The sequence below is a fragment of the Dokdonella sp. genome (assembly GCF_019634815.1).
Taxonomy (GTDB): domain Bacteria; phylum Pseudomonadota; class Gammaproteobacteria; order Xanthomonadales; family Rhodanobacteraceae; genus Dokdonella_A.
This window is the reverse complement of the sequence record NZ_JAHCAP010000006.1, coordinates 57,672-115,342: the sequence shown is the minus strand read 5'-3', so window position 1 is coordinate 115,342 and position 57,671 is coordinate 57,672. Positions and strand designations below refer to the sequence as shown.

Annotated in this window: 48 protein-coding genes and 1 pseudogene (2 of these 49 cut by a window edge); 28 read left to right on the top strand and 21 right to left on the bottom strand. The window is 66.4% G+C overall.

The annotated features are described in order from the left end of the window. The 7 genes from hemB to KF759_RS05125 form a co-directional block, all read left to right on the top strand. A protein-coding gene (gene hemB / locus KF759_RS05155) for a porphobilinogen synthase (protein WP_291223339.1) crosses the window boundary here: on the top strand, positions 1 to 283 show its end. It extends 713 nt beyond the left edge of the window; the window shows 283 of its 996 coding nt (coding positions 714-996); its start codon lies beyond the left edge, outside the window; the stop codon is at positions 281 to 283. A gap of 22 nt (positions 284 to 305) precedes the next feature. After that, the gene (gene aroE / locus KF759_RS05150; protein ID WP_291223338.1) at positions 306 to 1,112 is read left to right on the top strand and encodes a shikimate dehydrogenase; all 807 of its coding nucleotides are present in this window, start codon (positions 306 to 308) and stop codon (positions 1,110 to 1,112) included. 2 nt (positions 1,113 to 1,114) lie between these two features. After that, positions 1,115 to 1,372, top strand: coding sequence for a YkgJ family cysteine cluster protein (locus KF759_RS05145; protein ID WP_291223352.1), 258 nt, complete (start codon positions 1,115 to 1,117; stop codon positions 1,370 to 1,372). Positions 1,373 to 1,400: 28 nt separating this feature from the next. Further along, entirely contained in the window at positions 1,401 to 2,051 is a 651-nt protein-coding gene (locus tag KF759_RS05140) for a thiopurine S-methyltransferase (protein WP_291223337.1), read from the top strand. Between the two features lie 81 nt (positions 2,052 to 2,132). Further along, complete coding sequence (locus KF759_RS05135) at positions 2,133 to 2,963, top strand: isocitrate lyase/phosphoenolpyruvate mutase family protein (RefSeq protein WP_291223336.1); 831 nt, start codon at positions 2,133 to 2,135, stop codon at positions 2,961 to 2,963. Positions 2,964 to 2,988: 25 nt separating this feature from the next. Then, positions 2,989 to 3,459 (top strand): carboxymuconolactone decarboxylase family protein, encoded by a 471-nt coding sequence (locus tag KF759_RS05130; RefSeq protein ID WP_291223335.1) that lies wholly within the window; start codon positions 2,989 to 2,991, stop codon positions 3,457 to 3,459. Positions 3,460 to 3,539: 80 nt separating this feature from the next. Then, positions 3,540 to 4,592, top strand: a complete 1,053-nt coding sequence (locus tag KF759_RS05125; protein ID WP_291223334.1) for an NAD(P)-dependent alcohol dehydrogenase — start codon at positions 3,540 to 3,542, stop codon at positions 4,590 to 4,592. Between the two features lie 481 nt (positions 4,593 to 5,073). On the opposite strand, the gene KF759_RS05120 is transcribed toward KF759_RS05125, so the two are convergent. Then, positions 5,074 to 5,619, bottom strand: a complete 546-nt coding sequence (locus KF759_RS05120; RefSeq protein ID WP_291223333.1) for a gamma carbonic anhydrase family protein — start codon at positions 5,617 to 5,619, stop codon at positions 5,074 to 5,076. A gap of 195 nt (positions 5,620 to 5,814) precedes the next feature. Between KF759_RS05120 and KF759_RS05115 the strand changes: the two genes are divergently transcribed. Together KF759_RS05115 and KF759_RS05110 are read left to right on the top strand one after the other, a co-directional pair. Next, positions 5,815 to 7,860: a M3 family metallopeptidase gene (locus KF759_RS05115; protein WP_291223332.1), complete on the top strand. Its 2,046-nt coding sequence runs from the start codon at positions 5,815 to 5,817 to the stop codon at positions 7,858 to 7,860. Positions 7,861 to 7,929: 69 nt separating this feature from the next. After that, positions 7,930 to 8,619 (top strand): VIT family protein, encoded by a 690-nt coding sequence (locus KF759_RS05110; protein ID WP_291223331.1) that lies wholly within the window; start codon positions 7,930 to 7,932, stop codon positions 8,617 to 8,619. Positions 8,620 to 8,891: 272 nt separating this feature from the next. Here the strand turns inward: KF759_RS05110 and trpE are convergent, their stop codons facing one another. Then, entirely contained in the window at positions 8,892 to 10,367 is a 1,476-nt protein-coding gene (gene trpE / locus KF759_RS05105) for an anthranilate synthase component I (RefSeq protein ID WP_291223330.1), read from the bottom strand. Between the two features lie 361 nt (positions 10,368 to 10,728). On the opposite strand from trpE, the gene KF759_RS05100 reads away from it, so the two are divergent. Beyond that, positions 10,729 to 11,172: a DUF3592 domain-containing protein gene (locus KF759_RS05100; protein WP_291223329.1), complete on the top strand. Its 444-nt coding sequence runs from the start codon at positions 10,729 to 10,731 to the stop codon at positions 11,170 to 11,172. A gap of 89 nt (positions 11,173 to 11,261) precedes the next feature. On the opposite strand, the gene KF759_RS05095 is transcribed toward KF759_RS05100, so the two are convergent. The 3 genes from KF759_RS05095 to pdsR form a co-directional block, all read right to left on the bottom strand. Next, positions 11,262 to 12,284, bottom strand: coding sequence for a sialidase family protein (locus tag KF759_RS05095; RefSeq protein ID WP_291223328.1), 1,023 nt, complete (start codon positions 12,282 to 12,284; stop codon positions 11,262 to 11,264). Then, on the bottom strand, positions 12,277 to 14,304 hold the full coding sequence (locus KF759_RS05090) for an ATP-binding protein (protein WP_291223327.1): 2,028 nt from the start codon (positions 14,302 to 14,304) through the stop codon (positions 12,277 to 12,279). The genes KF759_RS05095 and KF759_RS05090 overlap by 8 nt, the downstream gene beginning before the upstream one ends. A gap of 116 nt (positions 14,305 to 14,420) precedes the next feature. After that, positions 14,421 to 15,116, bottom strand: coding sequence for a proteobacterial dedicated sortase system response regulator (gene pdsR, locus KF759_RS05085; protein WP_291223326.1), 696 nt, complete (start codon positions 15,114 to 15,116; stop codon positions 14,421 to 14,423). A gap of 227 nt (positions 15,117 to 15,343) precedes the next feature. Here pdsR and KF759_RS05080 point away from each other — a divergent pair, with 227 nt between their 5' ends. Beyond that, positions 15,344 to 15,478, top strand: a complete 135-nt coding sequence (locus KF759_RS05080) for a hypothetical protein (RefSeq protein WP_291223325.1) — start codon at positions 15,344 to 15,346, stop codon at positions 15,476 to 15,478. 79 nt (positions 15,479 to 15,557) lie between these two features. After that, the gene (locus KF759_RS05075) at positions 15,558 to 15,734 is read left to right on the top strand and encodes a hypothetical protein (protein WP_291223324.1); all 177 of its coding nucleotides are present in this window, start codon (positions 15,558 to 15,560) and stop codon (positions 15,732 to 15,734) included. A 93-nt stretch (positions 15,735 to 15,827) separates the two neighbouring features. Here KF759_RS05075 and rpe read toward each other — a convergent pair whose 3' ends face one another. After that, positions 15,828 to 16,505 carry a ribulose-phosphate 3-epimerase gene (rpe, locus tag KF759_RS05070; RefSeq protein ID WP_291223323.1) on the bottom strand — a complete coding sequence of 226 codons (678 nt, stop codon included), beginning with the start codon at positions 16,503 to 16,505 and terminating at the stop codon, positions 15,828 to 15,830. Between the two features lie 44 nt (positions 16,506 to 16,549). Then, positions 16,550 to 17,365 carry a co-chaperone DjlA gene (djlA, locus tag KF759_RS05065; RefSeq protein WP_291223322.1) on the bottom strand — a complete coding sequence of 272 codons (816 nt, stop codon included), beginning with the start codon at positions 17,363 to 17,365 and terminating at the stop codon, positions 16,550 to 16,552. A gap of 192 nt (positions 17,366 to 17,557) precedes the next feature. Here djlA and KF759_RS05060 point away from each other — a divergent pair, with 192 nt between their 5' ends. After that, a complete protein-coding gene (locus KF759_RS05060; protein WP_291223321.1) occupies positions 17,558 to 18,454 on the top strand; it encodes a phosphoribosylaminoimidazolesuccinocarboxamide synthase in 897 nt (298 codons plus the stop codon). A gap of 108 nt (positions 18,455 to 18,562) precedes the next feature. Here the strand turns inward: KF759_RS05060 and KF759_RS05055 are convergent, their stop codons facing one another. The 4 genes from KF759_RS05055 to KF759_RS05040 form a co-directional block, all read right to left on the bottom strand. Further along, entirely contained in the window at positions 18,563 to 20,767 is a 2,205-nt protein-coding gene (locus KF759_RS05055) for an Ig-like domain-containing protein (protein ID WP_291223320.1), read from the bottom strand. A 171-nt stretch (positions 20,768 to 20,938) separates the two neighbouring features. Beyond that, positions 20,939 to 21,706: a DUF2884 family protein gene (locus tag KF759_RS05050; protein WP_291223319.1), complete on the bottom strand. Its 768-nt coding sequence runs from the start codon at positions 21,704 to 21,706 to the stop codon at positions 20,939 to 20,941. 75 nt (positions 21,707 to 21,781) lie between these two features. Next, positions 21,782 to 22,645: an NAD-dependent epimerase/dehydratase family protein gene (locus KF759_RS05045; RefSeq protein ID WP_291223318.1), complete on the bottom strand. Its 864-nt coding sequence runs from the start codon at positions 22,643 to 22,645 to the stop codon at positions 21,782 to 21,784. Between the two features lie 2 nt (positions 22,646 to 22,647). After that, positions 22,648 to 23,205, bottom strand: a complete 558-nt coding sequence (locus KF759_RS05040; RefSeq protein WP_291223317.1) for a hypothetical protein — start codon at positions 23,203 to 23,205, stop codon at positions 22,648 to 22,650. A gap of 153 nt (positions 23,206 to 23,358) precedes the next feature. Here KF759_RS05040 and KF759_RS05035 point away from each other — a divergent pair, with 153 nt between their 5' ends. Then, positions 23,359 to 23,862 carry a DUF4920 domain-containing protein gene (locus KF759_RS05035; RefSeq protein WP_291223316.1) on the top strand — a complete coding sequence of 168 codons (504 nt, stop codon included), beginning with the start codon at positions 23,359 to 23,361 and terminating at the stop codon, positions 23,860 to 23,862. A gap of 49 nt (positions 23,863 to 23,911) precedes the next feature. Here the strand turns inward: KF759_RS05035 and lpdA are convergent, their stop codons facing one another. Beyond that, positions 23,912 to 25,690, bottom strand: a complete 1,779-nt coding sequence (lpdA, locus tag KF759_RS05030) for a dihydrolipoyl dehydrogenase (RefSeq protein WP_291223315.1) — start codon at positions 25,688 to 25,690, stop codon at positions 23,912 to 23,914. Between the two features lie 199 nt (positions 25,691 to 25,889). Between lpdA and KF759_RS05025 the strand changes: the two genes are divergently transcribed. Genes KF759_RS05025 through KF759_RS05015 form a run of 3 tightly spaced genes read left to right on the top strand, consistent with a single transcriptional unit; the run spans position 25,890 to position 28,266 of the window. After that, a complete protein-coding gene (locus KF759_RS05025; RefSeq protein ID WP_291223314.1) occupies positions 25,890 to 26,126 on the top strand; it encodes a PepSY domain-containing protein in 237 nt (78 codons plus the stop codon). A 32-nt stretch (positions 26,127 to 26,158) separates the two neighbouring features. After that, positions 26,159 to 26,872 carry a response regulator transcription factor gene (locus KF759_RS05020; RefSeq protein WP_291223313.1) on the top strand — a complete coding sequence of 238 codons (714 nt, stop codon included), beginning with the start codon at positions 26,159 to 26,161 and terminating at the stop codon, positions 26,870 to 26,872. Between the two features lie 11 nt (positions 26,873 to 26,883). Further along, the gene (locus tag KF759_RS05015) at positions 26,884 to 28,266 is read left to right on the top strand and encodes a sensor histidine kinase (protein ID WP_291223312.1); all 1,383 of its coding nucleotides are present in this window, start codon (positions 26,884 to 26,886) and stop codon (positions 28,264 to 28,266) included. Here KF759_RS05015 and KF759_RS05010 read toward each other — a convergent pair whose 3' ends face one another. Genes KF759_RS05010 through KF759_RS04995 form a run of 4 tightly spaced genes read right to left on the bottom strand, consistent with a single transcriptional unit; the run spans position 28,267 to position 32,994 of the window. After that, the gene (locus tag KF759_RS05010; protein WP_291223311.1) at positions 28,267 to 29,457 is read right to left on the bottom strand and encodes a glycosyltransferase; all 1,191 of its coding nucleotides are present in this window, start codon (positions 29,455 to 29,457) and stop codon (positions 28,267 to 28,269) included. It abuts the gene before it with no gap. Further along, on the bottom strand, positions 29,454 to 30,539 hold the full coding sequence (locus tag KF759_RS05005; RefSeq protein WP_291223310.1) for a glycosyltransferase: 1,086 nt from the start codon (positions 30,537 to 30,539) through the stop codon (positions 29,454 to 29,456). Before KF759_RS05005 ends, KF759_RS05010 begins: the two co-directional genes overlap by 4 nt. Further along, positions 30,536 to 31,621 (bottom strand): glycosyltransferase family 4 protein, encoded by a 1,086-nt coding sequence (locus tag KF759_RS05000; RefSeq protein ID WP_291223309.1) that lies wholly within the window; start codon positions 31,619 to 31,621, stop codon positions 30,536 to 30,538. The genes KF759_RS05005 and KF759_RS05000 overlap by 4 nt, the downstream gene beginning before the upstream one ends. Continuing rightward, positions 31,618 to 32,994: a methionine biosynthesis protein MetW gene (locus tag KF759_RS04995; protein WP_291223308.1), complete on the bottom strand. Its 1,377-nt coding sequence runs from the start codon at positions 32,992 to 32,994 to the stop codon at positions 31,618 to 31,620. Before KF759_RS04995 ends, KF759_RS05000 begins: the two co-directional genes overlap by 4 nt. Positions 32,995 to 33,223: 229 nt before the next feature. Between KF759_RS04995 and KF759_RS04990 the strand changes: the two genes are divergently transcribed. After that, complete coding sequence (locus KF759_RS04990) at positions 33,224 to 35,731, top strand: M14 family zinc carboxypeptidase (RefSeq protein ID WP_291223307.1); 2,508 nt, start codon at positions 33,224 to 33,226, stop codon at positions 35,729 to 35,731. A 52-nt stretch (positions 35,732 to 35,783) separates the two neighbouring features. On the opposite strand, the gene KF759_RS04985 is transcribed toward KF759_RS04990, so the two are convergent. From KF759_RS04985 to msrA, 3 genes and pseudogenes are all read right to left on the bottom strand, one after another. Next, on the bottom strand, positions 35,784 to 36,224 hold the full coding sequence (locus KF759_RS04985) for a phosphotransferase (RefSeq protein WP_291223306.1): 441 nt from the start codon (positions 36,222 to 36,224) through the stop codon (positions 35,784 to 35,786). A gap of 76 nt (positions 36,225 to 36,300) precedes the next feature. After that, complete coding sequence (gene msrB / locus KF759_RS04980) at positions 36,301 to 36,759, bottom strand: peptide-methionine (R)-S-oxide reductase MsrB (RefSeq protein WP_345777420.1); 459 nt, start codon at positions 36,757 to 36,759, stop codon at positions 36,301 to 36,303. A 45-nt stretch (positions 36,760 to 36,804) separates the two neighbouring features. Next, a pseudogene (gene msrA / locus KF759_RS04975) lies at positions 36,805 to 37,356 on the bottom strand (peptide-methionine (S)-S-oxide reductase MsrA); the annotation flags it as partial. Between the two features lie 249 nt (positions 37,357 to 37,605). On the opposite strand from msrA, the gene KF759_RS04970 reads away from it, so the two are divergent. From KF759_RS04970 to KF759_RS04960, 3 genes are all read left to right on the top strand, one after another. Beyond that, entirely contained in the window at positions 37,606 to 38,820 is a 1,215-nt protein-coding gene (locus KF759_RS04970; protein WP_291223305.1) for an efflux RND transporter periplasmic adaptor subunit, read from the top strand. A gap of 152 nt (positions 38,821 to 38,972) precedes the next feature. Then, the gene (locus KF759_RS04965) at positions 38,973 to 42,218 is read left to right on the top strand and encodes an efflux RND transporter permease subunit (RefSeq protein ID WP_291223304.1); all 3,246 of its coding nucleotides are present in this window, start codon (positions 38,973 to 38,975) and stop codon (positions 42,216 to 42,218) included. Positions 42,219 to 42,411: 193 nt separating this feature from the next. After that, positions 42,412 to 45,528 carry an efflux RND transporter permease subunit gene (locus KF759_RS04960; RefSeq protein ID WP_291223303.1) on the top strand — a complete coding sequence of 1,039 codons (3,117 nt, stop codon included), beginning with the start codon at positions 42,412 to 42,414 and terminating at the stop codon, positions 45,526 to 45,528. Positions 45,529 to 45,552: 24 nt separating this feature from the next. Here the strand turns inward: KF759_RS04960 and KF759_RS04955 are convergent, their stop codons facing one another. After that, a complete protein-coding gene (locus KF759_RS04955; protein ID WP_291223302.1) occupies positions 45,553 to 47,373 on the bottom strand; it encodes a 3-hydroxybutyrate oligomer hydrolase family protein in 1,821 nt (606 codons plus the stop codon). Between the two features lie 71 nt (positions 47,374 to 47,444). Between KF759_RS04955 and KF759_RS04950 the strand changes: the two genes are divergently transcribed. Continuing rightward, positions 47,445 to 48,149 (top strand): response regulator transcription factor, encoded by a 705-nt coding sequence (locus KF759_RS04950; RefSeq protein ID WP_291223301.1) that lies wholly within the window; start codon positions 47,445 to 47,447, stop codon positions 48,147 to 48,149. A gap of 36 nt (positions 48,150 to 48,185) precedes the next feature. On the opposite strand, the gene KF759_RS04945 is transcribed toward KF759_RS04950, so the two are convergent. Beyond that, positions 48,186 to 50,159, bottom strand: coding sequence for a winged helix-turn-helix domain-containing protein (locus KF759_RS04945; protein ID WP_291223300.1), 1,974 nt, complete (start codon positions 50,157 to 50,159; stop codon positions 48,186 to 48,188). A gap of 223 nt (positions 50,160 to 50,382) precedes the next feature. On the opposite strand from KF759_RS04945, the gene KF759_RS04940 reads away from it, so the two are divergent. The 6 genes from KF759_RS04940 to KF759_RS04915 all read left to right on the top strand — a co-directional run. Continuing rightward, complete coding sequence (locus KF759_RS04940) at positions 50,383 to 50,676, top strand: hypothetical protein (RefSeq protein WP_291223299.1); 294 nt, start codon at positions 50,383 to 50,385, stop codon at positions 50,674 to 50,676. Positions 50,677 to 50,678: 2 nt separating this feature from the next. Further along, complete coding sequence (locus KF759_RS04935) at positions 50,679 to 50,861, top strand: hypothetical protein (protein ID WP_291223298.1); 183 nt, start codon at positions 50,679 to 50,681, stop codon at positions 50,859 to 50,861. Positions 50,862 to 50,920: 59 nt separating this feature from the next. Continuing rightward, a complete protein-coding gene (locus KF759_RS04930) occupies positions 50,921 to 51,994 on the top strand; it encodes a hypothetical protein (protein ID WP_291223297.1) in 1,074 nt (357 codons plus the stop codon). Between the two features lie 107 nt (positions 51,995 to 52,101). Further along, positions 52,102 to 52,641: an ECF-type sigma factor gene (locus tag KF759_RS04925; RefSeq protein ID WP_291223296.1), complete on the top strand. Its 540-nt coding sequence runs from the start codon at positions 52,102 to 52,104 to the stop codon at positions 52,639 to 52,641. Positions 52,642 to 52,689: 48 nt separating this feature from the next. Beyond that, a complete protein-coding gene (locus KF759_RS04920; RefSeq protein ID WP_291223295.1) occupies positions 52,690 to 55,572 on the top strand; it encodes a serine/threonine-protein kinase in 2,883 nt (960 codons plus the stop codon). Positions 55,573 to 56,040: 468 nt separating this feature from the next. Further along, positions 56,041 to 57,671 carry the 5' portion of a delta-60 repeat domain-containing protein gene (locus KF759_RS04915; RefSeq protein ID WP_291223294.1) on the top strand. Its footprint extends 898 nt past the window's final position, so only the first 1,631 of its 2,529 coding nucleotides appear in the window; the start codon lies at positions 56,041 to 56,043; its stop codon lies beyond the right edge, outside the window.

The following is a 57,671-nucleotide window of genomic DNA, read 5'->3' as shown; positions in this document are numbered from 1 at the left end:
AGTCGCGCTCGACCTCGAGGAAGGTGCCGACATGGTGATGGTCAAACCCGCGCTGCCGTATCTGGACATCGTGCGCCGCGTGAAGGAACGCTTCGGCGTGCCGACCTTCGCCTATCAGGTCAGCGGCGAGTACGCGATGCTCAAGGCCGCCGCCGCCAATGGTTGGCTCGACGAACGTGCCTGCGTGCTCGAAGCCCTCACCGGCATCCGCCGCGCGGGCGCCGATGCGATCCTCAGCTATTTCGCGCTCGATGCCGCGCGCTGGTTGCGCGAATCGGCGTGAGCAGGCGACGCGCGCGCGCCGCATGAAGCACTACGCCGTCTTCGGCCAACCCATCACGCACTCGCTCTCGCCGCGCATCCACGCGGCATTTGCTGCGCAGTGCGGGATCGAATTGGAGTACCGCGCGATCGAAGCGGGGCGTGATGATTTTGCCCGCGTGCTCGATGCGTTCATGCGCGACGGCGGCGTGGGTGCCAACGTCACCCTGCCGCTCAAGGAAGATGCGTTCGCGCTGTGCGCGGCGCGCAGCGCGCGTGCGCAGCGTTGTGGCAGCGTCAATACGCTGATCCGTGACGGCACGCAGTGGCGCGGCGACAGCACCGACGGCAGCGGTTTGCTGCGCGATCTGCGCGAGCGCCACGGCTTCGAATCCCGCGATCGACGCGTGTTGTTGCTCGGCGCCGGTGGTGCCGCGCGCGCGGCCGCATTTGCGCTGATCGATGCGGGCGTGCGCGAACTCTTGATCGCCAATCGCAGCGACGGGCGCGCATTCGCACTGGCCGATGTACTCGGCCCATGCGCAGCGGCTTGCCCACTCGATGGCATCGCCGATCAGGGCAACTTCGACCTCGTCATCAATGCGACCGCAGCGGGGCATGGCGGTGGCGCGTTCACCGTGCCGGCACCGCAAGTTCAAGCGCACACGTTTGCCTATGACCTGTCCTACGGAAAGGCTGCGCAGCCCTTTCTCGATTGGGCGCGCAGCGCAGGCATCGCGCGCAGCAGCGACGGTCTGGGCATGCTGGTGGAACAGGCTGCCGATGCGTTCGAGCTGTGGCATCGCGTGCGTCCCACCACGGCATCGGTCTACGCGATGCTGCGCGCTTGACGATGGACTGCCGCGCACACTGTGGCGCTTGTTGCATCGCGCCGTCGATTTCCTCGCCGATCCCGGGCATGCCGCATGGCAAACCCGCGGGCATCCCCTGCGTGCAGTTGCGCGATGACTACGCCTGCGCGATCTTCGGTCAGCCCGAGCGACCTGCGGTGTGCCGCGCACTGCGCCCATCGCCTTCGATGTGCGGGCGCAGCCGCGCGGAAGCGCTCGCGGGATTGACTGCGCTGGAACAGGCGACCGCGCCGCATTGAGACCCTGCACGCAAACGAGGTGTCGAACATGGAACAGGCATTCTGGTTGCAGCGCTGGCGCGAGGGCCGCATCGGCTTCCATCGCGCCGAAGTGATGCCGCTGCTCGAAAAACACTGGGGCGCGCTCGCGCTCGCCGCGGGCAGTCGCGTGTTCGTGCCGCTTGCGGGCAAATCGCTCGACGTGCTCTGGCTTGCCGCACAGGGGCATCGCGTACTCGGCGTGGAGCTCTCGCCGCTCGCGATCGAGCAGTTCTTCAGCGAGCACGGGCTGACGCCGCAGGTGCACACTTCGCGCTACGGCACGCACCATGTCGCCGGCGACATCGAGCTGATCTGCGGCGATGCCTTCGCGCTCGATGCGCAAGCCTTGGCCGAATGTGTGGGTGTCTACGATCGCGCCGCGCTGATTGCACTGCCGCCGCCGATGCGTGCGCGTTACATCGATGAACTCTATGCCAGGCTTCCGATCGGCTGCCACGGACTGCTGATCACGCTCGAGTATCCGCAGGCGGAAAAACAGGGCCCGCCGTTTTCGGTCGAGGAAGGCGAGGTGCGCTCACGCTTCGCGCCGCGTTGGTCGGTCGATCTGCTCGAACGCCGCGATATCCTCGCCCACGAACCCGGATTCGGTACCAGCGCGCTGGCGACCGCGGTGTATCGCCTGCAGCGAGTGCGTTGACGGTGTGCAAGGCAGTGCAAAGACGGCGCCGCGTCCGTGGCGTCGGCGTAGGATGGTCGGCCCAAACCCGCTCGCATCCGCATGAACCCTGCACGCCAGATCGAACGCGCGCAGCGCCTGCTCGCGCTGCATGACCGCAAGCGCGTACTGCTGTTGCCCAATGCCTGGGACGCCGGCAGCGCGCGCCTGTTCGATGATCTCGGCTTTGCCGCGATCGCCACCACCAGCGGCGGCATGGCCTGGTCGCTCGGTCATGCCGATGGCGAACAACTGCCGCTCGCGGACATCCTCGCGGCAACTCGCCGCATCGTCGGCGCGACACAGTTGCCGGTGACGGTCGACTTCGAGGGTGGCCATGGCGCCACAGCCGAAGCGGTGGCCGCGAACGTGCGCGCGCTGATCAGCACCGGGATCGCCGGACTCAATCTCGAAGACGGCATCGAGCATCGCATCTTGCGCGACGTCGATGATGCCGCCGCGCGCATCGCCGCGGCCCGCGCCGCCGCACAGGCCAACGGCGTGCCGATCGTGATCAATGCGCGCGTGGATGTGTGGATGGTCGGTGGCGATGCCAGTGACGACGTGCGCTTCGCTGACGCCATCGTCCGAGCGCGGCGCTATCTCGCCGCAGGCGCCGATTGCATCTATCCGATCGGCCTCGCCGATCCGGCGATGATCGAGCGCTTCATCGCCGCGCTCGATGCGCCGGTCAACATCGGCGCGCGCGTCGGCCTGTCTGCGCTAGACGAGCTGCAGCGCATCGGCGTGGCGCGCGTGAGCAGCGCGACACGGCTGGCGACGATTGCCTATTCGGCTGCGCGCGCAGCCGCGGTCAACTGGCACGACAGCGGCCGCTGCGATGGCCTCGATGCGTCGTTCGGCTACGTCGACATGCAGCGCCTTTTCACCTGATTCCAGATCCCTGCGGAGCAAGCCCATGAAGCAACGACTCGACTACAGGAACGCCTCGCCCGAAGCCTTCAAGGCCTTGCTCAACACCGAGATGCAGGTGCACAAGAGCGGGCTGGAAGAATCCCTGATCGAACTGGTGAAGACGCGCGCTTCGCAGATCAACGGCTGCGCCTATTGCCTGGACATGCACACCAAGGACGCGCGTGCGCTCGGCGAAACCGAGCAGCGCCTGTACCTGCTGTCGGCATGGCGTGAAGCGCCCTGCTACAGCGAACGCGAACGCGCCGCACTGGCGTGGACCGAAGCGGTCACCGAGATCGCGATGACCCAGGAAATTTCCGACGAACTGTACGCGCAAACGCACGCGCACTTCGACGACAAGGGCATCGTCGATCTCACGCTTGCGGTAATCGCGATCAACGGCTGGAACCGCATGGCGATCGCGTTCCGCTCGAAGGTCGGCGACTACGTGAGCCCGCACGGCAAGAAGCGCTGAGATTTTCGGTCAAGGCGCCGGCACCGGACTGGGCGCAAGATTGTGGGGACCGATCCACCCAACCTGATGAGGTGTCCGAGATGACCACGAAAGCCTGGGGCGCACACGCCGGCAACAAGCCGCTCGAATCCCTCGACATCGTGCGCCGTGCGCCCGGCGCACGCGACGTGCAGATCGAGATCGACTGGTGCGGCGTGTGCCATTCCGACCTGCACACGGTCCGTTCGGAATGGCCGGGAACGCGCTACCCCTGCGTGCCGGGCCACGAGATCGTCGGTCATGTCAGCGCGGTGGGCAGCGCAGTGACCGGCTTCAAGGTCGGTGACACGGTGGGTGTCGGCTGCCTGGTCGGCAGTTGCCGGCATTGCGGATCCTGCGCTGAGGGTCTGGAGCAATACTGCGAAAACGGCTTCGTCGGTACCTACAACGGTCCGACCGCGGATGCACCGGGACACACCTTGGGCGGCTATTCGCAGCGCATCGTCGTCGATCAGCATTTCGTGCTGCGCGTCAGCCACTCCGAAGATCGGCTCGCCGCGGTCGCGCCGCTGCTGTGCGCAGGCATCACCACCTATTCGCCACTGCGTCACTGGAACGCGGGTCCGGGCAAGAAGGTCGGCATCGTCGGCATCGGCGGACTCGGCCACATGGGCATCAAGATCGCGCATGCGATGGGGGCGCATACGGTCGCCTTCACCAGCAGCGAAGGCAAGCGCCAGGACGCTCTTGCACTGGGCGCGGACGAAGTGGTGACTTCACGCGACGGCGCACAGATGAAGGCGCAGGCAGGCAGCTTTGATCTCATCCTCGACACCGTCGCTGCGAGCCATGACCTGGATGCGTATTCGAACCTGCTCAAGCGCGATGGCACCTTGGTACTGCTCGGCGTACCCGCGCAACCGCATCCGACACCGAACATCGGCAGCCTCATCTTCCACCGCCGCGCGATTGCCGGCTCCTTGATCGGCGGCATCGCGCAAACCCAGGAAATGCTCGATTTCTGCGCCCAGCACGACATCGTGTCCGACATCGAAATCATCCGCGCACAGGACGTGGACAAGGCCTACGAACGCATGTTGCGCAGCGATGTCAAATATCGCTTCGTGATCGACACCCGGAGTCTGGCCGGCTGAGCAAGCGCCTGGGTGTTCCCGTGGCGCCTGGCGCGAGTCGCGGCTGCCGCCGCTCGTGCGGGGTTCGGTTGTCATGATCTCGTGGCTTTGGTCGCGGCTGCCGCCGCTCCTACACCGCGCACAGGTGATGGTGGCGCTCGTCCACGATCCGTTTGCCGTTGTAGGAGGGCCGGAAGGCCCGACCGATGCATGACGTGTGCGCGCAGCGCGATGGTGTGCGGCATTCGTCGCGGCTGCCGCCGCTCCTACGGGGTTCGGTTGTCATGATCTCGTGGCTTTGGTCGCGGCTTCCGCCGCTCCTACATGACAAGCCGGTGCATGGCAAGGTCGCGGCTTCCGCCGCTCCTACACCGCGCACAGGTGATGGTGGCGCTCGTCCACGGTCCGTTTGCCGTCGTAGGAGGGCCGGAAGGCCCGACCGATGCATGACGTGTGCGCGCAGCGCGATGGTGTGCGGCATTCGTCGCGGCTTCCGCCGCTCCTACGGCGGCGTTTGCATCGCTTCGAGATAGCGATTCTTGAGCCGCACGTAGTGCTGGGCCGAGTAATGCAGGCGCTCGATCTCGGTTTCCGACAGCCGGCGCACGCAACGTGCGGGATTGCCCAGCCACAACTCGCCCTCGCCGACCTGTTTGCCCGGCGTGACCACCGCGCCGGCGGCGATGATCGCGTGATCGTGCACCACCACGCCGTCCATCAGCGTCGCGTGCATGCCGATCAGGCAGGCATTGCCCACCGTGCAGGCGTGCAGGATCACGCCATGACCGACGGTGACATCGGCGCCGATCAGGAGCGGAAAGCCGCCCGGCGTATACGGGCCGTCGTGGGTCACGTGCAGGATGCTGCCGTCCTGGATGCTGGTGCGCGCGCCGATGCGGATCCAGTGCACATCGCCGCGCACCACCGCGCAGGGCCAGATCGAGGCATCCTCACCGATCTCGACATCGCCGATCACCTGCGCGGCCGGATCGACATAGACGCCGGCGGCCAGACGCGGGCTGATGCCTTGGTAGGGTCGGATGTTCACCGTGAACCCATTGCGACGAAGGGGGTCGGACAAGGCTAGCAAAACCGCACCGCGGCGCGCTGCCGTGGTCGCATTTCCCGCACAGGCGCGTGCACGAGTCATCGTCCGCATGTTCGGTGACACCCTGCCACCTGCGCTTGATTTCATCCGCCCGACGCGCCACGTTGTGCGGCTGTGCCCATCGGTCATCGACGCATGAACCCAGACAATCCCCTGCTTGCCGATTCTGGCTTGCCGCGCTTCTCCGCAATCCGCCCCGAACACGTCGAACCCGCGATCGATGCAGTGCTCGCCGATTACCGCGCCGGCATCGACGCCGTGCTGGCAAGCGCGGCGCCGCGTGATTTCGCCAGCGTGATCGGCCGTGGCGAATCACTCGAGGATCGTCTCAACCGGGCCTGGGCGCCGGTTTCGCACCTGCACGGGGTGGCCGACTCGGAAGCACTGCGCAAGGCCTATGCGGCCGCGCAGGAGAAGATCGTCGAGTTCAGCAGCGAGCTCGGCCAGAACCGTGACTTGTTCGCCGCGGTCAACGCGGTGGCGCAGCGGCCCGACAGCACCGCACTGCCAGCGGCCGCGCGCGCCCTGCTCGCGCACGAGCTGCGCGACTTCCGCCTTGCAGGCGTCGCGCTCGAAGAGCCCGCGCGCACGCGCTTTCGCGAGATCTCCAGCATCCTGGCCAAACTCGCCACGCAGTTCGAGGAAGCCGTACTCGATGCGACCGATGCCTGGAGCGAGTCGATCCACGACGAAGCGGCGCTCGCCGGCATCCCCGAATCGGGTCGCGCGGTGCTGCGCGCCTATGCACAGGAGCAGGGCGAAAACGGCTGGCGCGTCACGCTCAAGCAACCCAGCGTGCAGGCGGTGCTGACGTTTGCGGACGACCGCGCCTTGCGCGAACGCGTCTACACCGCCTACCAGACGCGCGCCTCCGACCAAGGTCCGCATGCCGGTCAGTTCGACAATTCCGCGCGCATGGAGCAACTGCTCGCGCTGCGTCACGAAGCGGCGCAACTGCTCGGCTTCCACGATGCGGCCGAGGAATCGCTGGCGACCAAGATGGCGCCCACGCCGGACAGCGTGCTCGCGTTCCTTCGCGATCTGGCCGCGCGTGCCAAGCCGGTCGCACAGCGTGAGTTCGACGAGTTGCGCGCGTTTGCGCGCGAGCACCTGGGCCTGGCCGAGCTGGCCGCATGGGACGTGGGCTACGCGGCCGAGAAATTGCGCGAGCGCAAGTACGCGCTGAGCGAGGAAGAGCTCAAACCCTATTTCGCGCTCGATGCGGTCCTCGAAGGCCTGTTCGCGATCACCGGCCGCATCTTCGGCGTGTCGCTCAAGCCGCGCAGCGATGTCGATGTCTGGCATGCCGACGTGCGCTATTACGATCTGGTCGACGCCGATGGCACGGTGTTCGCTGGCGCGTATTTCGACCTGTATGCACGTGCCGGCAAGCGCGGCGGAGCGTGGATGGACGTGTGCATCAACCGCTTCGTCGATGCCGATCACCGACAACTGCCGGTTGCCTTCCTCACCTGCAATTTCGCGCCGCCGACCGCGAGCGCGCCAGCCCTGCTCACCCATGACGACGTGCTCACGCTGTTCCACGAGTTCGGCCACGGTCTGCATCACCTGCTCACCGAAGTCGACCTGCCAGGCGTCGGCGGCATCAATGGCGTGGAGTGGGATGCGGTCGAATTGCCTAGCCAATTCATGGAGAACTTCGGCTGGCAGCGCGAGGCGCTCGATCTGTTCGCGCGCCACTGGCAAAGCGGCGAGCGTTTGCCCGACGAGCTGTTCGCGCGCATGCAGGCAGCGCGGCATTTCCATGCCGGGCTGTTTCTCGTGCGCCAGCTCGAGTTCGGTCTGTTCGATTTCCGCATCCACCGCGAATACGACCCCGCACGCGGCGCGCGCGTAATGGAGATCCTTGGCGAAGTGCGCAGTGAAGTCGCGGTGATCGAACCGCCCTCGTGGCAGCGGTTTCCGCACGCCTTCACCCACATCTTCGCGGGCGGATACGCGGCGGGCTACTACAGTTATCTGTGGGCCGAGGTGCTCTCGGCCGATGCCTTTGGACGCTTCGAGGAAGAGGGCGTATTCAACCCGGCGACGGGTGCGGCCTGGCGCCGGAGTGTCCTTGCGGTGGGCGCCTCGCGCCCCGCGCTCGAAAGCTTCATCGCGTTTCGCGGCCGCGCGCCCACGCCCGATGCCTTGTTGCGCAGTTACGGGCTGGCGGCATGAGACGCATGCACGGTTGTCGCGGGGGACGATGGTAGGATGCCGCGCGCCGCGACCGGGAGCCGAAGCGACATGCACGCCCATCCGCATGAACCCCACCGCAGCGGCCGCGTCGGCTGGCTGCGCGCGGCCGTGCTCGGCGCCAATGACGGCATCGTCTCGACCGCGAGCCTGATCGTCGGCGTGGCCGCGGCCGGCTCCTCGCAGCAGGCGATCGTGCTGGCTGGCGTGTCCGGGCTGATTGCGGGCGCGCTGTCGATGGCCGCGGGCGAGTATGTTTCGGTGAGTTCGCAGGCCGATACCGAAGATGCGGATCTGGCGATGGAACGGCGCCAGCTCGAACGCTCGCCCGAGGCGGAGCTCGACGAACTGACCGAAATCTACGTGCAACGTGGACTTGACCGCTCGCTCGCGCGGCAAGTCTCGGAGCAGCTCACCGCCCACGATGCCTTGGGCGCACATGCGCGCGACGAGATCGGCATCACCGAAGAATTGCGCGCGCGCCCGCTGCAGGCGGCGCTGGCCTCGGCAGCCGCGTTTGCCTCTGGCGCGACCTTGCCCTTGCTCGCCGTGTCGATCGCGCCGCTGGCAAGGATCGAGTGGGTCGTGCCTGCGGCGTCATTGTTCGCGCTGGCGCTGCTCGGTGCGCTCTCCGCGCGCGCGGGCGGCGCATCGATCCCGCGCGGCGTGCTGCGCGTGACGCTTTGGAGCGCCTTGGCGATGGCAGCCACCGGCCTGATCGGGCGCTTGTTCGGCAGTTGAGGCTGCCGCCATTCGCCCGTGGGTCGGGCTTGAGCCCGACGTGGGCAATTCCGGCGCGCAGAGAGTCGGGATGAATCCCGACCCACATCGGCCCCGCGGATGAATCCCGGCATCGCCGCCATTCGCTCGTGGGTCGGGCTTGAGCCCGACGTGGGCAATTCCGGCGCTCAGAGAGTCGGGATGAATCCCGACCCACACCGGCCCCGCGGATGAATCCCGACCCACATCGGCCCGGCGGATGTATCCCGCCCACACCGCGCTCGCGCGTTGCGTCACAAGCCTCCCGCGGCTTGCGCCACCGCGCGAAACAGGGCGCGGCCCTTGTTCATCGTCTCCTCCCACTCCTTGGCGGGATCGGAATCGAACACCACGCCGGCGCCGGCCTGCACGTGCAGGCGGCCATCCTGGATCACCGCGGTGCGGATCGCGATCGCGGTGTCGGCATCACCATTCCAGCCGATGTAACCGATCGCGCCCGAATAGATGTTGCGCTTGTGCGGTTCGAGTTCCTGGATCACCTCGATCGCGCGGATCTTGGGCGCACCGCTCACCGTGCCGGCAGGAAAAGTCGCCTTGAGCACGTCCATGTAGGACAACCCATCGCGCAGTTCGCCTTCGACCTGGCTGACGATGTGCATGACGTGCGAGTAGCGCTCGACGATGAAACTCTCGGTGAGCTGCACGCTGCCGGTCTTGCTGACGCGGCCGACATCGTTGCGGCCGAGATCGATCAGCATGAGATGCTCGGCGCGTTCCTTGGTGTCGGCGAGCAGTTCCTGTTCGAGCGCGAGGTCTTCCTCGGCGCTATGGCCACGACGACGCGTGCCCGCGATCGGTCGCACCACCACGCGGCCCTGCTTGAGGCGCACGAGGATTTCCGGTGAGGAACCGACGATCTGGGTCGCGCCGAGATCGACGAAGTACATGTAGGGCGAGGGATTGAGCGCGCGCAGCGCGCGATAGACATCGACCGGCCGTGCATGGAACGGCACCGACAGGCGCTGCGAGGGCACGACCTGGAAGATGTCGCCGGCGCGGATGTAGTCCTTGGCCTTCTCCACCACCGCTTCGAACTCCTCGCGCGTGAAGCTCGACCGGAAGTCGGCTTCCTCGAGCGCCTTGGGATCGAGCACGTCGGGGTAACCCGAAGCCGCGTGGCGCAGACGGAACACCAGTTCATCGAGGCGGCGCTGCGCGCGCGCATAGGCCTGCGGCTGCGCCGGATCGGCGTGAACAATCAAGTACAGGCGACCCTTGAGGTTGTCGAACACCGCGACTTCCTCGCTGAGCATGAGCAGTGCGTCGGGTGTACCCAGATCATCACGCGCGTTCGAGCGCGCGAGGCGCGGTTCGATCCAGCCGATCGTCTCGAAACCGAAATAGCCGACCAGTCCGCCGCTGAACGCGGGCAGGCCCGCGACCGGGGCGACGCGATAGCTCGCGCGGATCGCCTCGACTTCGGCCAGCGGGTCGTCGACTTCGCGCGATTCAACCGTTTCGCCGAGCTCCTCGATCGACAACTGGTGTCCGCGCAGCGCATGCACACGCCGGCACGGCAGGCCGATGATCGAATGCCGGCCCCAGTTCTCGCCGCCCTCGACCGACTCGAACAGATAGGCGTAGGGCCCGTCGGCGAGCTTGAGGTAGACCGACAGCGGCGTGTCGAGGTCGGACAGCACCTCGCGCACCAGCGGGATGCGGTTGTAACCCTGCGCGACGAGGGCATCGAAGTCTGGGCGGCTGATCACGGGCGAACGTCCTGCGGTGGCGCGACCGGCAAAGATAGAGCAAAAGCGGGCGCAGGAATCATTCGCCCGGATCGGTACTGCCTGCCCGTGCAGGGGATGCCTGCCGCGGGTGGGCTTTGAGGTCCCGCGCGCGCGACCCGCTCGCCATCGCGCCAGCCTCGCGCTGGCAGTCGGACGCATCCGAGGCTGTGACTGCGTCGGCACGATGACTGATGGTCATTGGACAGTTGCCGCTGGACGTGCTCGACTCGCGGCGCTACCGCCGGCTGCGAACGCACCGCGACTGGCGGGCACCGCACGTGCAGCGGGTTCAAGGCTTGACCGTGCACCTGCTCCACTTTCCCGACCACGGAGACACACCATGTCACCACACCTCATCGGATGGCTGCTCGTGCCCGCGTCCCTGGGCGGCATGGCCTGGGAGCTGAACAAGCTGAGGCTGTCCCGGGCCACCGCAAAGTGGAAGCGGGTCCCGTGCACCATCGCGAGCATCAAGACCAGCGAGGAAGGCTCCGGTCTCTCCGGAGAGGCGCAGTTCAAGGTCGAGGCAAGTTACAGCTATCGGGTCGGCGGCAAGGAATACCGCTCGACGAAGGTGAGCAACGGACACAGCGAGTTCCTCTCGCGCGCGGAAGCGGCCAAGCTCACCGCGGGCATCCCCGCGAAGGGCGCCTGTTTCGCCTACGTCAACCCGGACGATCCGCAGGATGCGGTGCTGGTGGCAGGCGCCGATACCTCCATTTACCAACAGCTGGCCCTCATCGTTGGCCTGCTCGGCCTTGGAATCTTTCTGGTCATGACTTGAGCCCACGCGGTGCCCTGCCTGCCGAACCGGGCAGGCGGACGCGATGCGGCCGCAACGGGACGACGACGGGCGTGCATCGCGCAGCGTGGTCAGCCGCCTTCGAAAGCGTCCTCGAAGATCTGGTCGGCGATGATGCGCAGCGCGGGTTCGCGCACGATGTCGTGCTGCATGCTGCCGGCGGGCAGGTCGCGGCCCCAGTAGAGCTCGACATGGGTGGCCGAGCTGCCGACCAGCGGATGCGGTTCGACGTCGTCCTCGTTGGGGGTGGTGGTGATCGCGAGCGCCGGTTCCCAGTTCACGGCATCGACCGATCGGCGTACGGCGAGATCGAAGCCATTGCCGTTCTGGCGGATCCAGAACAGTGCGAACGCGCCATCGGGCATCACCACGGGCAGGGAATCATGATTGTTGCCGGTGATCGCGAAATCCTGCGCGGCGGCGCTCCAGTCACGCAGGTCGGGGCTGGTCTTGACGTACAGTTTGAGCGCGCTGCTGCCGACTTGATAGCTGGCCAGGTACAGGCCGTCACTCTCGCGATAGGCAATGCGCGGCAACTGGCTGCCCGCTGCGATCAGCGTCTTTTGCATATCCCAGCTCGCGCCGCCGTCGCTCGACTGCGCGAGGTAGCTGCCGCCGGACAGGCGCTGGTAGCTCATCGTGAGGGTGCCGTCGGCGTGGCGGATCACGTGCGGGTTGATCTCGCCGCTTTGCGCCCAGCCAAGGTCAAGCTGTGCCTGTTCGCTGAAACTGATCCCGTCGGTGCTGGTCGCGCGCCACAGCCGATAGCTGCTGCCGACGCCCTTGAGGTAGAACAACGCGTAGTCAGCCGGTCCGTTCTGCACCAGCGCCGGATGGCGCTCGTTGGCGCCGCTGGCGATGATCGCGGTCGGTGTGCTCCACGTCGCGCCGTCATCGCTTGAGCGGGTCAGCCACAGATCGCCGGAAAACGTCGATGGATCGAGCCGTTCGAACACCACGACGCGGGCGCCATCGTCGCTGGAACGAATCACGGCGGGTTGATAGTCGATCGCCGGACCACTGGTGAGGTTCTCCACCGCTGCCGCGGGCGCGGCGGCGGCAAGCAGGACGGCGATGATCCAGGGTTCACGCATCGGAACTTCCCTCGCTCAAGCGTCGGCGTGGCATCGCCGACAGGGTCATCTGGAATTCGACGCCGCTGCCATCGGCGAGATTGGCGGCCGCGGCGCGGCCCTGGTGCAACTGCGCGACCAGTCGTACGACATACAGCCCAAGGCCCAGATGCGGCGCAAGGCCGACGCGTGGCGCGCGGCGTTCGCGTACCGAGACCAGCGAGTCAAACAGGCGCTCCTGCATCGCTTGCGGCAGCAAGGGGCCGGAATTGGCCAGGCGGATGCGTGCTGCATCGTCGCCAAGGGCTTCGAGGCTCAAGGCGATCCAGCCCTCGGCAGGCGTGAACGAACAGGCGTTGTCGAACAGTTTGTCGAGCGCTTGTGCGATGAGCTCGGGCGCGCCATGCATCGGCAGCGGCGCGGCAGGCAGGTTCAAACGCAGGTCACGCGGTGCGGCCAGTGCGCGATAACCCTCGGCACAGCCGGCCACCAGCGCGCGCAGGTCGAAGTCCTCGGCTTCGGCCGCTGCGATGGCACGTTCGACGCGGCTGGCCTCGCTCATCGCGCGCACGATGGTGCCGAGACGGTCGGCGCCGTCGCGGGCGCGCACGAGATACGGCCGCGCGTCGGCGGGCAGGCCCTGGTGCTCGAGATTGTCGAGTGAGGATTTGACGATCGCCAGCGGCGTGTTGAGCTCGTGCGAAAGCTTGGAGGCGAGCGTGCGCAGGTAGTCGGTGTAGGCGCCGACCTCGTCGAGCAGCTTGCCGAAACTGCGCGCGAGATCACCCAGCTCATCGCGCGAACGCACCAGCGGCAAGGGACCATGCAGCTGGCCGGAATTGCGAGTGGCCTGCTCGGCGGCATTGCGCAGGCGGCGGATGCGCCAGGACAGCAAGGCGCCGAACAGGAACAGGATCGCCACGGCGATCGCCAGCGCGATGAAGGTCGCCGAGATCAGTCCCGACATGGCACGATCGGCGAGCAAAGGCAGGGTGCGATTGGCTTGTTCGAGCAGCAGGGCGCCGCGCAGCGAGCCATCGATCTGCAGCGGCACGCTCGCTGCGAGCAGGGTGGCGCCATTGTCTCCGGCCGCGCGCCAGCTCAATGCGGGCACCCCGGACAGGGCCTGCCAGATCTCACTCGCATCGAGCCGCGGCCGGTTGCCGTCGAGCTGGCCTGAGCCGGAAAACGCGGGCGCGATGAAGTGGCGATACAGCCAAGCCGACAGCCAACCCGGTTGTGGATCGACGCCGCTGCCGACCAGGCTGCCGGCATCGGCAATCACCCAGCCATCGGTGCTGACCACACGCGCACGAGCCTGCGACGGCAACATCGCCTGCAGACGGCGAGCGAGCGCTTCGTCGTAAGCGACGAGGGTGCGCAGCTCGACCGGATCCGCGTGTGCCTGCGCGGAATCAACAACGGCGATGCCAAGGCGCTCGGGCAGCTGCGCCGCGGCGATGCGCACTTCGATGCGATAGCCCGAGCCATCTTCCTGCATGGCGCCGGCAAGGGTCGCGGGCAGATCGGGCGCATCGCCTTCTCCCGGGGCGAGGAAGCTTCCCGGCGCGGCGCCGACCAGGCGATAGCGGCGGCTCTGCCCGCCACGCTCGAGCACGAGATGGACATGGTCGCCACTGACGCTGCGCGGATCGGCCGGATCGAAACGGGCGCGCGTGGCGTCGCGCACTTGCGCCAGCAGATACAGGTCGCCGTCACGGCGAGCCAGCGCCACCTGCAGTTTCCGTGCGTCACTTGCCGGACCCAGAGCCTGCAGGTAGGGCCGCAGCGCGCTCCAATCGTCGGCGTAGCCATCGACGCTGATCGCTTCGCGCGCGCGCTGGGCGTAGAGCACGCCGCCGGCGGGCAGATCGATCGAGCGCGCGAGCAGGGCCTTGGCGAACATCGAGGTCGACACCAGCCAGGCCTGCTCCTGGCCTTCGCGCAGCAGACGCTCGGTCTGGCCGACGAATTGCCAGCCGGCCCACGGCAACGCGAGCGTGCACATCGCGGCGAGCAGGAGTTTGAGGCGCAGGGACATCGGTCGGGATCAGGCCGGCAGCGCAGGCAGGAAGCGAAGGGACGTGCCCCCCATCGTGTTCCCAATATGCAATGGAGGAGGCAAAACCTGCAGCTGGGCGCTCGCCAAAGGCCCCGTCATCCGCGACTGCTCCAGCGATAGCCGGCGCCGTGCACGGTATCGATCGCATCGAAGGCGGGATCGATGGCGAGGAATTTCTTGCGGATGCGCTTGATGTGCGAGGTGATGGTGGCGTCATCGACCACCACCTGGGCATCGCGCATGAGCTGGTCGCGGCTCTTCACATGGCCGGGAAAGCGCACCAGGGTGTGCACCATCCAGAATTCGGTCACGGTGAGCGGTACGTCGATGTCGTTCCAGGTCACGCGCATGCGTTCGGCTTCGAGCTTGAGCGGCCCCTGGCTGATGATGCTGTCAGCCAGAGCCGGTTGGCGCAGCGCATCCATGCGTCGCAGCAGTGCATTGATGCGCGCGGCGAGCTGATGCAGTGACACATCCTTGGCGAGATAGTCATCGGCGCCCAGACGCAGGCCGGAAATCACGTCGAAATCCGAATCGCGCGCGGTGAGGAAGAGGATCGGCAAGGTCGGCGCTTGCGCACGCAGCGTGCGACACAGCTCGAAACCGCCTTCCGGCTCGTCGCCGAGTCCCACGTCAATGATCACGAGGTCAGGCAAGCGCTGGGCAAAGGCGGCCTGGGCAGCAGGGCGCGAGGCATGGCCGCGCACTTCGAAACCCAGGCGCGCCAAGGCCTCGACGTAGTTGGCGCGGATCAGGGGCTCGTCTTCGACGATGGCGATGTGGCGCGGCATGGGCTGACTCCGTGGATGCACTGCCAGCTTACGCGGCGCGCGCGGGCGCGCAATGGCGGCGCGAGCGGGATCAGCAAATTGCCACAACTGGTCAGCATCCACGCCCGATGCGGGCCGGCTCCGGGCCGGCGCGCGCGGTGGAATGAAATCGACCCGATCCAAGGGCATGCAGTCCACACCCGAGCCAGGGATGGCGCCCCGATCATCATTCCACCGGAGTTGCCGGCATGAAACAGATTCAGTCCACGGCCGAACGCGAGCGTCCCGATCCCGATGCCGAACTGCATGCACGCGAACGCCTGCGCATCCTTTTCGCGCTCGGCTCGCTCCTGCTCGGTTTCGTCGCCGCGCTGCATTGGTAGCCGCCGCGACGCGGGCGACGTGCCCGCGCCAGACCCGACAACCCAATCCGTCTGCTTGCGCCCCCCATTGGAGACCAACATGAAACTGCGTCATCACGATCATTGCGCGACGGTCAGCGAATCCTTCGATTTCGATCAGGACTTCTGGCTGGGTGCCGAAGCGATGGTCGCTCCGAATTGTCTGGCCTTTGCGCTCGAATCACCGACACACGCCGCGAGCATCGACGAAGTCGATCCGTCCTGGCTGGTGATCTGAACCCGCAGCGGACAACGCTTGCGTCACCCGCGCCGGAGCGAGCCCCTTCCTCCCTCCAACATCCGGCGCGGTTCTTTTTTCGTAATGAATGGATCAAGCCGCGCTGGCGATCGCCGCCTGCATGTGCTGGATGACCGCGGCGTAATCGTCGGCGCCGAACACCGCCGAGCCGGCAACGAAGGTGTCGGCGCCCGCGGCGGCAATCTGCGCGATGTTGTCGACCTTGACGCCGCCATCGATTTCCAGACGAATCGCGCGGCCACTGGCGTCGATGCGGCGCCGCACCTCGCGCAGCTTGTCGAGCGCGCCCGGAATGAAACGCTGCCCGCCGAAGCCCGGATTGACCGACATGATGAGCACGAGGTCGAGCTTGTCGAGTACATGATCGAGCCAATTGAGCGGCGTGGCCGGATTGAACACCAGGCCGGCCTGGCAGCCGGCGTCCTTGATCAGGGCAATGGTTCGATCGACATGCTCGCTGGCTTCGGGATGGAAGCTGATCAGACTCGCGCCGGCCTTGGCAAAGTCGGGCACGATGCGGTCGACCGGCTTGACCATCAGGTGCACGTCGATCGGCGCTTTCACGCCGTGCTTGCGCAGCGCTTCGCACACCAGCGGGCCAATGGTGAGATTGGGCACGTAATGGTTGTCCATCACGTCGAAATGGATCCACTGCGCACCGGCGGCGACCACCGCGTCGACTTCGGCGCCCAGGCGGGCGAAATCGGCGGAAAGAATCGAGGGGGCGATGATCGGGTTCTGCTTGGCCATGTCGGTTCCCGGGTGGCGACTGGGCAGCTGCGCCCATGCCGGTTTCAAAAAGTACCGCGCTCGCCCTTGATGTGGTCGTAGGCGGCGTTGATCTCGCGCGAGCGTTCCTCGGAGCGGCGTTTGACTTCGTCCGGCACGCCACCGAGTTTGTCGGGGTGGTGCTGGCTCATGAGACGGCGGTAAGCACGCTTGATTTCGCTGTCACTCGACGCGCGGGTAACCCCCAGCACCGCATAGGGGTCGACTTCGGAGGGCCGCCGCGGTGGCGGCGCCGCTTGCTCCCAATCGTAGCGCTGGCGCTGTCCCCCTTGGCGCGCATGCTGGGCTTGGTGCCATGCCGGGCCGTAGCCTTTCATCGCCGACAGCGCCACGAGCTCGGGCTCGCTCACGCCCAGCGACAGACACAGTCGCCGAACCAGGGCGAGCTTGGGTTCGACCAGCAGACCCTCGGAATAGACGAGGTCGAGCAGCAGGTCGAGCACGATGAAGGCGTGGTCACGGCGACCGCGGCACCAGCTCTTGAGCTCGGCCAGCGTGCGCGCGATGTTGAAATCGGCCTGCTTGCCTTCGTTGAAGCGCCGACGCGCCTGCGCCTGCTGCGTCTCATCGAGATTGAGCCGGCCCATGAGGGCCTCGGCGGCGGCGATCTCGGCTTCGGACACCCGGCCATCGGATTTGGACAGCGCACCGGCCAGCGCGAACAGTGGTTCGACGAAAGCATTGCCCAATGGCGGCTGGGACGACCTGCCGAAGGTGCTGTCGTAGAAATGACCGAGGATGACACCCACGATCAGGCCAATTGGATTGTGGAACAGGATCAGGCCGGCGAGGCCGCCAACGATCTTGCCGACGATGTTCATCGGGGCGGCACTCCGCACAAGGGTCGGCACAGGCAGCGGGCGCATTGGGCAGCGGTGTGGATCATGCGGACCGGCAGGGCGGAAAACCGCGATTCTAGCAAGTCGATGCAAGGACTCGATGCCGGCCAAAGGCAACGCGAAACAGCGTCACGCTGGCTACAATGACCGTTTTCCAGCCGCGGAAGATCCAGCGTGCCGACCGTCCTCGTGCAATCCGATCTGCCTGGCCTGCAACTGCTTCACCGCGGCAAGGTGCGCGATGTCTACGCGGTATCGGCCGATGAGCTGTTGATTGTCGCGAGTGATCGGCTCTCGGCGTTCGACGTGGTGTTGCCCGACCCGATCCCGGGCAAGGGCGAAATGCTCTGCCAGATCTCCAATTTCTGGTTTGCCAAGACCGCGCATCTGATGCCCAACCATCTGACCGGCCGCAGCGTCGAAGCGGTGTTGCCTGCCGGCGTCGATGCAAGGCTGTATGCCCGGCGCAGCGTGGTGGCCAAGCGCCTCAAGGCGCTGCCGGTCGAAGCGATCGCGCGCGGCTACCTGATCGGTTCGGGCTGGAAGGACTATCAGTCGAGCGGGCAGGTCTGCGGCATCCGTCTGCCCGCGGGATTGCGCCAGGCCGAGCAATTGCCGCAAGCGATCTTCACGCCCTCGACCAAGGCCGCCCTGGGTTCGCACGATGAAAACGTGAGCTTCGATGCGCTGGTGGCAACGATCGGGGCGGACTTGGCCGAACAGGTGCGTGAGGCGACGCTGGCGATCTATCGCTTTGCTGCCGCGCACGCTGCGCAGCGCGGCATCCTCATCGCCGACACCAAGTTCGAGTTCGGTACCGACGCCGCGGGCAAGCTCTACGTGATGGACGAAATGCTCACGCCCGATTCCTCGCGCTTCTGGCCGGCCGACGAATACCGCGTCGGCATCAGCCCGCCCAGTTACGACAAGCAGTTCGTGCGTGACTATCTGGAAACGCTCGACTGGAACAAGACCGCGCCCGGCCCGCACGTTCCCGCGCAGGTCATTGCCGCGACCGCGGCCAAATATGCGCAGGCCCTGCAACGGCTTGCCGGAATCACGCTCGACTGAACATCGCCGCGTTGCATCCCGGGCTTGGCCCGCACGCGATCTTGTTGCAAAACGAAACGCGCCCCGAAGGGCGCGTTTGCGTTGGCATCGAATCGGCGAAGGATCCGATTACAAGTCGTCCGGCGCCTCATGGTGGTCGGCCGCGGCTTGGGCGGCAGGTGCCGAGCTCGGTACCGGCTTGAGGATGCTCGAGTTGGTGACGAACAGCGCAAAGCCGTTGTAGGCGACGAAGCTCGCCATTTCACCCTGCATCTCGGCGGTCGCATACGGGAACGCGGTCGGATCGAGCAGCGAGCCGTGGGTCCCTTGCAGGAAGCGCGTGACCAGCTGGAAGCCGCCGCCACTGAGCACCACCGAACGATCGACCGCATGCAGCCCGAGCGCGGCGATCAAGGGCTCGGTGCCCGACAGTGGCGCACCCGGCACCACGTTCGGGATCACCTGGTCGGGCGCAGCCGCATCACCGCCCGGGAGGCTTGCGCCACCAACCACTTCGTTGACGAGGATGTTCTTGAACGACTCGTTGCTGCGCACGGCTGGATCGACCAGGGTGCCATTGCCGGCGTAGTTGATCGGATCGCCCGAATCGATCGAGGTTTGCGCAGCGAGCATGAACGAGTCATAGGCGGGCGTGCCGGGCGTGAGGCCCGCAGCCGCCAGACCGAAGCGGATCACCGGACCGAAGGTCGGCGAGCCATCGAGCAACCGCACGATGCCACCGCCGGGCACGTTGAGCACGGCGGCCTTGATGGTTGGATCCACCGCCATCACCATCGTGCCGGTGATCGAGCCCAGCGACTGGCCGACGAAACGCGTCTGGCTGGCATCGACATTGGGCAGGCTCACCGCGGAACGCGCGAGCTGCATGTCGTCGACCACGCCTTGCCGCAGATTGTCGCGCGAGGTGAGCAGGCTCTTGAGGTTGATGAAGTAGGTGCCCGATGGATCGATTGCGCCGTCCGGACCCTGCGCGCCGGTGCCGACGTTCTGCAGGTCGAGATTGAAGGTGCGTTCGACCACGCCGGCCTGACCCAGCGGTGAGCCCGGGCTGACATAGAACGGGTTGCTGGCGTCGGTGAGGCCATGCAGCGGCAGGTCGATCGCGACCACCGCGAAGCCCTGTGCGGCGAGCGTACCGGCAATCGCGAACATGTCGGTGCGATTGCGCGTGATGCCGTGCTGGAAGATCACCAGCGGCCAGCCCGCAGCCGGCTTGGTCTTGCCCGAGGCGGCATTGGGCAGGGTCAGGAGCAGCGGCACCTTCTGCGTCGAGGTCGCCACCGGCATCGGATTGCAGGCAGTGAGGTTGGTTGAGGTCGGATCCAGCCCGAAGTTCGCGCATTGCGGGATGTAGGCACCCGGCGCGGCATTCCAGTTGGTGGTCAACGGCAGCGTCGGGTTGGTCGCACTCGGCGCGGTGAGGTAATAGGGCAGCTCGAGGCTGCCGACGTAGATGTCGGCGATCGGCGGCAGGCCCATGCCCAGGCTGCCCAGGGTCATGCCGGTGGGCGAGGCGAACGCCGCGGTCGGCGGCGTCGCGCGGATTTTCGCGCTCAGTGCCTGCAGCGTGGGCGTGATCGACTGCGTGGTCGCGGTCCACGACATCGCGATCGAACCGGCAGCGATCCCGGCGCCCTGTGCCGCGGCTTCCTGCGCATTGACCAGCTGGCGCAGCGGTTCGAGCTGGCAGGCGGTCGCGGCGGGCAGGAAGGCGACGGTCGACTGCCCGCCTGAGCACAGCGGACGCTTGCCGGTGGCGAGCAGATAAGTGAACGAGCCGCGCACGTTGCCGCCCGCGGCGTCCTTGACGCCGTTGGTGACCACGGCCATGTACGAGGTGCGCTGCTTGAGCGCCTTGGTCGGCACGATCGCGAGCGTCTTGCCCGTGCTGTCGGACGGGGCCAGCACGGCGACGAATTCCGCAGGCGAGGCGAGTTCCCGCACGATGCCGGTGACCGCGCCCGCGGGACCGCTGAGCGTGACCTCGTACAGGTGCACGTTGCCGGCCAACGAGGCGGGGTTGATCGGTGCCGAGAAGCTCATCGACCACGGCGCGGTGGTGCTGAAGCCATCCTGCGCGTTCATTGCCTTCTTCGGCCCGGCATCGGCGGCGGCAGGGTCGAAGGGGATATTGAGCGTGAGATCCGTAGTCCCGGCGAACAACAGGTTGTTCGGGAACGGAATCACACTGTGGGCGGGATCGAACCCGGCCACGGTATGCGGCGCAACCGGCGCGGTGTAGTCGTAAGCCAGCGCCTGACCGGCCGCGAAAACCCCCAGTGACAGCGCGACGGCGGTCGCGCTTGCGATCATTCGAACCTGCATGGAAATACCCTCTGCGTGCGTCCGGCTGCGAAAGAAAAAACCCCAAGAACGCAGCATCTTAGGCGCTTCAATCGAGGCTTGGCAACGCTGCACTGCGGCGAAATGCGGTGGCGTATGGTTTGGCCGCCACGCGCCTCGTCGGGGCCGTCTGCCTGCGTTTCAGGGCGCCTCGATCTGCAGCAGGCCAAGGGCTCGACCATGACCATCGCGCACGCCGTCCTGAAGTTCGGCCAAGCGCTGCAACGAAGGACACAGCGCCTGCACCTGCGGCCGCAGGTGTTGCAAGGTGCGCTCGATGCGTGGCTGCAACTGGGCAGCAAGCGTGCCGGCCTGCGCCGGCAGCTCGAGCGCTCCCTGCACATCCCCATCGAGTGCAGCGGCCACACTGCGCTGGGCGGTGTCCTGCGCGAGCACCTTGGCGACATCGTCGATGACGCCCTCGATCTCGGCTTCGAACGCAGCCGATTGCCAGTCGCGCGTGCTGGTGCTGCGCTCGATGCGCTGACGCAGCGCGGTCGCCGCCTGCGCCAGACGTTGATGGACCTGCGTGCGTGCCTCGGCGCCTGGCGCCAGTTCATCGAACTGGCTGCGCACGCTCGCTTGCAGCAAATCGACGCCACGCAGGGCGACGGCCTTCACGCGCGGCACCAGCGCGCGCAGCTCCTGATCGAACAGCACCAGGCGATCGCGACCTTCGGTATCGAGCGCAACGCGCACGCCGTCGACGCGCAGCTCGCCGCGCTGCCACGACACCCGGTGCGGCACCGGCTCGGCCCGTTCGAACACCAGCGCGTCGGGCGTGAGGCTGAGGTCGTAGCTGCTGCCGGCGCGGCAGACCGTGTTCAATTCCTCGAGGCCGTGTGCGGCCGCGGGCCTTGAGCCCGGCAACAGGCACGCCGCGAGGCCAACAACGATTGCGTACTTCATCGCCACTCCCGACCCATTACGACCTGCCGACCTGCGCCAGCCTCCGAAATCACCCCGCAATCGCCGCTGAACCGCTCAGGAGTGGCCCAGCCATCGCGCAGCCTCGGGGGAGAAGCTGCGGGGTTGCCAACCCAGCTCGGCCATCGCGGCGTGATTGTCGGCGAGCAGATCAGCGCGCAGGCGGCCCAGCAGGGCCGGTGTCGGCGCGGCCAGCCCGACGGCACGGGCGAGGCGGGCACAGCCGGCGAGCAGCGACAGCGGAACCGGCACAGCCAGGCACGTCGCATCGAGCGAGCGACAGCTGCGCTCGATCATCGCCGCAAAGCTGAGCTGCTCGGCGCCGCCCAGTTCGTAGCTGCGCCCGGCTGCGGTCGGGCAAGCCGCGGCAGCGACACAGGCGGCAGCAACATCGTCGGCATGCACCGGTTGGCGCAGACCGCTGGCGCCCAACAGCCGCGGGTACAGGCGCCAACGCCGCGCGAAACGCACGATCGGCGTCAGCGAGCGATCACGGCCCGTGCCATAGATCAGGGTCGGCCGCAGGATCACCGCTGCTGCGCCGCGCTGCACAGCCACGGCGAACACGGTTTGCTCGGCTTGGCGCAAGCGGCTTGCCAGTGCCTGTTCGGCGGCATCCTCGGAGTGCTGCTTGCTGAGCGCGCTCATCGAACTCACCGCAACCACACACGCGGCGCCAGTCGACGTCGAGGCATACCAGCGCGCAAAGGCATCGAGCGGGCCACAGCTGTAGATGACTTCGAGCGCAGCCGGCACTGCAAAGCCGTGATCGAGGTTGCCTTCGATCCAGTGCACGGCCGGACCGGCATTGCGCGGCGGCCTGCGGCTGAGTGCATGCAGTTGCAGGCCCTGCGCCTGCAGGCGCGGCAGCAGGAATTGGCCGATCGCCCCGCTGCCGCCAAACAGCAGGCCAGAGGCCATCTTCAGACTTCCGGGTCTGCCTCGGGCTTGCCTTCCTCGACCACGGCCCCTGCCGGCGCGGCGACCGCAAGACTCGCGCGCACGGCATCAAGCGTTGGCGCGTTGCGGCTCAGGGCGGCCTTCTGCACGGCCTGGCGCGCGGCAAACAAGGGTTTGCGGGCGGCATCGATATGGCCGAGCGCGGCGGCCTGTGTCTGCTCGTCGGCACCAATGAGCATCTCGACCGGCTGCAGGCAATGCTGGATCGCCGCGTCGTAGGCGCGATTGCGCTCGCGGTATTCCTCGAGCTGCGCCGCGAGCTCGTCGAGCTGGGCGCCGATTTGCGCGGTGTCGATCGCCGGCGCCGGTGGCATCGGCGGTGGCACGGCCACCGGCATGGATGGCGCCTCGGTCACCGGATTGGCGACGCGCTCGGCATGCAGCGTGTCCAGCTCGTTTTCCAGATCGATCTTCTCGTAAAACAAGGCATCGGCCCGTGCGCGCGAGCCGCGCCAGGCATGCACGAGCCAACTCGCCACCAAGGCCACCACCAAGGCCACCAGCCAACCAAGCCACTGCATCGCCACCCTCCAGCCTAATCCACCCCCCGTCCGAATCATCGCACGGGTCACGCGCTTGCGCGCAATTTTGCCAAGAGCGTCACAGTCGCCGCACGCCGAACTGGAAGCGCATTTGGTCGATAATCGGCGTTCCACCGATTGCGGAGACCTCCGATGCGCTTTGCCCTGTGCCTTGTCTTGCTGCTTGCCGTACCCGCCTTTGCCCATGAGCACGCCGATCATGCGGCGCCCAAGCACGAGAAGATGCCGGCGGCTGCCACACCCGTGCAGACCACCGCCGAGGGCGCGGTCTATGGCGCGAAACTGCCCGCTGACGTGCCGGCAGCCGTCAGTCTCGATGCCGTCGTCGCCAAGCCGGAACCCCTGCTCGGCAAGTCCGGCGCCTTCAGCGGTCGCATCACACAGGTCTGTCAGCAGATGGGCTGCTGGATGGTGCTCACGGCCGAAAACGGCGAGTTCGTGCGCGTGAACATGCACGAACATGCCTTCAGCATTCCCAAGGACGCCAAGGGTGACGCGATTGCCTACGGCACGCTCAGCCGAAAGGAGCTTTCGGCCAAGGAAATCGAGCACCTCAAGAAGGACGGTGCCAAGGCACCGGCCACCAGCGAACTGCAGATCGATGCGAATTCAGTGCTGATCCGCAGCGCACCCTGAGCACCGTTTCGGCGCAAGGCCAGCGCGCGGCCACGCCGCGCGCGATGCCTCACTTCTTTTTCGGCACGTACAGATCGGTGATCGAGCCTTCGTAGACCTCGGCCGCCATGCCGACCGACTCGGACAGGGTCGGATGCGGGTGGATGGTGAGGCCGATGTCGGCCGCCTCGCAGCCCATCTCGATCGCCAGCGCCACTTCGGCAATGAGATCGCCCGCATTGGGCGCGACGATCCCGGCGCCGATCACGCGATGACTGGCTTCGTCGAACAGCAGCTTGGTGAAGCCTTCGGTGCGGCCGATGCCGACCGCGCGTCCCGAAGCCGCGTGCGGGAACTTGCCGACGCCGTATTTGACGCCTTGCTTCTTCGCCTCGGTTTCGGTGAGGCCGACCCAGGCGATTTCCGGATCGGTGTAGGCCACCGACGGAATCACCCGCGCGACGAACTCGCTCTTCTCGCCTGCCGCGACTTCGGCCGCGACCTTGCCCTCATGCGTGGCCTTGTGCGCGAGCATCGGCTGGCCAACGACGTCGCCGATCGCGAAGATGTGCGGCACGTTGGTGCGCATCTGCCGATCGACCGCGATGAAGCCGCGCTCGCTCACCGCGACACCGGCCTTGTCGGCGCCGATCTTCGCGCCGTTGGGTGAGCGACCGATCGCCACCAGCACACGATCGTAGGTCTGCGGTTCGGGTGCCTTGTCGCCCGCGAAACTCGCCTTGAGACCGGATTCGAGCGCCTCGATCGCGGTCACCTTGGTATTGAGGTGAATGCCGGCATAGCGCTTGGACAGGCGCTGCTGCAGCGGACGCACGAGGTCGGGATCGGCGCCGGGCATGAGCTGGTCCATGAGTTCGACCACGGTGACCTGGCTGCCGAGTGCGCTGTAGACCGAAGCCATTTCCAGACCGATGATGCCGCCGCCGACCACCAGCAGTTTTTTCGGCACGTCCTGCAGCAGCAGCGCATCGGTGGAATCCATCATGCGCGGGTCGCCCCACGGGAACCCCGGCAGCTTCACTGCCTGCGAGCCGGCGGCGATGATCGCGTGGCGGAAACGCACGAGCTTGCGCCCGTCGGACCCGTCGACTTCGATCTCGTGCGGCGAAACGAAGCTGCCGGTACCGGTCAGCACGGTGACCTTGCGCTGTTTGCCCATCCCGGCCAGGCCGCTGTTCATCTGCGCAACGACCTTGTCCTTGTAGCTGCGCAGCTTGTCGATGTCGAAGCGCGGGCGGCCGAACTCGATGCCGATTTCGGCGGCATGGATCGCCTCGTCGATGACGCGCGCGGCGTGCAACAGTGCCTTGGAGGGAATGCAACCGACATTCAGGCAGACACCACCCAGCGCGGCGTAGCGCTCGATCAGCACGGTGTTCTGGCCGAGGTCGGCGGCGCGAAACGCCGCGGTATAGCCACCAGGCCCCGAACCGAGCACGACCACGTCGCACTCGATATCGGCCTTGCGGCCGCTGGCTGCAGCAGCAGAGGGAACCGGCGTGGCGGGCGCGGCAGTGGCAGGCGCGGATTGGGCCGGAGCGGCGGCAGCCGATGGCGCGGGCGCGGCAGGCTTTGCCTTGGCGTCCGCACCGGCAGCTTCGACCACGGCAATGACGTTGCCTTCGGCAACCTCATCACCGACCTTGACGCGCAGCTCGCGGATCGTGCCCGCCACGCTCGACGGCACCTCCATCGTTGCCTTGTCCGACTCGAGTGTGACCAGACCCTGGTCCTTGGCGACCACGTCGCCGACCTTGACCATCACCTCGATCACCGGGATGCCCTTGTAATTGCCGATATCGGGAACCTTGATTTCGATCATGCCCATGCCTGGATCCTGTTGCACGAAGGGCGACCCAACGCATCGCCGAACCGGCATTCTGCGCAAACGCGCGCGCTGGCGCAAAGTGCAATCGGCCAAGGCGCATGAAACACCCGGCAAGGTTCAGCAGCAATTCAATGCCTCGTGCCGAGACTGCACGTGATGGCGTCGGGCTTGCTGCCGACCGCGGAGGGTGTGGCCGGTCATGATGCGTGGCTTGGGTTTGGCATTTCTGGTGGGCATGTGGACGATGCTGTCCGCGGGTTCGGCCCTCGCACGCGAGATCAGCGTGCAGGAAGCCATTACCCAGGCCCAGCAGCAGACCGATGGCAAGGTGCTGTCGGCCCAGACCCTGAGGTTGGGCAAGCGCAAGATCTACCGCATCAAGATATTGACGCCCGACGGCCAGGTGCGCATCGTCCAGATCCCGGCCGAACAGTGAAACCGGCCGCACGGCCGCGATGAGGACAGTCCATGCGAGTATTGCTGGTTGAAGATGAAGCCCCCCTGCGCGAAACCCTGGCCGCACGCCTCAAGCGCGACGGTTTCGCGGTCGATGCCGCCGGCGATGGCGAAGAAGGCCTGTACCTGGGGGGTGAAGTGCCGTTCGACGTCGCCATCATCGACCTTGGCCTGCCCAAGCTTTCGGGCATGGATCTGGTCAAGCAGCTGCGTGAATCGGGCCAGCGCTATCCGATCCTGATCCTCACCGCGCGCACCTCCTGGCAGGACAAGGTGCAGGGACTCAAGAACGGCGCCGACGATTATCTGGTCAAGCCGTTCCACATCGAGGAGCTGCTGGCCCGCATCAATGCCCTGGTCCGGCGCGCCAGCGGCTGGTCGCGGCCAACGCTCGAATGCGGGCCGGTGGTGCTCGACACCACCGCGCAGACCGTTGCCGTCAACGGCAGCAACGTCGATCTCACCAGTTACGAATACAAGGTGCTCGAATATCTCATGCTGCATGCGGGCGAGCTGGTCTCCAAGGCCGACCTCACCGAGCACATCTACCAGCAGGATTTCGACCGCGACTCCAACGTACTCGAAGTGTTCATTGGCCGCCTGCGCCGCAAGCTCGATCCCGACAACGAGATCAAGCCGATCGAAACCGTGCGCGGACGCGGCTACCGCTTCGCGCTCGAGCGCAACGCGATGGCCGAAGACGGCGGCGACGTGGCCGCCGGCTGAGGCACGCGCGCATGGCGCGTCCGCTGTCACTGCAGGCGCGTTCGCTGGCTGCGGCGGGATGCGTGCTCGCCGCGTTCCTGGCGCTGACCTTCCTCGCCCTCGACAACGCCTTCCACAGCGCTGCGCAGAGCGCCCTGCATGAGCGTCTGCAAGGCTACATGTATGCCTATCTCGCCGCCGCAGACACCTCGCGCGCGGGCGCCCTGATAGCGCCCGAAGTCGGGCCCGATCCGCGTTTTGACCGGCCCGGCGCGAGCGGCCTGTACGCGGCCATCATCGGCGACAAGATCGCCGGTTCCAACGCGCACGAATGGCGTTCGCCATCGGCGCTGGGCCGTGACCTGCCATTCGCCGGCAGGCTGGCGCGCGGCGAAGTGCGGTTCGAAGGTCCGCTGGACACCCCGGTCGGCAAGCTCTATGTGCTCGGCCAGGGCGTGGACTGGCAGATCGAGGGTAAAAGCGAGCTGCACCTGACCTTCTACGTCGCCGAGGACAGTGACACGCTGGATGAACAGATCATCGCCTTCCGCCGCACCTTGCTGACCTGGCTGGGCTTGCTCGGCGCTGCGCTGCTGGTGTTGTTGCTGGCGGTGTTGCGCTGGAGCATGGCGCCCCTGCGGCGCGTGGCGATCGATCTGGCCCAGGTCGAGCGCGGAGCGCAGGAGCGCCTCGGCGGCGCGTACCCGGCCGAACTGCGCGGCCTCACCGCAAGCATCGACAATTTCATCGAAGGCGAGCGCGAGCGCGTAAAGCGCTATCGCAACACGCTCTCGGATCTGGCCCACAGCCTGAAGACGCCGCTGGCGGTGATGCGCAGCCAACTCGAGACGGACGCCGATCCGAAGACCCTGCGCTGGACCGTACTCGAACAGGTCGGGCGCATGGACGAAATCGTCGCCTACCAGCTGTCGCGCGCGGCGACTTCCGGCCACCAGACCTTTGCCGTGCCGCTGGCGATCGAACCGTTCGCCGAGGAAATCGTGCGCAGCCTCGAAAAGGTCTATGCGCGCAAGGGCATCCTGTGCGAGTTCGAGATCGATCCGGCCGCGCGCTTCCACGGCGACCAGGGCGATCTCATGGAACTGCTCGGCAACCTGCTCGAGAACGCCTTCAAATGGGCGCGCCGGCGCGTGCTGTTCGATGCGCGGCCGCTCGATGGCAGTCGCCGTTCGGGACTTGTGCTCAGTATCGAAGACGATGGCCCGGGCATTGCCGCGGACCAGGTCGAGCATCTGCTGCAGCGGGGTGTGCGCGGTGACGAACGCGTGCAGGGTCACGGCATTGGCCTGTCCATCGTGCAGGACATCGTCAAGGCCTATCGTGGCGAGCTGCGGGTCGAACGCTCGGCAAGCCTGGGCGGCGCACGCTTCGCGGTACACCTGCCGGCGCGCTGATCAGTCCGCGCTGGCTGCAAGCGCCTCGACTTCGGCAATCAGGCGTGCCCGTACCGCTGCGCAGTCGTAGTTGTCGATCACATACGCGCGCGCGCGCGCCGCCTGCTGTTCGCGCTGCGCGGCGTCCTGTGCCAGCGCCGCGTCGATCGCCGCATGCAGCTGGGCCGGATCGTGGAAGATCCAGCCGCTGCCACTGTCCTTGACGTGATCGGCAAGCACTTCGCACTGGCCGTTGACGATGCCCGGCGTGCCTTGGGCCATCGCCTCGAGCAGCACGATGCTCAGGCTCTCGTGTGCGGAGGGATGCACGAAGGCGAGTGCACCGGCCATGAGCTCGAATTTGCGCCGCTCCTCGACGAAACCCAGGCAGCGCACATGCTCGCTGTCGCGCACGCCCAGCTGATCGGCACCCGTGAGGATCAGTTGCAGGTTCGAGCGCTTGCGCCGCTGGTAGTCGGCGAAGGCCTCGATCAACATCGCGCAACCCTTGTGTGTGTCGATGCGGCCGCAGTACAGCAGGTAGGGACGGTCCTGCACATGCGCGGCATGGCGCTCGGTGGCGACCGCCATCGACACCAGCTCACCGCGCTCGACGCCCCACAGCCGCGCACCCAGACGGCGCTCGGCTGGCGTGTTCCACAAAAGGCGCGGCGCGTTGCGCGCCATCGCCGCGATCACGTCGAAATGGCCCAGCGCCTCGTCATGCAGGGTCGGCACCAGCGCCCAACGGCGATGGTCGAGCGCCTGCACGCCTTCCACCGTGGTCGGATACAGATAGGTCACAAACAGCAGCGCGCAATACTGCGCACCCCGCGTCGCCAGATGTTCGACCAGCCCGGGGCTGCAGGGCCCCTGGGCGCGGACGAATTCGTCCTGCAGCGCATCGGACCAGGTCAACCAGCGTGGATTGTCGTGGCGCGTCTGGAAGCGCGCCAGCAGGCGTCGATGCAGGTCGTGAAAATACGTGCCGCGCTCGCGTGCGACTTGAAAGCGGTGAATGCGCACACCCTCGCGCAATTCTTCGCCCGGCGGCAGGTCATTGGCCCAGGTTACGTAGTCGCTGGCGGTGGTGGTGAGCAAATCGACCTGGTAATGCGTCTTGAGCAAGTCCGCATACTGCCAAGCCAATGCTTCGGCGCCGCCGACAAGTTTTTCGTGGCAGCGCGGCGAGATGATCGCGACGCGCTTCATGTTGCGAGCCCCAAGGCAGTGAGGAAGCGCCCGCGCAAAACCTCCGGTGCAAATTCCCTGGCATAGCTTCGTCGCGCCGCGCTGCGCAGCAGATGACGCAGTTGCGCATCGTCGCGCAGACGCGCAAGACTCGCGGCATACACGTGGGGATCCTCGCTGTCCCAGCACAGGCCGCCCTCACCGACCGTTTCCGGCAAGGCACTCGACGCGCGAGCAATCACCGGTACGCCCAGCGCCATCGCCTCGATCACCGGCACGCAGAAACCTTCGTGCTCGCTCAGGGTCAGGAAGGCGTCACTGCCAAGATAGGCGGCTTTCAGGCGCGCCTCGTTGATCGACTCCAGCCACCAGACCCGATCACCGAGCCGATGTCGGGTGATGCGTTCGCGGATCTTGGCTGCATAACCGGCCAGACTCGGATCGCTCTTGCCGACGATCAACAAGCGCGCCGGATCGCCATGCGCATCGACATGGGCGGCAAACGCGTCGATCAAGGCCAGATGGCCCTTGTTCGGTGCGATGCGACCCACCATCAGCACGGTGAAGGCGTCGTCGTCGAGTTCGTCCAGCAGGGCGAGATCAGCCGGCGCCGCGCACAGTTGCTCGACGCGATGGAATGGCGCGAACACCACGCCGCGCGAGGCCGGCGCGCCGTGCTCGATCAACTCATCGAGGTTGAATCGGGAATCACCGAGGTAACGCTCGCAATCGAGTGCGACCACCCGTGCGATTTCGGCGCGACCGCGCGCGCAAGCCCGTGCGTACTCGGGCCCGTGCTCGCTGAAAAACGCCGCCGGGGTGATGTTGTGATAGCGCACGGCGCGCTGCCCGCGCACCTTGCGCAGCAGGTCCAGCGCCACCGGCCAGCCCACAGAGAAATGATAGATCACCAGATCGTCGGGGCCGCCGGCAAAGCCAGGCAACTGTGCCGGCGCATGCACCGGCGCATCCACGCCGACCGCAACGTCGCAGAAAATGCGCGTGTCGATGCCGCGTTCGCGCAGGATTTGCGCCATTGCCAGCGCGTCATTGCCCACCGCATCGTGGCGCGCCAGCACCGGCAGCAGGATCGCGGCCTTCATGGCGCGGCAAAACGTTGCATGATCCGACGCAGGCGTTGCGCCAGCACCGCGTTGGCGAAGGTGTCGGCATAGCGCGCCCGGCCGCGTTCACGCAGATTCGCGCGCAACTCGCCATCACGGCCGATGCGCGCCACCGTCGCCGCCACCAGATGCGGTTCATCGCTGTCCCAGACGATGCCGGCGTCGCCCACCGTGGTTGGAATCGCGCTGGATCCAAGCGCGACGATCGGCGCACCGAGCGCCATCGCCTCGACCAGCGGCACGCAGAATCCTTCGTGGCGGCTGAGCATCACCATCGCGGTCGCGTGCTCGAAGGCGGCACGCAGCTCGGCGCCGTCGGCATCCTGCAGGATCGTGATGTGTGGTTCGAGGCCGAACCCGGCAATGCGCGCCTGCAGCGCCTCGCCGTAGAGGCTCAAGTTCGGATCGAGTTTGCCGATGATCAGCAGATGGGGCGGCCTTGCGGGATCCAGGGCGACGGCTGCGGCAAACGCATCCACCAGCTCGAGGTAAGCCTTGTTGGGCGCCAGACGCCCGACCGTGAGCCACAGCGGCACGCCCTGCGGGATGCGTTCGGCTTTGCCCCGTAGCTCCAACAACTGTTCGATTTCATGGAACGGCGCCACCGACTCGCAGCGCTCGGGGGCAACACCGCGTCGGGTGAAATCCTCGTTGTTGTAAGGCGAAGCACCCAGATACAGATCGCAGCCCATGGCGGCGAAGCCATCCAGCTCCTGACGACCGCCGGCGCAAGCCGTGACATAGCCCGGCGACCAGTCGGCGAAGAATTCTGGCGGCGTGATGTTGTGATAGCGCAGCACGCGCCGCGCGCGTGTGTTGCGCATCGCCTCGAAGGCGAAATCCCAGCCCACGCAATAGTGGTAGACCAGCACGCCATCGCGTCGATCGAGCCACCCGGACAGTTCTTCCGGCGCGCGCACGACTTCGTCGACGCCCTGCGCATGAGGCGCGAACACGGCCACCTCGTGGCCGTCTTCGCGCAGCGCCGCACTCATGCCGCGCACGTCATTGCTGACGGCGTCGTGCGGTCGCAGACCCGGCACCAGCATCGCGATCTTCATTGCGATGAAGGGCTCGTGCGGGCGACAGCGGCCATGCAGCGCGCGATCACCAGGCTGCCCTCGCCGGACTCGATCAGGCTCACTTCGTCAAGCCCCGCGGCAGCGAGCAGCGCTTGCCAGCGTGCGCCATCGGCTGCGATGTCGCTGTCGGGGCGGCGCGGCTCGGCCTCGATCCGCACGAACAACCAACCCGGACGCGCAAGCGCGCGCGCCGTCGCATCGAACAGGCGCAGCAAGGCAGTCGCGCCACCACACAGGCCCGCAGCCGACAGCGTGATCGCGTCGAGGCTGCCGTCGCTGCAACGCTCCAGCGCCGCCAACGGATCGCCCGCCGCGACGGCCAGCGAGCGCGCCGCTGCAGCCTGCGCCAGCGGTGTCGACGACTCGATGCCACTGGCCTCGATGCCACGCGCCGCCAACGCCGCGAGCCAGCTGCCATCGCCACTGCCGAGGTCGAGCACACGCGCACCCGGGTTGAGCCGCGCGCCAAGTTCGGCGCTCCAGCGGGCATGCCGGTCGCTGCGTGCGCTGATCGCCTCGGGCGATTCGTTCACGCCGGCGACCAGCAACTCGATGCGTCGACGCTGCTCGTCGCTGATGCGTTCAAGATCGGCGAAGTTGCGCTGCACCGTGGTCAGCCAATGATTGCCGGCGTAGAAGAAGTGACGCAGTTCATCGACGCTGCGGATGTGGTCGGCGAGGCGCGTTTCAACGACGCCCAGCCGCGCATCCATCGGCTGCTGCTGCAGCTGCGCACTGCCAAACACGCGCTGTTCGAGCTGGGCCACGGCGTTGCCGGCAGTTGCGAGCTCGACGTCCAGCTGATCCAGACGCTGCCCGATCGCGCGCATCGCCGCCGTCAGCTCGCCGAATCTGGCTGCGGCCACGGCGTCGGCACTGCGCTGATGACGCAGCAACACGGGCAGGCCGGCAAGCGTCGCGAACCAATCGATCACATGGCCGACTACGGGGATGCGCGTCAGCTTGGCCAGCAGATAGCGTGGCAACAGGCCGCGAATGCGGACACCCACCTGCCGGCCCTCTGCCGACCAGCGCATGTTGCCGAGGATCTCCGCCTTGCTCGCACCGCGCGCGAGATGATTGATCTGGTTGTTGCGGCCAGCCTCGTCGCCGGGGCGCTTGAGGATCGCGCGATAGGCCTGCTCGACGAAGGCGACGTACTGTTCGCCGGTCAATTCAGCGATGTGGTAATCGAGGCGGTTGCGCTCGATGCCGCAGGCGTCGAGCGCGGATGTCGTGTTGCCGCGGGGCGGCGGATCGCGCCGGGGCAGTGGCGCGCGTTCTTGCGCGGCGGCTGCTTCGGCGAGGATTTCCGCCTTGACGCGTTGCAGATAGTCGTCGGAAGGTTCCATTGCAGCCTGTTTCCCTGGCGACGGCGGGCCTGGCGGGCATTGCCGTTCGCGAAACGGGCGATGATGCCGGGACGTCCGGGCCGGTTCAAGCCAAGCGCGCCGCGATTTCCTTCGGCCTTGCCGCTGATGCGGCCGGCACTGCACAAGCGGTCACACTTTGCCGCTGCCGCCGTGCATGTTTGCGGCCAATGCGCCTATGATCGCGGCTTTCGCCCGAGGAAACACCCACATGCGCGCGACCGGTCTCGCTTTCGCCTTTGCCGTCTGTGCGTCCTGTGCGTTTGCGCAGGACGCCAGCCAGCAGGAATGGATCATCCAAGCCCATTACCCGGACACCGCCAGCCTCGCGCGGGCAGCCCGTTCTTTCGATCACCTCAAGATCGACCGCAAACACCACAGCCTGCGCGTGCTCACCGATCAACACGGTGTCGATTTGCTGCGCGCTGCAGGGCTGGAGGCGGTCGGCGTCGACCTCGCCGGCAGCGCGCGCCTGCATGCGTTCCAGAATCAAATACTGGCTGCGCAGCGCAATGGCATGAGCGCGAAATCCATTCCCGGTTATGCCTGTTTCCGCACGGTCGAGGAAACCTACTCGACGATGGATGCGCTCAAAACCGCGCATCCCAACCTCGTCGACATCGACGAGATTGGCCCGACCTGGAACAAGACCCAGAACCCGGCCACCGGCTATGAAATGCGCGCGCTGCGCATCACCAATTTCACCACGCTCGCCAGTGATCCGCAGCGACCGGCGATGGTGCTGTTCGGTTCGATCCATGCGCGCGAATACGGCCCGGCGGAACTCACCACGCGTTTTGGCGAGTGGCTGGTGAACAACTACGGCACCGATCCCGAAGCCACCTGGCTGGTCGATCACAATGATTTTCGCCTGATCCTCGAAGCCAACCCCGACGGACGCAAGATCGCCGAGCAGCAGCTCTACCAGCGCAAGAACGTCGATACTCTCAATGGACCCTGCGCCGGCCCGGTCACCGCGGGTTCGCAGTACGGTGTCGACCTCAACCGCAACTTCCCGTTCCACTGGAACATCACCAATGGCCAGGGATCGAGCGGCAGCTACTGCAGCCAGACCTATCGCGGACCGGTCAAGGCTTCCGAGCCGGAGACGCAGAACCTCGTCAACTACGTGGCCGGCACCTGCAACGCGGCTGGCGAATGCAGCGGCGGCGTGTTCGCCGATCGCCGCGCGGGGCCGATGAATCCTTCCACCTCCGCCGGCGATGGCGGTGCCGCCGCGCCCGATGACACCACCGGCTTCTTCATCGACATTCACAGCAATGCCGAACTGGTGTTGTGGCCCTGGGGAGACACGCAGAATCCGGCGCCCAATCAGGCGGCCCTGCGCACACTCGGTCGACGCATTGCGTACTTCAGCGGCTACACGCCCGAACAGTCCGATTCGCTCTATCCCACCGACGGCACCACCGACGACACCATGTACGGTCTGCTCGGCGTGCCGGGTTTCACGATCGAGCTCGATGGCGATGATTTCTTCCAGGAATGCTCGGCGTTCGAGTCGACCACGGTACCCGCCAACCTCGCCGCGCTGCGCTATGCGGCACGCGCCCTGCATGCGATCTATCAGCAGCCCGGCGGGCCCGACGCGCTTGCGGTGAGCGCCGGCTCCAGCCTCGTCGTCGCGGGCGATTCGGTGCTCGTGAGCGCGCGCATCGACGATACGCGCTTCAATCAGTCGACCAGTGAGGAACCTGTCATCGGGGTGATCCGCGACATCGCCAGCGCGCGTGCGAGCATCGATGCCCTGCCATGGCAGACCGGCGCGAATCCGCTCGCGCTTGCCGCGGTCGATGGTGCATTCGATTCGCCCGTGGAAGATGTTCGTGGCACGCTCGACACCACGGGTCTCGCGGCCGGGCGCCATCTCGTACTGGTGCAGGGCAGCGATGTCGCCGGTACGGCCGGCACGCCCAATGCCGCGCAATTCGACGTGGTGGCCGCCAACAGCGTGGGCACGCTCGAAGGTCACGTACGCGACCAGTCGACCTTGCAGCCGCTGCAGGCGAACATCACGCTCACTGCCGGCAGCCAGTCACAGCAGGCGATCAGCGATGCCGGCAACGGCAGCTACCGCGCACACGGCTATCCGGGCACGTTCAGTGTGCACGTCAGCGCGCCGCACTACCTGTCCGAGGATCTCAGCGGCGTTGCCCTTGCCGCCGGCGCCACGGTCACGCACGACTTCGCGCTCTATCCGAGCTGCGCCCTGATCGACGACGATGTCGAAAGTGGCAATCAGGGATGGACCGTGCAGTCGCCGTGGGTGATCCAGAACAACATCGGCGGCAACGCCAGCCATGTGTGGAACACACCCAGCTACGGCAACAACCTGAACAGCTCACTGACCTCGGCCAGCCTGAATCTGCTTGGCTATGCCGAGCTCGCGCTCGAATTCGACGACCGCTGTGACACCGAGTCCGGTTACGACTATGGCCATGTCGAATTCAGCAGCAATGGCGGCAGCACCTGGACCCAGCTCTACGAGTGCAACGGTCAAACCAGCTGGCAAAGCCATCGCCTGGACCTGCCTGCCGGCGCCAACAATGCGGCAGCGTTCAAGCTGCGCTTTCGCCTGAGCAGCGATGGCTCGGTCAACCGCTCGGGTTGGGCCGTCGACAACATCCGGCTCGAAGCCGGCGGCGCGGCCTGCCGCGCACAATGGGATGACCACATCTTCGTCAACGGCTTCGAGGGCTGAAGCCGCTGGCGGTGCGTGCGTCCGCAACCAGGCGGATGCGCGATCAACAGGTTCAAGCCGCGTCCGCGATCACCGCGGCGCGGCCTTGTGCGAGCAGCGCGCCCGCGTGCTCGATGCGAAACGCGTACTGCCAGTGCCCGACACCGGCAAGCAGGCGCCGCGCATGCACATCGAGCAGGCCGGGCAAGTCGTCGATACGCGCGACCTGCAACTCGACCTCGCGCAAGGACACCAGCAGTCCCGGCTCGGCGATCTTTCCCTGCGCGCGCGCGAGCAGGCCGCCATGCACCGCCATCGCCTGCGCGCCGTATTCACACAGATGCAGTGCACGCAGGTGGCCATCGCTGCACAGCGGATTGTCGGAGCGACCGTGCGAAGCCGTGCGCGCATGGATCGATTCTTCATCCCAGACGATGACTTCATCGAGCAGGCACATCGATCCCGCATGCGGGATCAGCATCGACCATTCGGACTGGGGCAAGGGCGCTGACATGGTTCGCAAGGGGCGGCTGGCAAGGCCCGATTGAAGCACGCGGCCGCACCCTTGTGGCAAGGCCAAAGACGCCGACTCAGGCGGGCTGGAACCCGAGCGCGAGCGAATTCATGCAATAGCGCAAGCCGGTCGGTGGCGGGCCGTCGGCAAAGACATGGCCGAGATGACTGTCGCAGCGCGCGCAGCGGACCTCGGTGCGGATCATGCCGTGACTGTGATCCTCGATCTGGCGCAGATGCGCAGGATCGAACGGCTTGGTGAAGCTCGGCCAGCCGCTGCCTGATTCGAATTTCGCCGTCGAGACGAACAGCGGCAGGGCGCACAGGCGACAGGCGAACACGCCCGCGCCGTGCTCATGCAGCAGTCCGCCGCAAAACGGTGGTTCGGTGCCGTGATCCAGCAGCACATGGCGTTCCTCCGGCGTGAGCCGCGCGGCGAGCTGCTCGCGCTGCGCCGGCGTGAGCGGCGCGAGATCGTGGCCGCTTGCCGATTGCGCGCGGCCCGGCGCGAGCCAATCGGCGAATTGTCGGCGCAGTTTGGCGACCTTCGGCGCAGCAACCGCGGCGATGTAGGGCTGATCGGGATGCCGCGCGGCATAGTTCTGGTGCTCGTCCTCGGCGCGGTGGAAGGCTTGCAGCGCTTCGACGAGGGTCGCGATCGGCGCGGCAAAGACGCGCGCTTGATCGAGCTGGGCGATATAGCGGCGGGCGACTTCGGCCTGTTGTGCGTCGACGCAGAAAATCACCGAGCGGTATTGGCGACCGCGGTCATTGCCTTGGCGATCGATCTGGGTCGGGTCGTGGGCCACGCCAAAGAACACCTTGAGCAGTTGTCCGAAGCGGATACGCCGTGGATCGAAGCGCACCTCGACCGCCTCGGCATGCCCGGTGCCGCCGCTGCAGACGCGCTCGTAGCTGGCGCTGCCGGCATCACCGCCGCTGTAGCCCGAGGTGACCGCGAGCACGCCATCGAGCTCGCGCAGCACCGCCTCGACGCACCAGAAGCAGCCGCCGGCGAGAACCGCGCGCTGTTCGCGCGCATCGGCGGGTGGTGCCGGGTCGAACTGCGGATCGGGCAGCACATGGATCGCTGATCCGGAGCCAGGGCCGGGAAGCTCACAGTACTCACTCATGCAGATTCCTCACGTTTTTTTGCGCTGTCCGCTTGCGGCAAAGGGAAACCTTCCAGATGCCGGCGTTGTCCACGCAATGCAAGCCCGACATGACTTCGGCCACTGTTCCGGGCTGCGGAATACCGGTTATTTTCCTGTGTAAAGAATGATTTACTCGCCAACGCACCTGACTTGCGGGTGCCGGCTGCTAGCCTTTGCACCCTGAAATCCCCGAGCCGGTCGCAAGCCGGAGCCACAAGGAACCTTTCGATGTCGCGTAGGAAAATCGCGCTGCTCAGCGTGGCGGCAGTGCTCGCAGCACTGATCGGCTGGCGCATATTCTCAACCCGCAATGCGGGCAGCACCTGGCAACGTGGCGCCGACAGCGGGCCGGTGCCGGTCACCGTGGTCGCGGCGGTCACCCGGGACGTGCCGGTCTTTCTTTCCGCGCTGGGCACCGTGCAGGCCTTCAATACGGTCACCGTCAATGCCCAGGTCAGCGGCCAGCTCAAATCGCTGCACTTTGCCGAAGGCGAAGAGGTCAAGCAGGGTGATCTCGTCGCCGAGATCGACCCACGCACCTTCCAGGCCGCACTCGATCAGGCGCTTGCGCGCAAGCGGCAGGACGCGGCCCAGCTCACCGCCTCGCAGAGCACGCTGGCACGCTACGAAGAACTGATGAAGAAGAACTTCGTTTCCGCGCAGGATCTTGAAAACCAGCGCCAAACCGTGCGCCAGCAGCAGGCCTTGGTCGCTGCCGACGATGCGGCGGTCTCCAGCGCCCAGACCCAGCTCGGCTTTACCCGCATCAGCGCGCCGATCACCGGCGTCGCCGGCATCCGCCAGGTCGACGTCGGCAATCTGGTCAGCGCCAATGGCACCGGGATCGTCACGCTCACCCAGATCCATCCGATCAACATCGTGTTCGCCCTGCCCGAGCAGAACCTCGAAAGCGTGCGCACGGCTCAGGCCGACGAGGGCGCAGGTGCCGAAGTGGTGGCCTTCGATCGCAGCGACGCCCACGAGATCGCGCAGGGTGTGCTCAAGGTCGTCGACAACCAGATCGACACCGCTACCGGCACCTTCAAGGTCAAGGCGCAGTTCACCAACGCCGACGGCAAGCTTTGGCCGGGGCAGTTCGTCAACGTGCGCGTCAAGGTGCGGACGGTCGAGAACGGCATCGTGGTGCCGGCAACCGCGGTGCAACGCGGCCCCGAAGGCAGCTACGTTTATGCACTGCAGGCCGACGACACGGTGCAGATGAAAACCGTGGTGCCCGGCGGCGATGCCGGCAATGACACCGTACTGGTCAGCAGCGGTCTGGCCAGCGGCGAGCGCGTGGTCACCGAAGGCCAGTTCCGGCTCAAGCCGGGCAGCAAGGTCACGCCGCTGGCGCCGGGGCAGGCGCCAACACCACCGACAGCAGACGAACTGGCCAAGCTCAAGGCCGAATCGACAAGCGGCGGCGGGCGACCACGCCACTGATGCCCCGCGACCGCGCGGCGGGACATTCGAACAAGGACAAGGCATCGGGTTGGCACTGACTCGATGCGACCACCAGGCCACGGCCCAGCCGTGACCCGATCCAGCGGACCTGCGCAGGTCGCTGCGGTCGGCAATCCACACAGGATCGGACCGTGAGCTTTTCCACCCTCTTCATCCGTCGACCGATCGCCACCTCCCTGCTGATGCTGGCGCTGATGCTGCTGGGCGTGATGGGCTATCGCGCGCTGCCGGTCGCGGCGCTGCCCGACATCGATGCGCCGAGCCTGATCGTCACCACCCAGTACCCGGGCGCCAGCGCCTCGACGATGGCGACCCTGGTGACGACGCCGCTCGAACGCCAGCTCGGACAGATCTCGGGCGTGACGATGATGACCTCGGACAGTTCGGCCGGGTTGTCCACGATCGTCGTCGAGTTCGACAAGGCCCGCGACATCGATGCCGCTGGCCAGGACGTGCAGTCGGCGATCAACGCCGCGCGCGGCACCCTGCCCGGCAACCTGCCGTACCCGCCGGTCTACAACAAGGTCAATCCGGCCGATGCGCCGATCCTGACCCTGATGCTGACCTCCGACTCGCGCCCGCTGCGCGAGGTCAACGACTACGCCGACTCGATCCTCGCCCAACGCCTGTCGCAGATCTCGGGCGTGGGCCTGGTTTCGATCGCCGGCAACGTGCGCCCGGCCGTGCGCGTGCAGGTCAATCCGGCGCAGTTGGCCAACCTCGGACTCACGCTCGAGGACGTGCGCAGCGCGCTCACCCAGGCCAACGTCAACGCGCCCAAGGGCAGCCTCAACGGCGCCGTGCAGAGCTTCTCGATCGGCACCAACGACCAGCTCGTCAACGCCGCCGAGTACCGCTCGACCATCATCAGCTACAAGAACAACGCACCGGTGCTGCTGTCGGATGTCGCCCAGGTCGTCGATGGCGTCGAGAACGACCAGCTCGCGGCCTGGGCCAACAGCAAGCCCGCGGTATTGCTCGACATCCGCCGCCAGCCTGGCGCCAACATCGTGCAGACCGTCGCCGACATCCGCGAGCAGCTGCCGCAACTGCGCAGCCTGCTGCCCGCCGACGTCAAGCTCGACGTGTTCTCCGATCGCACGGTGACGATTCGCGCCTCGGTCGAGGACGTGCAGTTCACGCTCGTGCTCACCGTGTTGCTGGTGATCGCGGTGATCTTCGTGTTCCTGCGTCGGCTGTGGGCGACGGTGATTCCGTCGGTTGCGGTACCGCTGTCGCTGATGGGCACCTTCGGCATCATGGCCTTTGCCGGCTTCTCGCTCGACAACCTGTCACTGATGGCGCTGACGGTCGCCACCGGCTTCGTCGTCGACGATGCGATCGTGATGATCGAGAACATCGTGCGCTACATCGAACAGGGCAAGCAGCCGCGCGAGGCCGCCGAGATCGGCGCCAGGGAGATCGGCTTCACCGTGTTGTCGCTCACGGTGTCGCTGATCGCGGTGTTTCTGCCACTGCTGCTGATGCCCGGCGTCACTGGCCGCCTGTTCCACGAGTTCGCCTGGGTGCTGGCGATCGCGGTGGCGATCTCGATGCTGATTTCGCTCACGCTCACACCGATGATGTGCGCCTACCTGTTGCGCGCCGACGCGCTGCCAGCCGGCGATCATGGCGAAGCCGCGGCGGTCACGACCGCCGGCAAGCGCGACTTGTGGTCGCGCACCCTGCATGCTTATGAGCGTTCGCTCGATTGGGTGCTGGTGCGCCAGCCGCTCACGCTGGCCGTGGCCGGCGCAACCCTGCTGGTGACGATCGCGTTGTACGTGCTCATACCCAAGGGCCTCTTGCCCGAGCAGGACACCGGGCTGATCACCGGCGTGGTGCAAGCCGACCAGAACGTCGCCTTTCCGGCGATGGAAGAGCGCACCAAGGCAGTCGCGCATGCGCTGCGCGAGGTTCCCGGCGTGGCCGGCATCGCCGCCTTCATCGGCGCCGGTTCGGTCAACCCGACGCTCAACCAGGGTCAGATCAGCATCGTGCTCAAACCGCGCAGCGAGCGCGAAGGACTCGAGCGCCTGCTGCCAAAACTGCAACAGGCTGCCGCGCACATTCCGGGCGCCGCGCTCTATCTCAAACCGGTGCAGGATGTGGCGCTGGACACGCGCGTGGCGCCCACCGAATACCAGTACTCGCTGTCGGAAGTGAACTCGACCGAGCTGGCCGGTTACGCCGCGCAGATGACCGCCGCGCTCAAGCAGCGCCCCGAGCTCGCCGACGTCGACAACAATCTCGCGGTGCAGGGCAATGCCCTGCATTTGAACATAGACCGTGAAAAGGCCAGCCGTCTGGGCGTGCCGATCCAGACCATCGACGACACGCTCTACAGCGCATACGGCCAGCGCCAGATCTCGACGATCTTCACCCAGCTCAACCAATACCGCGTCGTGCTCGAGGTGGCACCGGAGTTCCGCACCAGCAACGCCCTGCTCGACCAGCTCACCGTGCGCGGCAACGGCAGTGGTGCGCTCACCGGCAGCAATGCGACCTCCTATGGCCAGGTCAAGTCGAGCAACTCGGCCACGCCCGCCGGTATCGGCAGCACCGGCAACGTCGGCATCGCTCTCGGCGGTGGCGGCACCATCCCGCTGTCGGCTTTGGCCACCGCGACCAAGGGCAATGCGCCGCTCGTGGTCAGCCATCAGGACCAGCTGCCCGCAGTCACGATCTCGTTCAATCTTGCGCCCGGCTATTCGCTGTCGGATGCCGTGCGTGCGTTCGACGAGGTCAATGCGCAGATGGACTTCCCGCCGCAGGTGCGCGGACAGTTCGTCGGCAAGGCTGCGGAATTCTCGGCCTCGCTCGGCGATACGGTGCTGTTGTTGCTGGCGGCGGTGGTGGTGATCTACATCGTCCTCGGGGTGCTCTACGAGAGCTACATCCATCCGATCACCATCTTGTCGACCCTGCCGCCGGCCGGCGTTGGCGCGCTGCTCGCGCTGTATCTGTTCGGCATGCCACTGTCGATCGATGGCATCGTCGGCATCGTGCTCTTGATCGGCATCGTCAAGAAAAACGCGATCATGATGATCGACTTCGCGATCGAGGCGCAGCGCCACGGCATGGCCGCGTTCGACGCGATCCGCCGCGCCTGCCTGTTGCGCTTCCGCCCGATCATGATGACCACCGCTGCCGCGCTGTTCGGCGCGCTGCCGCTCGCGCTGGGCACCGGCATCGGTTCGGAACTGCGCAAGCCGCTGGGCATCTCGATCGTCGGCGGCCTGCTGCTGTCGCAGCTGCTTACCTTGTACACGACGCCAGTGATCTATCTGTACTTCGAGCGCCTGTCCGACTGGCTCAAGGCGCGCCGCGAGCGCCGCGCGCATGCCCATGCCCACGCGCACGGGGGCTTGGCATGACAGGACACGCTTCCATGCCCAGCCTGATGTGCTGGCCGACGCACGCTCCCGTAGAGCGGAGCTTGCTCCGCTCGCCTGACCGTTGGGCGTTTCAAGCCGAGCAAGCTCGGCTCTACAGAACAAGCGCTCGGCTCTACAGGACATACGCCCCCAACCACGACACACGGGACGCCTGCGCGCGGGTGATTCGAACGTGAACATCTCCGGTCCCTTCATCCGTCGCCCGATCGCCACTTCGTTGCTGGCAATCGGCCTGTTCGTCAGCGGGATGCTCTGCTATTTCCTGCTCGGCATCAGCGCCTTGCCGAACATGGAGTTCCCGGCCATCTTCGTCACCGCCAACCAACCCGGTGGCAGCGCCGACGTGATGGCATCGACCGTTGCTGCGCCGCTCGAGCGACACCTCGGGCAGATTCCGGGCATCGACTCGATGAACTCGAACAGCAGCGAAGGCAGCGCCTTCATCTTTCTCAGCTTCGATGACAAGCGCAACGTCGATGATGCCGCGCGTGACGTGCAGGCGGCGATCAATGCCGCAGCGCCCGACTTGCCATCGGGCCTGACCAATGCGCCGACCTATCGCAAGATGAATCCGAACAACCAGCCGGTGCTTGCGCTCGCGCTGACTTCCGATTCGGTGCCTTTGTCCAAACTCTACGACTATGCCGATTCGCTGCTCGCCCAGCGCATTCGCCAGATTTCGGGGGTAAGCGACGTCAATGTCGCCGGCGGAGCGACGCCCGCCGTCCGCGTGGATCTCAACCTGCGCGCGCTCAGTGCGATGGGACTGTCGCCCGATCAGCTGCGGAACGCCATCGTCGCGGCCAATGTGGTTGCACCGCTGGGCTTTCTTTCGGACGGCCAGACCACGATGGCAATCACCGCCAACGATGCGCTGCGCACCGCGGCCGACTTCGCCAACCTCGTGATTGCCACCCGCAACGGCACACCGGTACGCCTGAGTGACGTCGCCACCGTGCGCGATGGCCAGCAGGACCAGTATCAGGCCGCGTGGTTCGGTACCCGTCGCGCGATCCTCATGTTCGTGCGCAAGCAAGCCGATTCGAACGTGATCGCGACCGTCGATGCGGTCAAGAACGACATTCCGCTGATGCGCAGCTGGCTGCCCGACGACGTCGAGCTCACGCCGTTCTTCGACCGCACTCCGATCATCCGCGCATCGGTCGACGAGGTGCAGATCAGCCTGCTGATCAGCCTGGGCATGGTGGTCCTCACGATGGCGCTGTTCCTGCGCCGGCTTGCGCCGACGCTGATCGCCGCCACCGCGGTACCGCTGTCGATCTGTGGTGCCTTCATCGTCATGTACGTGCTCGGCTTCACGCTCGACAACATGTCGCTGATGGCCCTGGTGATAGCGATCGGTTTCGTCGTCGACGATGCGATCGTGGTGATCGAGAACGTGATTCGGCACATCGATGCCGGGATGCCGCGCATGCAGGCAACTCTGCAGGGCGCGAAGGAAATCGGTTTCACCATAGTCTCGATTACCGCTTCATTGATCGCGGTGTTCGCGCCGGTGATGTTCGCCGGTGGCATCACCGGCATCTTCTTCCGCGAATTCTCCATCACCCTGATATCGGCAATCATCTTTTCGGCGATCGTCTCGCTGACGCTGACACCCGCGCTGTGCGGACGCTTCCTCACGCCACATGCGCAAGGCAAGCCGTCACGGCTGGGCGCGTGGCTCGATCGCTTCCACGCCGGCATGCTCGATACCTACCGTGGCCTGCTCGACCACGCACTGCGCTGGCCGCGTTTGACCGCCTTGCAGCCGGTGCTGCTGATCGTGGTCACGGTGTTCCTGATGCGTTTCGTGCAAAGCGGCATGTTCCCGCAGCAGGACACCGGGATGTTGTTCGGCCACATCAGTGCAGGCACCGACATCGCCCCGGCGCGCATGACCGAGCAGACGCAGAAGATCGCCGACTTCGTGCTCAATGATCCGGCCGTGGCCAGTGTCGGCTCACGCCTGGGTGGCGGTTGGGGTGGTGGCAGTGCCAGCGGCAGTCTCTACATCACGCTCAAACCGCTGGCGCAGCGCAAGGGGGAGTCGACCTTCGACGTGATGACGCGCCTCAACGCCAACGCTGCGAAGATGCCCGGCCTGCGCCTGCGCCTGCGTCCGGTGCAGGACCTGCCCAGTGGCGGTGGCGGCGGCAGCGGCAGCGGCGGCCAGTACCAGGTGCAACTCAAGGGCAATGACATTGCCGCGCTGCAGGTGTGGTTGCCGCGGCTCGTCACCGAACTGAGAAAGGCGCCGCAGCTGCGCGATGTCGACAGCGACATCGGCGATGCCGGCCCGCGCCAGACCCTGATCATCGACCGGCCGACTGCGGCGCGGCTGGGTGTGACCGTGGGTGCAATCGACAGCGCACTCAACGACGCCTTCGGCCAGCGTCAGGTATCGACGATCTATTCGGACATCAACCAGTTCAAGGTGGTGGTGAGCGCGTTGACCAACCAGGCGAGCGATCCGACGTCGCTGGAAAAGCTCTACGTGCGCGCAAGTTCCGGCGCGATGATTCCGATCACCGCGGTCACCAAGATGCAAAGTGGTGTCGCGCCGACCGAAATCCGGCATGACAGCCAGTTCTCGGTCGCCAGCCTGAGTTTCAACCTCGCGCCCGACGTGAGCATGGGCCAGGCCCAGGCCATCATCGAAAAGACCATAGTCGGCATGCGCCTGCCCGGTGACATCCGCCTCGATTTCACCGGCGACTTCCGCAATTTCCAGCGACAACAAGGCGACAATTCCCTGCTGATATTCGGCGCGATCATCGCCGTCTACATCGTACTCGGCATGCTCTACGAGAGCCTGATCCACCCGGTGACGATCCTCTCCACGCTGCCGTCGGCAGGCGTCGGCGCGCTGCTGGCAATGGTGGCGACCGGCACCGAACTGTCGGTGGTATCGATGATCGCGATCGTGCTGTTGATAGGCATCGTCAAGAAAAACGCGATCATGATGATCGACTTCGCGCTGGTTGCCGAACGCGAACATGGCCTGCCACCGCTGGAGGCGATCCGCGAAGCCTGCATCGTGCGCTTCCGACCGATCATGATGACCTCGATGGTGGCCATCTGCGCTGCGTTGCCGCTGGCGATCGGCTTTGGCGTCGGCTCGGAGCTGCGTCGGCCGCTGGGCATCGCCATGATTGGCGGCCTGCTCGTTTCGCAGAGCCTGACGCTGCTGTCGACGCCGGCGATCTACCTGATCTTCGCGCGCATCAGCGCGCGCCGACGCCAGCGTCGCGCCGAGCGCCAGGCGCGACGGCTCGCCACGACCTGAGTCGTGGCGCCCGCGCACCGCCCGTCACCAGCCGAGCATGCCGCGCTCGAGTGGCGCCGCACCGCGCTCGCGCGTGACCCAGCGTCGCGAAGACGGCAGCACGGCGCGCTCTTGCAGATGCGCCCACAGGGCGTCGAGCGCGGCGTAACCAAACGGCAGCAACGGCACGTGACGATCGCCGAAATCGGGCAGTGACAGAAACGCATCGAAGTGCTGGGCATGCGGCACACGCCAGTAGACCGGGTCGAGTCCGGCCGCACGCAAGGCCTCCACATAGGGCGCACTGCTGAACTCGATCGGCAGCAGGCCGTCCTGTTCGCCCTGGGCAATGAAGATTGGCAGCTGCGCACGCGGCAAGCGCGCCGCCGTCGCGGCCACCGCGGCGCGCAAGGTTTGCGCATCGGCTGTGTCGCCGGTCCACAGTGCCCGCAGGCATTGGCTGCCGCTCGCACTCGCATCGACACCAGTGCCAAGTCCGCCCAGCAGGAACACGCCCGCGCCCGGAGGAATGCCGCTCGCATCGGACCACCACGCGGTTCGCGTGGCGATGTCGGCAGGTGCGGGTACGCCGCTGGGCGACAGCGCAGCAAAGCCAAAGCCGCAGGGCATCGCACCGGCGGGCGCGCGCAGATACGCCGAGGCGTAGGTTGCAGCGACCGCGCGCCACAGATCGAAGGCGGTGGTGGTGGCCGCAGTGGCGATGGTTTCATCGCGCCAGCCATGGGCATGCAACAGCTCGAGCGTGGCCTGCGCCTGTGCGACTGGCGTCGCGCCACCGATCACGCCACTCGCGTGCAGATGTGCGCAACGCGCGAGCGCCGCGGGCAACGGCTTGCCTTCGATGCGCGCAAACGGCACGGCGTCGAACCGCGCTGCCAACAGGGCGCAGGGCAGCAGCAGTGCGGCCTCGCTCACGTAGTCGTAGAGCGCGCGACCGTGGCCGGCGACATGCACGTTGGGCTCGAGCGCAACCACGCCATCGAGCAGATGCGTCTCATCCACGCCCGCGGCCTGCAGCACCGCGCCGCCGCCATTGGACAGGCCGGTGGCGATGATGCGCGTGTTGTCCGCCGTGAACGGCGCCGCCTGCGGAAATGCGCGATCGAGCATCGCCAGCCCAAAGCGCGCTGCCTGCAACACTTGCTCACCCCAATGTGCTTCGGGGTTGTCGCCCGAGTGGGCGTGCTTGACCGCGACGCCGTGCGTGGCCTGCGCGTTTGCGGGTTCAAACTCGAGCTCGGTGCTGCCGCGCGTAGCGCGCGTGCCATCGAGCGCAACACCGGTATCCGAATCCAGATCGAAATAGCCCGAACCGGCGCCCTTGTCGGTGTAGACGACTGCGCAGCCACGCGGCAGGCCCCAGGCACCGGCCAGCGCGATCGCGCCATACACGCCGCGCGAACCCGAGGCCGGCGCGACCACGAGGCAGCGCGCCTTGGGGTCGAAATGATCGGGCACCTGCACCAGCACGCGATGCGGCGAATGCGCACCCGGCAGCCAGGCGAACATCGAGAATTCGCGGCCCGGTACGGTGGGCACTGCGCCATAGAGCGAACCGTAGCCGCCGAGCGGGCCGAGGTCGGCGATTCCGGCCCAACTCGTGTGGATCACGCGCCGACGCAGCTCCTCCGGCGTGGGCGCCACAGGGTCGGCGAATGCAGCAGGTTTGCCACGCAATCCGGCCAGGCCCAGTCCTGCACTGAGCAGGTCATCCTCACCGCGATGCACGGTTTCGCGCACCGCGCCGTAGCGATCATTCACGGACATGGCGTTCTCCGTTACCAGCGCATGGCGCGTGCAGGCGGCCAGCGTGAGGACCATCAAGACAAGCAAGGTTCGACTCATGCGCGCACGTTAGCAGGACGGCACGCAAATGCAGTTGGACCAAAGGACGAGGCTCGCGGTACCGACGCCCGATGACGCGGATCACGCAGCGATCTGCCTGCTACAGTGGCGAGGTGCGCATCCTGCTTGCCGACGACCATCCCCTGTTTCGCCTCGCGCTCGCGCAGTCCGTGCAGAGAATCGCGCCCGAGGCGGAAATCGCCGAGGTGGGCAGTTTCGACGACGCCCTGACCGACCTTGCCGCACACGCAGACACGGATCTGGTCTTGCTCGACCTGCACATGCCCGGCAGCCATGGCCTGATGGCGCTGGCGCAATTGCGCGGCGAGCACCCGGCGATCGCGGTGGTGATGATCTCGGCGCACGACGATGCGGCAACGGTGCAACGCGCGCTGGTGCACGGGGCCGCCGGCTTCATCTCCAAGCGCAGCCCGCTCGATGAACTCGAAGCTGCGTTGGCCGCCGTCCTCAATGCCCGGACCTGGCTGCCGCCATCACTGCGTGGTGTGGTTGGCGGCGCCGCGGGCAGCAGCACCGATCGCCAGCTCGCCGCGCGGCTGGCCACCCTCAGCCCGCAGCAGATGCGCGTGCTCGCATTGGTTGCCGATGGCCTGCTCAACAAGCAGATCGCCGACCGGCTCGGCGTACAGGAGCGCACGGTCAAGGCGCACCTGACGACGATCTTCGAACGCCTGGACGTGCGCAATCGCACCCAGGCCGGCGTGTTGCTGCGCTCGCTGGAGCTGGCCGATCCGGCGCGGTTGCTGGAAATCTGAGTTCTGGCCCACGCGATCGTGGCGTGGCGGCGCTGGTCAAGGCGAGCGTGTGGCGACCAGTTCCCGGATCTGATCGAGTGATCGCGCCTGACTGGCCTGGGGCGCGGGCAAGCCGTTGCGCGCGCAGTACGCAGCCATGCGTGGATCATCGCGAAAGCGCAGCAACAAGGGTTCGGACAGCACGTAGAGGATGCCGTCGTCACCGCGATCCAGGTCCTTCTGCAGCCACGCGAAGGTTTCATCGGCCTCGCCACGCAGCGCATGCAGCAGGGCCATGAAATAGGCACCCTTCTTGCGCGGGCCCACCGCTTCGGTTGCATGCCGCAGCGCCGTATCCGCGATCGCGCCATCGCTGCCGATCTGCAAGGCCAGGGCCACCGCGCGATCGCGATCGTCGCCCGCGGACATCGATTCGGCTTGCGCAAGCGCCGTAACGGCGTCTCCGCGCAGGATTGCCAGACGCGAACGTTCGCTGGCCACGAAGTCGTGCTGGTCGGCCTCCAGTTCGGCGGCCACTTGCAGGCTCTTCTGCGCCTCGTCAAGACGGCCGAGACTGGCTTGCAGGCGCGCAAGATAAACCCGCGCAAGGACCATCAGCGGGTCACCCGCGATGTACCTGCGTCGTTCCTCGATGGCTTCGTGGGTACGTCCCAGCGTGGTCAACAATCGGCTATAGGCGCCGTGCGTCGGGTCGGTATCCGGGACCAGCGCCAAGGCCAGCTTGAACTCGGCGAGCGCGCCGTTCCAGTCGTGATTGGCGGTGCTGAGCAGGTCTGCGCGGATCGCATGCGCCTGGCCGAAGTCGGGCTGCAGGCGCAAGGCCGTGTCGATCTCTTCGCGTGCCTTCGCATAGGTCGCGCGAGCATCCGCACCATTGAGCCAACTGCGCGCATACAAGGTGTGCTGGAAACCCAGCCACGACCAGGCCTGCGCATAGTCCGGATCGAGCTCGGTGGCGCGGGTGAACTGCTCGATCGCCTTGCGGATATCGCCGTCCGAGCGCATGTGGTAGACGCCATGCAGGTAGGCGTCGTAGGCCTCCAGGTTGCCGCTGGCGGGGCGACCGGTCTCGACCGCGCTGGGCATCGTGTGCAACAGCTGGATCTGCAACGCGCCCGCGACCGCGAGCGCCACTTCATCCTGCAGCGCGAACAGGTCTCGGTAAGCTCGATCGAAATGGCGGGTCCAGATCGTGCCGCCATCGGCGCCGCGCACCAGTTCGAGGCTGATGCGCACGTGATCGCCATCGTGGCGCACACTGCCCCCGAGCAGGAAGTCGACACCCAGCTTCTGACTCACGGTGCGCGCATCATCCTTGCCGCTGCGAAGCTGGAACGATGCCCCGCGACCCACGATCCGCATGCCGTCGAAATGGGACAAGGTGCTGATGAGGCTTTCCGTCAGGCCATCGGAGAAGAATTCCTGTCCCCGTTCGCCGCTGGAGCTGACCAGAGGCAATACGGCCAGGCTGACCGGGACGGACCCTTGATCCGACTTGCTCGTCTCGGGCGTGGATGGGCTGATCGTGGTGGTCCAAAGTCGCCAGCCGGCGAGCAGGATGGCAAGCAGCGCCAGCAATGCCACGGCGTAGCGCACGCTGCGCTTGCCGGCGGTGGCGACCGGCGGATGGGTCGATTCATCCTCGACGGTCGGCGCCACGGTCGCCACCCGATTCGCCCCATTCGCCGCATGCGAATCGCCTGATTCCGCGTCGGCCGGCAGGTCGAACCGGTAGCCGTGTCCGTGCACGGTATGCAGCCAGCGCGGATGCTGGGCGTCATCCCCCAGCGCCTGCCGCAACAGATTGATGATGCGGCTGAGTACGCTCGGGGTGACGTGCGCATGTCCCCACACCGCATCGAGGATGTCCTCGCGCCGGAGCGCACGCCCGGGGTGGCGCAACAGCAGAGCGAGCACCGCAAAGGCCTTGGGTTCGAGCGCTGCCTCGACGCCATTCACGCGCAGCCGGTGGCCGTCGAGGTCGATTTCGATCCCATCGAAGCGAATCAAGGTCGGTGTCCGGGCCCTGTTTTCTCCCGATTCGGGTGAGTCGAGCGCTTCTTCCATTAGATCAATAGCTTGCACGATCAGCGGACGGGGACACAAGCATTTCCGAACGATAGCCACACGCATTCCCAACGGCAGCCAAAAGATTTCGGCGCAGCTCACTGCAAACACTGCGGCGCACCGCTGCGGAGCAACGGCTCGACACCGTTATCCACGAGAGCACGCCATGTCCGACTCGTCACCGATCGCCACCGTCGCATCGGCCTTCGATCGACAAGCTGTCAGCGTTCACCCCGCAACTCGGAGCCGGTCCGGCTACGCCGTGTTCGCCGTCGAGCCGCGCGCGAGCAAACCCTTCGAGCTCTCGACGCGCAAGGCGCACCTGGCAGCCCCGCAGCGACAGCCGGCACGGCAATGGCAAGCCAGTTCGCTTTTGGGCGTTACCCGGCTTGTGCAAGTCATCGCTGCTGCGGCAATCGCGCTGCGGCCATGCGCAATGACGAGGCGCGGGAGGGATTGATCGTGTCCAGTACGCACAAGAACACGTTGGTGAGGATGACGGGCTTGCGGCCGCTTGCTGCGGCCCGTGCACGCGCCACCACGCCCTATGACTTCGGCGCCCTCGATTACGGCGCCGTCCGCGACAGGATCTTCGCCGACCCCTTCGACGTGGGCGGTTATCCCGCCCACAGCCCGCAAGACTGAAGGCGCCCCGCCTGCAGTGTTTCCCCCGTGACATTCCCTGAAACGACAAGGACCCGACCATGCGCCACGCAACCTGCACTCGTACCCTCCTCGCCACCCTCTTGCTGGCTGGTATTGCCGGCCCGGCCAATGCGCAAGGCTTCGGCCCCTGGGGTGATCCACAAGCAGTCGCCGAAATCGCCACCGCCTCGGCCGAGGGCTGTCCGATCGAAGCGCCCGATGGCCTGGCCTTGTATTTCGCCTCCAATCGCGCCGGCGGGCAGGGCAAGCTCGACAACTGGCGCGCCAAGCGCGCGTCGGTGTCTTCGCCGTGGGGTGTGATCGAGAACCTGGGCGCGGTCGCCAATTCACCCGAGTTCGACTATTGCCCGACGCCACTGGGGGGCAACAGTCTCATGTTCGTGAGCTCGCGGCAGACAGCCGACGATTGCTATCCCGGCGACACGCCACCACCACCGCCGACCGGCGGCCCCTCGGCCGGCGATATCTTCCTCAGCCAGGAGTCCGGTGCCCTCAACTGGTCCACGCCGGTGAATCTGGGCTGCTATCCCAGCGGCCCGAACACGCCGGGCGCGGAGTTCAGTCCGTCGATGCTGACCACGGCGGCCGGTTCGTTCCTGTTCTTCTCCAGCAATGGCTATCCCGACAGCCAGGGCCAGGACATCTACATGAGTCAGGTGCTGTCCGATGGCACGGTGCTGGCGGGAACGCGCGTTGCCGAATTGAGCACCGCATCCGATGACCGCATGCCCAACGTGCGCCGCGATGGGCTGGAAATCGTCTTCAGTTCGAACCGCGATGGCAACATGGACATCTATACCGCCACGCGCACCAGTGTGGGCGCGCCATGGTCGGCGCCGCAGCGCATCGACAATCCCGCGATCAACACCGGTGGATCGGAAACCCGATCCTCGCTTTCGGCCGATGGCACCCGGCTCTATTTCGGCCGCAAGGTCGACGGCAGCGACCCGGGTGATGTCTTCGTTGCCACGCGTGCGCGCATCGCGGCGCCGGGCGGCGTCTATCCCACGCCGACCTTGAGTGCGCCGATGCTGGCCTTGCTCGCCGGGTTGCTCGCCGGCATCGCATGGCTCGCGCACGCTTCCGGCCTCTTGCGCAGCGCACGGCGGTGAAGCATGGCAACGGTGCTGGCCGCGGCCTCGTCGCGGCGCGGACCAGCGCCGTCCATGCAGTTGCGCCCCGCTTGGGTTCCTGTCCGACCGATCGCCGCGAGGTCCAGATGACGCTGGAGACCGCCACATCGCCGCCTCTGACTGCCGATGCCCTGTTCGGGCAGGTCTACGAGCGCCTCAAGGCGATCGCCGGGCGGCAGCTTGCATCGACACCGCAAACGCTCGATGCAACCACGCTCGTGCATGAGCTGTATCTGCGCATCAGCGGCAAGGGCGATCTGGTGTTTGCCCACCCGAACCAGTTCTTCACCTATGCGGCGCAGGCCATGCGCCACCTGCTTGCCGATCGCGCGCGCGATCGCATGCGCCAGCGCGCCGGCGGCGCGTGGGTGCGCACGACGCTGACCGGCAGCGATTGGCGGCTCGCGCTCGACAGTGCCGAACAGACGCTCGAACTGGATGAGGCGATCGGCAAGCTCGAGCAGCTCGATGCGCGCGCGGCGCGCACGGTCGAGCTGCTGTGTTTCGCCGGGTTGGACCAGGGGCTTGCGGCCGAAGCGCTCGGCATCGCACCGCGGACGCTTGCGCGGGACTGGCGCTTCGCGCGCGCCTTCCTCAAGAGCGAGCTCGGTGGCGGCGATGACTGAGTTGCGCGCCGGCGAGACTTGCCTGCGCCGGGCAGGGGCTGCCCATCGATGACCCTGCGCGAACTCTTCGAGGCCGCGCTGGCGCTTGCGCCAGCCGAACGTGAGGCATTTCTCGCCACGCAGTGCCCGGATGCGGCAATGCGCGCGCAGCTGGATGCGATGCTGCGCGCGGATGCCACAGCGGGCGAACCGGTGTCCCATCGAAAGCTCGCGGAGCTTGCAGACGCGCTCGGTGACGAGCCGGTACCGCCGCCAACGAGCGGCCAGATCGGCCCATTCGAGATCGTGCGCGTCATCGGCGAAGGTGGAGCCTCGACCGTGTTCGAGGCACGGCGCACGCTCGAAGGTGCCGTGCAGCCGGTCGCGCTGAAACTGCTGCGCCACAGCCTGCTCAGCCCTGACGCGCGGCGCCGCTTCGGACGCGAGCAACGCGCGCTGATCCGCCTGCAGCACCCCAACATCGCGCGCATGATCGACGCTGGCGTCAGCGAAAGCGGCCAGGCTTACATCGCGCTCGAACTGATCGATGGCATGCCGGTCACGGACCATGCACATGCCCACGCGCTGGGCATGCGCGAACGGCTGCTTCTCGCGCTGACGATCTGCAGGGCGGTGCAGGCCGCGCACCAGGCCCTGATCGTGCATCGCGATCTCAAACCCTCGAACGTGCTGGTGACGGCCGCTGGCGAGGTCAAGCTGCTCGATTTCGGCATCGCCAAGTTGCTGCTCGACGAGATGGATGCGGACACGACCATGCTACCGGCCTTCACGCCGGCCTATGCCGCGCCCGAGCAGATCAGCGGTGGCGCGACCACCACCGCGACGGACGTGTATGCGCTGGGCATCGTCTTGCGCGAGTTGTTCGCGGGTGCGCGCGATGCGGGCAAGGCAACGCCGCAGGAGCTCGTGGCAGGAAAACTGTACGAGCCGGGCAACCTCACGACGCGGCGCCGGCTGCGCGGCGACCTCGAGGCGGTCGTGGGCAAGGCCACCGAGGCCGATCCGGAAAAGCGCTACGGCTCGGCCGGTGCGCTTGCCGACGAGATCGAGCGCCTGCTCGATGGCCGCCCGGTCAAGGCGCAGCCGCCCACGCGCTGGTACCGCATGCGCAAGTTCATCACTCGCCACAAGGGCGGCGTGGCCACCACCTGCGCGTTCCTGCTCGCGGTCCTGGCCGCACTCGGGGTCGCATTGTGGCAGGCGCAAGTCGCCCGCGAACAAACGCGCATCGCACAGGAGCACGCGACCCGTGCCGAAGCCGTGCGCCAATTCATGGTCGGCGTATTCGAGAACGCCAATCCGGACATCTCGAGTGGCAAACCGATCAGCGCGCAGGATTTGCTCGCCCAAGGCAGCCAGCAGGTCGAGATCGGGCTACGCGGCGAACCCGCGCTCGAAGCCGAGGTTCTGATCCTGCTCGGCCAGCTCAATATCGAAATCAGCGATTTCAGCGCGGCGCGCAACCTTTTCGAGCGCGCACTCAAGGCAAGCGAGCGCAGCGGCGTGCCCATAGACGTGCGCGCGCGCGCGTTGACCGGCATGGCCGCAATCGAAATGGAGACGGGCGCCTACGACGCAGCGCTCGATGCTGCGCGGCAGGCACTGGCGCTGCTCGAGCGCGAAGAACTGCCGAATGTGGTCGACGTCGCCAACGCCCATCGGATCATCGCGCAGGCGCTCATTGGCAAGGGTGATCGCAGGGGCATTGAGGAGATGCTGCGCGCAAACCTCGCACGCGACGAAGCCGCACTCGACCGCAGCAACGAATACGTGGCCGACCAATGGCTGGCACTGGGTGTGCTGTCCGGCGAAGCCGGGCGCTTCACTGAGTCCGAACGCGCATTCCGCATCGCGATCGACGGCTATCGCGATGGCTTTGGCGAGAACAGCTACCGTGTGGCCCATGCGCTCAATGAATACAGCAACATGCTCGACGACAAGGGCGATCTTGCCCAGTCGGAGACCGCGCTGCGACGGGCGCTGGCAATCCGCGAAGCGAGAGCAGGCCCCGATCACCACGACACGATCACGGTCGCCAACAACCTGGCCTACGTGCTCGAAGCACAGGGGTACTATGCCAAGGCCCTGCCGCAACGACTGGCGATCCTCGAGCGCGCGGCGCGCACCGGCACGCTGCACGAGCGCGACATCAGCGCCACCTTGAATGGGATCGGCCGTGACTATCGGGCACTTGGCCGTCTTGACGAATCGCTCGCCGCGCTACGCCGCTCACTCGACATCGCAACGCAGTCGCAAGGCCCGCGCAGCAGCTGGCGCGCAACGGCGCTCAGCCACCTCTCGGAGACGCAACTTCTCGCTGGACGTTTTGACGAAGCCGAAACATCTCGGCGCGAAGCCCTGTCGATCGTCGAAAGCCTGGAGCCGCCCGGCTCGCCGTGGCTGGCTTCCCAACACGCTGAACTGGGCACGATCCTGCTGCGACAGCGACGCGACGCCGAAGCCTTGTCCGAACTCAGCCACGCCGCCGCCGCATTCGGACCGACCACCGCGATCAAGAATGCGAGGCGGCCGGGTGTGCTGGCCGCACTCAGCGAAGCCCAGATCGCAACGGGAGCGCTTGCCGACGCACAGGCCACCGCGCGCAGCGCCGTCGAGCACGCGCGACGCGCCTTCAGGCCAGGTCATCCACAACTCGGCGCGCCGCTGTACGCACTCGGTCGGGTGCTCCTTTTCCAAGGCGACGCGGCCGCAGCCGAGCCGATCCTCAGGGAGGCATTGGCGGTGCGCAGCCCGCCCTGTCCAGCGACCGATCCACGCGTACTGGAGGTGAAGGTCGCGCTGGCCGCCGCGCTGCGTGCGCAGGGGCGCTTGGAGGAAGCGCGCGCAATCGGCGACGAGGTACGGCCGCTACTGCTCGCTTCCGCATCCCCCTACGCACGTGAACTCGAAGCACGGCTGAAGGCGGAGTGAGTGGTCATCAGCGCCACGCGCACGAGCGGCGAGGTAATCCGCTGCATGCGCCCGCGATCGTTGCCGCACGCAATGCCGGCGCCTGTGGCGACCTGTATGCAAACCGCACGAGTCCGACGTAGGCGGCCGCAACGAATACGGCGTGCGCTGCGTACATGTGCGGTCAAGGCCAGTGCACGCGCACATCCTGCGCACGGACGATCAGGCATGTGCCCGGGCCTCTCCGGCGCGACAGAACCTTCATGCCGATGGCGAGTTCCCGCACAAAACGGCGTTACCCGATAGCGACTTCCACTCGAATCGGGGACTCGCGCCATGCGCATCCATCGAAAGACTCGGCAATTGACCGACGGGCGGCTGCCAGGCCACGCCATCGAGTAACGCTGCGCCCGCTTCCGTTGCGACTGCGTGTGTTCTGGCGCAGTCGCAGCGGAGGTTTTCCACTCCTTGTCAGCCACGAGGTGCACCATGATCGCCGGCCAATCCTCTCTTGCTTTCGTCGCCATCCGCGCTTGTGCGTTGGCATGCCTGTTCGTGCTGATGCAAGCTGCGCAAGCGCAGCTCGCCACGGACGGCTATGAGCCGGCCATTGCCGGTTACATCGGTCTGATTGTGGTGCAGCCGGACGGCAAGGCCCTGATCGCCGGAGAGATGAATCAGCCCGGTTGCGTCAAGCTGTGTCGCCTGCTGGTCGATGGTCGGGTGGATCCGAGCTTCAATGCGGGGCTGGTTGATCAGGCCGTCAATGCCGTCGCCGTGCAAACCGATGGTCGCATCCTGATCGGCGGCAAGTTCAGCGCGATTCAGGGTCAGCCGCGCAGCGGCATTGCGCGCCTCAATTCCGGCGGCGGTCTCGATGCTTCGTTCGTCGGACCGCCTTTGACGATCTCCAACAACAGCCAAGTCAACGCCGTGGCGATCCGCTCCGACGGCAAGATCATGTTCGGCGGGACTTTCGACACGGTGGCGGGTCAAGCGCGCAAGGGCTTGATGCGCCTGCAGCCCGACGGCAGCCTCGACAACAGCTTCGTCGATCTCGGGCTCAATGGCTATGTCGCCGAAATGGTCTGGCAGGCCGATGGCAAGCTGGTGGTCGGCGGCAGCTTCACCACCGTGGGCGGCGTGTCCCGCCAAGGGGTTGCACGCCTGAGTTTCGACGGAAAACTTGATGCGCGGTTCGGCGACCCCGGCATCGATGGCAGCATTGGCGCTCTTGCGCTCCAGGTCGACGGCCGCATCATCGTCGGCGGGTACTTCAGCCATGCGGGCGGACAGGAGCATTCCCGACTGACGCGACTGAATGCCGACGGCAGCGTCGATCACGCGTTCGCGCCGGCCGGTGCCGAAAGTTTCGTCACCTCGCTGCTGGTGCAGCCGGACGGTCGGGTCTTGGTCGGCGGCAGCTTCACCACGATCGCCGGGCACACGCGCCGCAACTTCGCGCGCCTGATGCGTGACGGCCAGTTCGACAACAGCTTCGCCGATGCGCAGGTCAACTACTGGGTCAGCGCTCTGGCACTGCAGCCGGACGGAAAAATCCTGATCACCGGCGACATCGACCACATCGGCGGCTACGCGCATGGACGACTTGCGCGGCTGTACGCCAACGGGCGGCTCGATCAGGATCTCGGCGACGTCGGAGCCAATGACTATGTCTTTGCGCTCGCGCAACAAGCCGACGGCAAGCTGCTGGTCGGCGGCAGCTTCAGCAACATCGGCGGCTACAACCGCGGGCGAGTCGCTCGGCTGACTCACTATGGCGCGGTCGATACGAATTTCTACGACGCCAGCGCGAATGGTGAAGTGTTGTCGCTGACGCTCCAATTCAACGAAAGTCTGCTGGTCGGCGGCAGCTTCACGTCCATGGCGGGTGCCGCTCGCACGGGGTTGGCGCGGCTCAGGACGAGCGATGGCACACTCGACACGAGCTTCGTCGACCCCGGTTTGAACGGTACCGTTTACGGGGTCGGTCTGGATGCGAACTCGAAAATCTACATCGGTGGGGAATTCACTTCAGCCGGTGGCGCCGCACGCGGCCACATGGCACGACTTGAATTCGACGGCAGCCTGGACACGAGTTTCACCAATCCCTTGCTCAA

What these genes read in the sequence shown, in the direction of transcription:
- KF759_RS04955 (WP_291223302.1), bottom strand. Translation starts at nt 47,373, where the DNA reads ATGAGTCGAACCTTGCTTGTCTTGATGGTCCTCACGCTGGCCGCCTGC.
- KF759_RS05055 (WP_291223320.1), bottom strand. Translation starts at nt 20,767, where the DNA reads ATGATCGCAAGCGCGACCGCCGTCGCGCTGTCACTGGGGGTTTTCGCG.
- KF759_RS05095 (WP_291223328.1), bottom strand. Translation starts at nt 12,284, where the DNA reads ATGCGTGAACCCTGGATCATCGCCGTCCTGCTTGCCGCCGCCGCGCCC.
- KF759_RS04970 (WP_291223305.1), top strand. Translation starts at nt 37,606, where the DNA reads ATGTCGCGTAGGAAAATCGCGCTGCTCAGCGTGGCGGCAGTGCTCGCA.
- KF759_RS05075 (WP_291223324.1), top strand. Translation starts at nt 15,558, where the DNA reads ATGAAACTGCGTCATCACGATCATTGCGCGACGGTCAGCGAATCCTTC.
- KF759_RS05040 (WP_291223317.1), bottom strand. Translation starts at nt 23,205, where the DNA reads ATGCAGTGGCTTGGTTGGCTGGTGGCCTTGGTGGTGGCCTTGGTGGCG.
- KF759_RS05080 (WP_291223325.1), top strand. Translation starts at nt 15,344, where the DNA reads ATGAAACAGATTCAGTCCACGGCCGAACGCGAGCGTCCCGATCCCGAT.
- KF759_RS05050 (WP_291223319.1), bottom strand. Translation starts at nt 21,706, where the DNA reads ATGAAGTACGCAATCGTTGTTGGCCTCGCGGCGTGCCTGTTGCCGGGC.
- KF759_RS04950 (WP_291223301.1), top strand. Translation starts at nt 47,445, where the DNA reads ATGACGCGGATCACGCAGCGATCTGCCTGCTACAGTGGCGAGGTGCGC.
- KF759_RS04930 (WP_291223297.1), top strand. Translation starts at nt 50,921, where the DNA reads ATGCGCCACGCAACCTGCACTCGTACCCTCCTCGCCACCCTCTTGCTG.
- KF759_RS05045 (WP_291223318.1), bottom strand. Translation starts at nt 22,645, where the DNA reads ATGGCCTCTGGCCTGCTGTTTGGCGGCAGCGGGGCGATCGGCCAATTC.
- KF759_RS05000 (WP_291223309.1), bottom strand. Translation starts at nt 31,621, where the DNA reads ATGAAGATCGCGATGCTGGTGCCGGGTCTGCGACCGCACGACGCCGTC.
- pdsR (WP_291223326.1), bottom strand. Translation starts at nt 15,116, where the DNA reads ATGCCGCGCCACATCGCCATCGTCGAAGACGAGCCCCTGATCCGCGCC.
- KF759_RS05025 (WP_291223314.1), top strand. Translation starts at nt 25,890, where the DNA reads ATGATGCGTGGCTTGGGTTTGGCATTTCTGGTGGGCATGTGGACGATG.
- KF759_RS05125 (WP_291223334.1), top strand. Translation starts at nt 3,540, where the DNA reads ATGACCACGAAAGCCTGGGGCGCACACGCCGGCAACAAGCCGCTCGAA.
- KF759_RS05090 (WP_291223327.1), bottom strand. Translation starts at nt 14,304, where the DNA reads ATGTCCCTGCGCCTCAAACTCCTGCTCGCCGCGATGTGCACGCTCGCG.
- KF759_RS05135 (WP_291223336.1), top strand. Translation starts at nt 2,133, where the DNA reads ATGAACCCTGCACGCCAGATCGAACGCGCGCAGCGCCTGCTCGCGCTG.
- lpdA (WP_291223315.1), bottom strand. Translation starts at nt 25,690, where the DNA reads ATGGGCATGATCGAAATCAAGGTTCCCGATATCGGCAATTACAAGGGC.
- djlA (WP_291223322.1), bottom strand. Translation starts at nt 17,365, where the DNA reads ATGAACATCGTCGGCAAGATCGTTGGCGGCCTCGCCGGCCTGATCCTG.
- KF759_RS04920 (WP_291223295.1), top strand. Translation starts at nt 52,690, where the DNA reads ATGACCCTGCGCGAACTCTTCGAGGCCGCGCTGGCGCTTGCGCCAGCC.
- KF759_RS05140 (WP_291223337.1), top strand. Translation starts at nt 1,401, where the DNA reads ATGGAACAGGCATTCTGGTTGCAGCGCTGGCGCGAGGGCCGCATCGGC.
- rpe (WP_291223323.1), bottom strand. Translation starts at nt 16,505, where the DNA reads ATGGCCAAGCAGAACCCGATCATCGCCCCCTCGATTCTTTCCGCCGAT.
- KF759_RS05010 (WP_291223311.1), bottom strand. Translation starts at nt 29,457, where the DNA reads ATGAAGCGCGTCGCGATCATCTCGCCGCGCTGCCACGAAAAACTTGTC.
- KF759_RS04925 (WP_291223296.1), top strand. Translation starts at nt 52,102, where the DNA reads ATGACGCTGGAGACCGCCACATCGCCGCCTCTGACTGCCGATGCCCTG.
- KF759_RS05130 (WP_291223335.1), top strand. Translation starts at nt 2,989, where the DNA reads ATGAAGCAACGACTCGACTACAGGAACGCCTCGCCCGAAGCCTTCAAG.
- KF759_RS04985 (WP_291223306.1), bottom strand. Translation starts at nt 36,224, where the DNA reads ATGTCAGCGCCCTTGCCCCAGTCCGAATGGTCGATGCTGATCCCGCAT.
- KF759_RS05015 (WP_291223312.1), top strand. Translation starts at nt 26,884, where the DNA reads ATGGCGCGTCCGCTGTCACTGCAGGCGCGTTCGCTGGCTGCGGCGGGA.
- KF759_RS05110 (WP_291223331.1), top strand. Translation starts at nt 7,930, where the DNA reads ATGCACGCCCATCCGCATGAACCCCACCGCAGCGGCCGCGTCGGCTGG.
- KF759_RS05035 (WP_291223316.1), top strand. Translation starts at nt 23,359, where the DNA reads ATGCGCTTTGCCCTGTGCCTTGTCTTGCTGCTTGCCGTACCCGCCTTT.
- KF759_RS05145 (WP_291223352.1), top strand. Translation starts at nt 1,115, where the DNA reads ATGGACTGCCGCGCACACTGTGGCGCTTGTTGCATCGCGCCGTCGATT.
- KF759_RS05100 (WP_291223329.1), top strand. Translation starts at nt 10,729, where the DNA reads ATGTCACCACACCTCATCGGATGGCTGCTCGTGCCCGCGTCCCTGGGC.
- KF759_RS04990 (WP_291223307.1), top strand. Translation starts at nt 33,224, where the DNA reads ATGCGCGCGACCGGTCTCGCTTTCGCCTTTGCCGTCTGTGCGTCCTGT.
- KF759_RS05005 (WP_291223310.1), bottom strand. Translation starts at nt 30,539, where the DNA reads ATGAAGGCCGCGATCCTGCTGCCGGTGCTGGCGCGCCACGATGCGGTG.
- KF759_RS05020 (WP_291223313.1), top strand. Translation starts at nt 26,159, where the DNA reads ATGCGAGTATTGCTGGTTGAAGATGAAGCCCCCCTGCGCGAAACCCTG.
- KF759_RS05115 (WP_291223332.1), top strand. Translation starts at nt 5,815, where the DNA reads ATGAACCCAGACAATCCCCTGCTTGCCGATTCTGGCTTGCCGCGCTTC.
- aroE (WP_291223338.1), top strand. Translation starts at nt 306, where the DNA reads ATGAAGCACTACGCCGTCTTCGGCCAACCCATCACGCACTCGCTCTCG.
- KF759_RS04940 (WP_291223299.1), top strand. Translation starts at nt 50,383, where the DNA reads ATGTCCGACTCGTCACCGATCGCCACCGTCGCATCGGCCTTCGATCGA.
- KF759_RS04995 (WP_291223308.1), bottom strand. Translation starts at nt 32,994, where the DNA reads ATGGAACCTTCCGACGACTATCTGCAACGCGTCAAGGCGGAAATCCTC.